Source organism: Kosakonia beeri, assembly GCF_054165705.1.
On sequence record NZ_CM135106.1, the window covers coordinates 4,254,708 to 4,310,679 of the forward strand.

Below are 55,972 nucleotides of genomic sequence, written 5' to 3' on the forward strand. Positions count from 1 at the left end.
GCTTGCCCGCCCGTGAAGCCACCATTAAATCGATGGGCGAAATCTCCGGAGCGCTGATCGCCATCGCGCTGGTGCTCTCGGCGGTGTTCCTGCCGATGGCATTCTTCGGAGGCTCGACCGGAGTAATTTATCGTCAGTTCTCGGTCACGATCATCTCCGCCATGGCGCTGTCGGTCGTGGTGGCCTTAACCCTGACCCCAGCGCTCTGCGGCGCGGTAATGCAGCACAGCGTGCCGCATAAAAAAGGCTTCTTCGGCGGCTTTAACCGCTTCTATAACAACACCGAGCATAAATACCAGCGCGGCGTGATGCATGTGCTGCGCCGTGCCGTGACGGTCATCGGCACCTACGCCGTGCTCTGCGCCGCCATGGCCTTTGTCATGTGGCGTTTGCCTGGCAGCTTCCTGCCAACGGAAGACCAGGGCGAAATTATGGTGCAGTTCACCTTGCCAGCCGGGGCAACAGCCAACCGTACCGAAGAAGTTGCCAACCAGGTCACCGACTGGTTCCTGAATAAAGAAAAAGCCAATACCGAGGCCATCTTTACCGTCACCGGCTTTAGCTTCAGCGGCAGTGGTCAAAACGCCGGTATGGCGTTCGTCTCGCTGAAAAACTGGTCGCAGCGTGCCGGGGAGGAGAATACCGCGCAGGCCATTGCCTTACGCGCCAGTCGCGAATTGAGCAGCGTTCGTGATGCCAGCATTTTCGCTATGACGCCGCCATCGGTGGACGGTCTGGGGCAAAGTAACGGCTTCACCTTCGAACTGCTGGCCAGCGGCGGCACCGATCGTGACCAGTTGCTGAAGTACCGTAATCAGTTGCTGGGCAGTGCCAACCAGAGCGCAGAACTGCACGCCGTGCGCGCTAATGACCTGCCGCAAATGCCGCAGTTGCAGGTAGATATCGACAACAATAAAGCCGTGGCGCTCGGCCTGTCGTTGAGCGACGTGACGTCGACGCTTTCCAGCGCCTGGGGCGGCACGTATGTGAACGACTTTACCGACCGTGGCCGTGTGAAAAAAGTATACATCCAGGGCGATAGCGACTCGCGCGCCGCGCCTGCCGATCTCAACAAATGGTTCGTCCGCGGCAGCAATGACGACATGACGCCCTTTTCGGCCTTCGCCACTACCCACTGGGAGTACGGCCCGGAACGTCTGGTGCGTTACAACGGTTCAGCGGCATATGAGATCCAGGGGGAAAACGCCACCGGCTTCAGCTCCGGCGTGGCGATGACCAAAATGGAAAACCTGGCCGACAATCTTCCCGCCGGAACAACCTGGGCGTGGAGCGGCCTGTCATTGCAGGAAAAACTCGCCAGTGGCCAGGCCATGAGTCTGTACGCCATCTCGATTATGGTGGTGTTCCTCTGTCTGGCGGCGCTGTATGAAAGCTGGTCGGTGCCGCTCTCGGTCATTCTGGTGATCCCACTTGGCGTACTGGGTGCCGCGCTGGCGGCGTGGATGCGCGGGCTGAGTAACGATGTTTACTTCCAGGTCGCGCTGCTGACCACCATTGGCCTGTCGTCGAAAAACGCCATCCTGATTGTGGAGTTCGCCGAAGCGGCGGTACAACAAGGTTCGTCGTTGTCCCGCGCGGCATTGCGTGCCGCACGGACTCGTCTGCGCCCCATTATGATGACCTCGCTGGCCTTTATCGCCGGGGTGATGCCGCTGGCGGTTGCCACGGGCGCCGGGGCAAACAGCCGCGTCGCCATCGGTACCGGGATTATCGGCGGGACGCTCACAGCAACACTGCTGGCGATCTTCTTTGTTCCCTTGTTCTTTGTGCTGGTGAAAAAACTCTTCGCCGGTAAACGCGCACGTCAGGAGTAATTATGTTGCGTATCAGTGTTCTTTTTCTGGCTCTGTTGAGCGCCGGTTGTGTCTCGTTAGACCCGACCTTTGAGCGCCCGCAAGCCCCTATCCCTGCAACACTTCCGGGGACCAGCGGCCAGGCGCAAGCTGTGGCCGCCGACTGGCAGGAGATCATTAACGATCAGCGCCTGAAACAGGTGGTCAGCAACTCGCTGACGAAAAACCGTGATGTGCAAAAAGCGATTGCGGATATTGACGCGGCGCGCGCATTGTATGCAGAAGACCGCTCCGCGTTATTTCCGACCGTTAACGCTGAACTGAGCAATACCCGCAGCCGCACCGTCTCCAGCGGTTTGACCAACAGCGCCGAAGCCAATGGCGCCGTCTCCAGCTTTGAACTGGATCTGTTTGGACGCAATCAAAGCCTGACACGTGCAGAGCGTGAAACCTGGCTTGCCAGTGAATATACCGCGCAAAATACCCGCCTGAGCCTGGTCGCGGAAATCACCACCGCCTGGGTCACACTGGCAGCGGATAACAGTAATCTGGCGTTAGCCAGACAGACAATGGAAAGCGCGCAAAACTCGCTGAATATCGCCAAACGCAAACAGCAGATTGGCGTAGCCGCCGCTGCAGATACCGCCGAAGCGATGGCCGTGTTCCAGCAGGCGCGCGCTAGCGTCGCCAGCTACCAGACACAAGTCGTGCAGGATAAAAACGCCCTCAACCTGCTGGCGGGCGATACCGTACCCGATTCATTGCTACCAGGCACGCTGGAAAGTCTTGCCGACAACAGCATCACGCTGACGCCGGCCGGGGTTTCCTCGTCTGTGCTGCTACGCCGCCCCGATATTCAGGAAGCGGAGCATAACCTGAAGAGCGCCAATGCCAATATTGGCGCTGCGCGGGCAAATTTCTTCCCGACCATTTCGCTGACTGCCAGCGCTGGCGTGGGCAGCGACTCGCTCTCTTCGCTGTTTAGCCATGGTATGAAGGTATGGTCATTCGCTCCCTCCATCTCTCTGCCGCTGTTTACCGGGGGCAAGAATATGGCGGAATTGCGCTACGCCGAAGCCGAGAAAAAGGGGCTGATTGCCACCTATGAGAAGACGATTCAGAGTGCGTTTAAAGATGTTGCCGACGCACTGGCTCGTCGCGAAACGCTGAATGAGCAACTGGATGCACAACGCCAGTACGTCGCGGCAGAGCAAAAAGCGCTGGATATTTCTCAACGTCAGTACCGCGCAGGGACGGGGGATTATCTCTCCGTGCTAACGGCGCAACGCACGCTGTGGTCAGCGCAAGAGTCGCTGATCTCCCTGCAACAGACGGACCTGGAAAACCGGGTCACGCTCTGGCAATCACTCGGCGGCGGTGTGCGTTAATTATTGGCGCCGGTTTTTCCGGCGCTCTCTTTTCGGAGTTTGTTATGTCACGGATTTCCCCTGCGTATGCCATCGTACTCGGCATGCTGACGGCCATCGGGCCCATTTGCACTGACCTCTACCTTCCCGCTTTGCCAGACATTACGCGGCAAATGGATACCACCAACACCTTAACCCAGCTCTCACTCACAGCGTCATTGATTGGCTTAGGCCTTGGGCAGCTCTTTTTTGGGCCGCTGAGTGACAGGATGGGGCGTAAACGTCCGCTGCTACTGTCGCTACTGTTGTTTATTGTGTCGTCGGTACTGTGCGCCAGTACGCACAATATCCACTGGCTGATCTTCTGGCGCTTTGTGCAGGGGATCGCGGGTGCCGGTGGGTCGGTACTGTCCCGCGCTATCGCCCGTGACAAATATCAGGGGACTCAGCTGACGCAATTTTTTGCTCTGTTGATGACGATTACCGGCATCGCGCCCATTGTGTCCCCTCTACTCGGCGGTTATATCACGGCATTGCTGCACTGGCGCGCGCTGTTCTGGACCATGGCTATTATCGGCGTGGTGCTGATGCTTTGCGCTGCGCTGTTGCTAAAAGAGACATTGCAGGTGAAAAGCAGCGGTGAAAGTTTGCTTAAAACATCGCTGATAGTGTTGAAAAACCGGCAATTTTCCACCTTCTGCTTTATTCAAGCGTTTATGCTAGCCGGACTGTTTTCGTATATCGGTTCTTCGTCGTTTGTTCTGCAAAACGAATACGGTCTGACGCCCATAAAGTTCAGCCTGGTGTTTGGTATTAACGGCGTGGGCATGATCATTTCCGCGTTGATTTTCGCTCGCCTGGCACGCCACATTCGCGGTGCTGCGCTGTTAAAAAATGGTCTGGCACTGGCGGTGCTGCTGGCGTTGATGACCGCCGTTTTTGCCTGGTTCAACATGTCCATACTGTCGCTGGTGGGGTTGTTTTTCACTATCGCTATCAACAGCGGTATTTCGACCATTGCCGGTTCGGCGGCGATGAACAGCGTCGACGCACACCATTCGGGTACTGCCTCGGCACTGCTGGGTATGCTGATGTTTGTTTTTGGCGGCATTGCTGCACCGCTGTCCGGGCTCGGTGGCGAAGCAATGTGGAAAATGAGCTTCGCCATAGTGCTGGCCTACAGCGCCGCCACGGTGATTCATTTTTGCGGGCGGCATTGTAGCCAGCAACGCGGTTAAGTTGACCAAATGGCAACAAACTAATAAAATTGACTGATTGGCAACGGACGCGAAGGGCAAGCAGGGATGCATTTGATATCAATGAAAGCAATTCAGGAAGCGATACAGCGTTTTCCTCAGTACAAAGTTGAACTCCTGACACTGGCAAAAACGGTCGAAAAAGCGAATTGCTCAACGCCAGATGACCTTAAAAAGTTATACCCAACACTGGATAATTTTAAATACCTTAGCAAATATTATGTCATTGATATTGCCAACAATAATCTCAGACTGATTGCCCTGATTTTCTTCGAAAGTCAAAAGTTTTATATACGCCATATATTCACACATAAAGAGTACGACCGCTTTACGGAACAGCATCGTACAAAGGGGAAGAAAATATGATTGTCGCAGACGCTCTGAAAGCAACCGATGCGCTGATTGCAGCTGTCCCCCTGCTGGGAGAACATCCTGGCGAGCAAGATTATCAGGACGCCCTTGAGCTTGTAGAACATCTTTTAATGAATAATCCACGCAGCCCTTTGCTGGATATTGTTTGTGCCAGGATCAGTACGTATGAGAATAACCAGCCGGAGATCATCGCATTACGTGAAGAGATGGCTTCTTTGCCTGGCGGGCTGGCAGTTTTAAGAACGTTAATGGATCAACACAAACTCACCCTCGGTGACTTCCAACATGAAATCGGCAGCAAATCGATGGTATCGCGTGTGCTAAGTGGTGAACGCCAGCTCAATATTAATCATATCAAAAAGCTAGCCGCGCGCTTTGGCCTTTCACCATTGATGTTTATCTCTTAATCCTAACCCTTTTTCCCGCCCGGTTTTAACCCACGGTGAAACTCATTAATGCGTTTCACCGTTTTTATTGCCCGCTGCGAAGTGGCGGAGGCAACGGACAAAACAATCATCTCAAGGCACAGTAATACCGTGCCATGCAGCGGAATTTTGCCTTTTTCGCCGCCGCGCGGCACATTGATCACCACATCCGCTTCCTGACTAAAACGCGACGCGACAGCATTGGTCAGCAAAATGACCGGAATACCCAACCGTCGCGCCTCTTTCAGGGTGGTCAGCCCTTCTCTGTGCGCCGATTTTTGCGCCATCATTATCAACACATCGCCACGCTGGAGCGCGATTAACTGCTCCGATAACGCAATCCCGGTACGGTTGAGCGGCGTGGCAGGCAGGCCAATACGGCTGAATAACCGCGCGGTGTATTCCGCCAGAATACCCGATGCACCAATGCCGAAAATGGCGACCTGACGGGCATCAACCAGTAAAGCGACAGCCTGCGCGATAGCATAGCGATTATCCGGTGCGGAGAGAACTTCACAGGTGTGCTGATGCCCTTCCAGCACAAAATCGATCCCCGAATTGACGTCACAAGAGAGCGCATTAACCGTCGTAGTCATCTTTTCTGCCGATGAAACTGCCGGGCCGAACCAGTGCTCCAGCGTTTGTTTCAGATCGCGCAGCCCGGCAAAACCCAGCGCCTGGATGGCTCGCACTACCGTGGCATCCGAGGTCTGCGTGGCATTGGCGATCTCAAGGGCCGTTTGCTCCAGCACCCCTTCACGGTTGTCATTGATATAGCGTGCAACGGACTGTAACCGCGGCGACAGGGCATGCCCCCGTGCACGAAAACGCTCGCCGTACACATCCACGCGGCTCTTCGCTTTTTTCATGTTCAACATAGCCGATCCTTACTTCGCCTGCGGCAGAGGCCGCCCGGCGATTTGCGACTGCACCTGCGCCACCATGAGGCCAAGAGAGGCAAAAGAGTTGGCGATAGCCTCTTCGCGTGAAATCAGCACATAGCGACCGTTGCGGCAGGCGGTCAGAAAATCGCACCAGCCTGGCATGACCGCATCCATTGCCGCCATCTCATCCTGTGGCTTCCCCCCGGTATCGCCGCGCCAGGTGGCAAAGACAAAATCCGCATCCAGCTCCGGCAACCGCTCAGCGCTGACATCGATTCGCCCGCCATCGGGAATGGAATCAATCAATTTGGGGAAACGGAAACCGGCGTCACGCAACACCCGTCCTAGCGAATGATAGCTGTGCATGGCATTGATTTTGCCGTTATTTGCCTGGATCACCGACACGGTAATATTGGGGGTATCAATGGTCTTTTTCAGTACCGCAATTTGCTCCTGATAGCGGCGCTCAAGGAGGGCCAGCCGCGGTTGTGTACCGGTGAGCTGCGCCAGCTTGCGGTAAATTTCCGGCGCGCCTCCCTGCAGATGATCGATGCTCACCGTCGGCGCGATCTTTGCCAGTTGCTCTACCGGCGTGTTGCGGCTGGGTTCCGTGATGATCAAATCCGGCTTCACCGCCGCAATCGCCTCAAGATCGATATCCGCAGAACCAATAAATTGGATATCCGCGTTGTCGAAATCGATCCCGGTGAGCAAGGCGCTGGAGCGCAACACGTGGCTGCCGTCCTGGCGCGTACGCCCGTGGCTGGCCACCGGCGGTACACCCAGTTCGATAAGCGGAATAGTGATATCGAGATCGTGCAACGAAACAATGCGTTTAGGGTGTAACGGCACCGTAACCACCCGCCCCAGATCGTCGGTAAAAGCCTGGGTTGGCTCAGCAGCGCTGACGCTCAGCCCCACCAGCACCAACAGTGAAAGAAAAAAGCGCATACGGCTCCTTAAACTTTATAAACGATCCCGCCGCTGCCACAGCAGCAACAGGAAAAATGGCCCGCCAATCAGCGAAATCACGATCCCTGCCGGGATCTGTAGCGGCGCAAAGGCCAGACGGCCCAGCGAGTCTGCCAGTAACACCAGTAAACTTCCCAGTATGGCGCTCCCCCACAGTAACGCGCTCTGGCCGCCACGCAGCAGAAAGCGCGCCATATGCGGTGCCATCAATCCAACAAAACCGATGCTGCCCACACAAGAGACGCTGGCGGCGGTCAGCAATACCGGCGCAATAAACCGCAACGGTTCCAGCCGCGCAAGGTTGACACCCAGCCCGGTTGCCACAGGCTTGCCCAACAACGCCAGCTCTGCGGCACGCCCCGTTATCAACAGCAGCGCCGTAGCCGGTAACGCCCAGCCCAGCGCCACCATCAGTAAAGGCCAGGTGGCGGCATGCAGGCTACCCGCCAGCCACATCATCGCCGTTTGTACATCCCGCACATCGGCGGTGGTCATAAAAACGCCGATCCCGGCGGCGAACGTCCAGGAAACGCCAATGCCCAACAGCACAAAACGCGGGCGTGAAACATCACGCGCCAGCCCCGTTACCAGCCCCGCAGCCAACAGGCCGCCCGCCATCCCTGCCAGCGGTCGCCACACCAGCCCAAGCGCAGGGAAATACAGCACCAGCGTTAACACCACCACGCTGGCCCCCTCTTTCACACCAATCAGGCCAGGGTCCGCCAGCCCATTGCGGGTGATCGACTGCATAGCGGCTCCGGCCAGGCCGAGCATCGCCCCGCATAACAGCGCCATTAGCACACGCGGCAGGCGAATATCCCACAGCACATACTGTTGCCCGGCGCTGAGTGCAGAAGGGTGCAGTAATGCGTGCCCCATCGCCGAAACCGGTATGGGCAATGAACCTTGTGTGACGCCGTAAAGCAGCAAAAGCAGCGCGAGCAACGCAAGGCCCGCAATCCTGCGAAGCGTTTGCGGGCGCAACAGCCGGGAAAAACGCCCCCAACGCAGTCCATGCAACCCGGCGCGATGCTGCGCATCGCTCATTTAAAGAACCTCGCCGCCAGCACAATAAATACCGGTGCGCCCACCAGCGCCGTCATCACCCCGGTTGCCAGCTCCTGGGGCGACAACAACGTGCGGGCGGCTATATCCGCCAGTAACAGTAGCAGCGCACCAGCCAGAGCGGATAACGGCACGACCACACGTAAGTCCTCACCCGCCAGGCGCCGTACCCCATGCGGTACCACCAGGCCGATAAACCCCATCGGCCCGGCAACCGCGACCGCCGCACCGCACAATAAGGCGATCGCCAGTAACGACAGCCCGCGGATGCGCCCCAGCGATACGCCAAGCCCGCGCGCCATGCTATCGCCCAGCGCCAGCATATTCAGCGAAGGTGACAGCCACACCGCCAGCGCAAATCCGGCCGCCGCCGCCAGTGCGGCATGCAGCAACAATGCCCAGCTCAGGCCCGCAAGATCGCCCGCCAGCCAGGTACGCATGCTCAGCAAGGTTTGTTCATCAAGGATCAGGATGGCGGCCGTAATGGCCGAGGCAAATGACGACAGCGCCACCCCGCAAAGTGTCACTTTCAGGGGTGTAAAACCGGCCCGCCCGGAGGAGGAGAGCGCCATCACCAGCGAAAAAAGCACAGCCGCGCCCCCGGCTGCAATCAACGGGCGGCTGAGCAAAGGATCGCCGAGGCCAACGCCCAGCGCCGTGGTCGCCACGACAGCCAGCGCGGCACCGGCATTCAGGCCCAGGATATGCGGCTCGCCGAGGGGGTTGCGGATCACCGACTGTAACAGCGCCCCGGCAACACCGAGCGCTGCGCCAGTGAACAAAGCCGTCGTCATGCGCAAGAGGCGCAAACTGACGATCACGCGATGTTCGAAGTTACGCGGGTCAAAATCAGTCAGCGCCTGAATGACTGTTGAGGGAGTAATGTACCGCGCGCCAATAGCAAGGTGCGCCACAGCCGCCATCAACAATGCAATCAGTAGCCCAAGCGTCGCCAGGCCTGCGCGCCCGTTACGGCGGCACGCCGCCAGCATAATGAGGCTCATTCACTGTGCCCATATGGCTTGCGAAAAGGCATAAAGAATGGTTTCCCTGTCAACGGGTTAACAGACATTTGCACATCCACATCAAACACGCGTTTTATCAGTTCCGGCGTACAGATTTCGCCTTCCTCAAGTACCGCCTGGAGATGCCCCTGTTTCAGGAAAACCAGCGTATCGCCGTAGTTGACCGCAAAATTCAGATCGTGCAACACCACCACCACCGTGCGCCCATGATGGCGCGTTAAACCGTGTAGCAGTTCAAGGATCTCTACCTGATAACGCAAATCAAGGAAGGTAGTAGGTTCATCCAGCAGGATCACCGGCGTTTGCTGAGCCAGCGCCATGGCGATCCAACAACGCTGGCGCTGACCGCCGGAGAGGCTGTCGACCGTCTGGTGAGCGAAGTCAGCCGTGCCCGTCAGATTGAGCGCTTCCAGCACCGCCAGTTCATCCTCTTCGGACCACTGGCGCATAAAGCTCTGCCATGGAAAACGCCCCCGAGAGACCAGTTCAAATACGGTCAGACCTTCCGGCACAATCGGCGACTGCGGCAAAATACCTAACTGCCGAGAAACCGCTTTGGTGGGCTGCTGATGAATCGCTTTACCGTCGAGCAGAACGCTGCCCCCCAGCGGTTTCAGCATGCGGGCGATGGTGCTAAGCAGCGTGGATTTGCCGGAACCATTGGCGCCAATCAGTACGGTCATTTTACCGTCAGGGATCGCCAGACTGATGTCATTAACGATGATCTTTTGCTGATAACCCGCAGAGAGGTTTTCCAGCACAACGCCCTCTCCTTTGGCCTGATGTTCCCCTTGCTGTGACATGGTGCGCGCTACCCTGACAAATAAAAATAAATATCATTCTCTTTTCGATATTGCCGTTTGCTAATGTAGTAGTCAAGCCTGGTGGCGAGATAAAGCCGCAGCACTTTTTAAGCTGTCACTACAACAGAAACCGCGTCTGTCATTTTTATATTTAAAGTTAAAATACAATAAGTTAATCATTTTCAGGACAGGGTATAACCGCCTTGTTTCGTCTTAAGTCGCACTGTAGCAAAATTCTTTCTTTTTCCATTTACTACTACAAAACGCCATGATTGAATGATTCTCAATTACATATCCGATGTGGAAATTACCGCTAACGGATAGCGCTGTGCAAAAGAGCAATTACTAAAAAAACGTTCACTCCTGCGTGGCTCGCAGGATCCTTTCGGGAAAAGAGATTACATGGCTGAGTTAACTCGTTGTATTACCGGGCGGAAAGGTCGCGCGCTGTTCTCCGCGATCGTTGTCGGATCGGTTTTCACCTCCTTCACGCACGCGGCAACCCCTTCAGAGAAGAAGCAAGACGGTGATACCTTAACCGTTCTCGCAGACGCCTCTTCTGCAGACAAACAAGCAACATCCGGCTACCAGCCACTGAATACGTCCGCTGCCACGCTGACCACCATGCCAATGCTGGATATTCCGCAGGTCGTTAACACGGTGAGCGATGAAGTGCTGGCAGATCAGCACGCCACCAGCCTTGACGAAGCGTTGTATAACGTCAGTAACGTGGTGCAAACCAACACACTGGGCGGCACGCAGGATGCGTTTGTGCGCCGTGGTTTTGGTGCTAACCGCGATGGTTCTATCATGACCAACGGCCTGCGCACCGTGGTGCCACGTAGCTTTAATGCGGCAACATCGCGGGTAGAAGTGCTGAAAGGCCCGGCCTCCACGCTGTACGGCATTCTTGATCCTGGCGGGCTTATCAATGTGGTCACGAAGCGCCCGGAAACCACCTTCGGTGGCTCCATTTCGGCAACCTCGTCCAGTTTTGGTGGCGGTACCGGGCAGTTTGATGTCACCGGCCCGATTGAAGGAACACGCCTGGCGTATCGTCTGATTGGCGAGTACCAGCATGAAGATTACTGGCGCAGTTTCGGTAAAGAAAAGAGCACATTTATCGCCCCATCGCTGACATGGTTTGGCGATAACGCCACCGTCAACGTGATGTATTCACACCGTGATTATCAGACCCCCTTCGATCGTGGCACTCTCTTCGATCTCACCACCAAACAGGCGGTAAATGTTGACCGTAAAACCCGTTTTGATGAGCCGTTTAACATTACCGATGGCGAATCTGACATCGCACAGCTGAATGCGGAGTACCGTTTTAACAGCGCCTGGACCGGGAAAATTGAATACGGCTACAGCCAGGATAAGTACAGTGATAATCAGTCGCGTGTGATGGCCTATGATGCGAAAACCGGCAACCTGACGCGCCGTGTCGACGCCACCCAGGGATCGACCCAACGCATGCACAGCACCCGCGCCGATCTGCAGGGTAATGTCGACATCGGCGGTTTCTACAACGAGATCCTGACCGGTGTATCGTATGAGTATTACGATCTGCTGCGCACCGACATGATCCGTTGTAAAAACGTGAAAGATTTCAATATCTATCACCCCACCTACGGCAACGCCAGCAAATGTACTTCAGTATCAGCGTCTGACAGCGATCAGACCATCCAGCAGGAAAGCTACTCCGCCTACGTGCAAGATGCGCTGTACCTGACAGACAAATGGATCGCCGTGGCCGGTATGCGATATCAGTACTACACGCAATATGCAGGCAAAGGCCGCCCGTTTAACGTGAATACCGACAGCAGCGACGAGAAATGGACGCCGAAATTTGGCCTGGTCTATAAGCTGACGCCTTCGGTTTCGCTGTTCGGCAACGTAGCAAAAGCGTTTATGCCGCAGTCGTCTATCGCCAGTTATATTGGCTCTCTGCCACCGGAAACCTCAACTTCATACGAAGTGGGCGCTAAGTTCGATCTGTTCAATGGTGTTACCGCCAATATCACCGCATTTGATATCCATAAACGCAACGTGTTATACAGCGAGATCGTCGGCAATGAAACGGTAGCTAAAACCGCCGGACGGGTACGTTCGCAGGGAATAGAAATGGATCTGGCCGGTTCGCTGACGCCGAATATGAACGTTATCGCCAGTTACAGCTATACCGCGGCAAAAGTGCTGGAAGACCCGGACTACGCGGGTAAACCACTACCGAATGTACCGCGCCACACCGGTTCGCTGTTCCTGACGTACGACATCAATAATGTGTTTGCCGGGAATACACTGACACTGGGTGGCGGCGGACATGGCGTAAGCCGCCGTTCAGCCACTAACGGTGCAGATTATTATCTGCCGGGCTACGTTGTCGCCGATGCGTTCGCGGCCTACAAAATGAAACTGCAATATCCGGTAACGTTACAGGTAAACCTGAAAAACCTCTTCGACAAGACTTATTACACCTCGTCCATTGCCACTAACAACCTGGGCAATCAGGTTGGCGATCCGCGCGAAGTGCAGTTTACCGTGAAGATGGATTTCTGAGGAAAGACAGGGCACCCAGCAGGTTCGGGTGCCACAGCCACAGCAAAATCACTTAGCCACTTTAATCACCAGCGGCTGATAAAACTGCGGATCAAACGTGGTTAACGGTAAGGCCATCGGCTGGCCGTTAACCTCTTCCGTTGCCTGGACAATCTCAATCTGGCTGGCGTCCTCCTGGCATTCGCTTTCCAGAAAGGCGTTTTGTGAGCGTGTTGCGTCGCTGTCGCCAAAAGGCTCAACCTGCATGACGCCTTCGCTCACCGTTTTACCGGTTTTATCTTTCAAGCGCAGCGTGATCGCCAGATGATTAAATGCCTCGCCGTTGCCGCCGTTATCCAGCCGGAACTGTAACGCACAAATATTTCCCGGCACCCAGACACTGTCCGTATTGCGAATGCTGATATAACGCTGGTTTTCCGCATGGCTTGCGGCAATCTGCCCCGCCAGCCCCAGCGTAAGCGTCATCACCACCGCGCGCTGTAGCGTCAACTTAGTCACCACATCCTCCCGGCTTACTCAGCATAGCCGTAGGTGCCATCATCACCGGTGTCGGCATCGTTCACCAGGTTCTCGCCCTGGTACGGATTCGACAGAAAACCACCTTGCTGGCAGGATTTCTTCATGATCAATTTTTGCCCCTGGTAGACTTTTAAACCTGTAAATTCCCAGCCTTTCCCGATACCGCTATACACCACATAGCTGTAGCGCCCATTAATAAAACGGTACCAGCTCGCACCGCCGCCGGAAAATGCCGTTTTACCTGCACGCACCTGCGTTTTATCGCCGGTGATTTTCGGCAAGGCCATTTCCAGCTTTTCAATGGAGCCATAAGAATAGGCAGGAACGCCATTGTCCACGCGAACCGTAACAGATTTGCCGTTCGTCAAATCGCAATTAAAAAGTAACTCGGGTTCCGGCGGCGCAGCATGCGCGCAACTCAGCCCGGCCATCAGTACCATCGCCCCGGCTGCAACAGGGAATCGTTTCATTGCAATCACTCCGATAAATCCCCCACCCGCCAGCGCGCGTGGGGGAAAAGATTATTGACTATCAAGCGTTTGCTGGAGCTGCGTGACCTGATCCTGCAATTTTTGCAGTTCCATCTGCTTTTGCATTACAGAGGTCGAAGGCTGGTTCTGCGCCTCTTTCATGCTTTTTTCCAGTTTCGCCAGCTCTGTCTGCGCGGCAGCTTTACCCTGCGTCTTTGACTTTAACTGCGCCACAAGGTTATTCAACGAACGCTCCAGCGCCTGCTGAGACTTACGCTTACTGGCGACGCTGGCGTTGCTTTGTGCTTTTTCCTGCTCAATGGCGTCATACACCGCCTTAAACTCTTTATTCAGCGCCTGCTCGTGCTGGAGCGTATTTTTCTTCTCCTCCACGCGCTTATCCCAGGTACCGGAATAGTTGCAGTTAAATTTGGTGACAATGCTGACATCGCCTGTCGTCGGATCGCAATCGCGCGCATTGGTCGCGCAACCCGCTAATAAGGCCGAAGCCACCACCAGCAATACATAACGCATTCTGTTCTCCTTAACTGACTTTCAGCGCAGTACGTTGAGTGTAAAGGCTGTCCAGATCCTGTTGCAGCGAGTTGATTTTGGCGTGCATTTCGGCAATTTCGCCGTCCAGTTTTTTCGTTTCGGCACCGCTTTTGCCAATCCCGCTGGACACGTCCTGCCACTGCTTCTCATGTTTTTTCATGTCGGCAATGGTGTTACGCAGGTAAGCAATGTTGGCATCCACGCTTTTAACCTGTTTTTGCACGTCTTCTTTTTTGGCGGTTTTGGCCGCGATGTCTTTATTCAGCTTATCCAGCGTCTGTTTGTCACTGGCGATCACGCTTTTCGCCACGTTGGTCGCATTCTGGATTTTCTGGTTCTCAGTCTGAATATCTTTAATGGCCGCATTCAGCTGCTGTTCCTGGGACGCATACTTTTTACGCTGATTATCCAGATAGGCGTTAGCGCCCACGCCCACACCGCAGCCAGCGATCGCCGCCGCTGCAATACAGAGTGCTTTATTACTGGAGTTGCTCACTGCACACGCCAGCGCGCCTAAAGCGGCACCGCCTGCGCAAGCCTGCCAGCCCGATTTATTAAAAAACTCAACGTCCTGGTTATTCGCCAGGCGGGGATCGACAGAACCATTGCTGCTGCCCGTACCACCGGTGCTCTGACAACCGGCCAGCGCCACAATTAAACCTGCCACCATCGCTGTACGTAATGCTTTTAACGTAATCATTCCAATGACTCCTGCTTGCTTTAGTTATTTTGCTTACATGCGGCAAGCCAGGCGTCACGCGTGACTTTGCCATTCTTCAAATACCCTTGAAGATTGTCCCACCAGGTATTCAGGTAGCCGTTCAGATTGGTTTTTCCACGCGCGGCCAGTTGCTGCTGCACGACCGTTATCTGCGGCGCAATGATCTCTTTACTGTACGTGGTGCCCATATCCACCACCGTATCGGCGTAGTAGCTGGTAATAAAATCGAGGGCTTTTTTATGCTGATCCAGTTGTTCCTGACGGCGAGAGCAGTTCGCATCGACCGCGCTCCCGGCAGCGCAGGTTTTTTCATATAACTGGGTCAGGCGATCATAAAACTCGCCATCATCTTTCATCTTGGTACACAGAAACGCCCCCAATTGCAGCGAGGTACGCACCGCCTGATCGCGCTGTTCATCACGCAGTTGGTTATTCGCCCGCAGTTCGCTGCGCAGTTGTTCGAGCTGCTTTTTCAGCCCGTCATCCTGCACTTTTTCAGAAATGGCATTCAGGTTTTGCAGCGAATCGGTCGGTGTTTTTTGCGCGGCGTTTTTTTTCTCACTGCCCAGCGACTGCCACTCTTTCTCGATTTCTTTAATGCGATCGCGGGATGTTAAAGTTGGCGAAACCAGAACGAAACGCATGCCAATGGTTTTATTGGCATTCTCGTCTTTGCCAGCGTAGTAAGGCTCCTCGCCACGCAACGAGGTGCGAATATCGCCCTGCGGCGTTAAGAAACTGCCGCCGCGCACCACATAGCCGCCCGCTTTACCGTGTTGACGGTCCAGCTTATTCAGGCGGAAGGGTTCAAACATCATTTCAGCGGCGTTGCCTAACATGTCGTACAGCCCAAGCGGGTTGGGTTTCAATAAGCCGCTAAGCTGCAATTTGCCGTTCGCGGACTGCGCACCAGCAAACCACACATAGCCATTTAGCCCTTCTGGCATGGGGAAGCGCTGATCGCGAAATTCCGACGGCGAGACAGCAAGCCCGCCACGGGCGGCAAATTCCCATTCGGTTTCCGTTGGCAGGCGCACAAACCCTGGTTGCCCGTCATCTTTTGGCAGCGCCTCTGGTTTCTCTTTACGTAACCAAAGGTTGTATTTGTTGGCCAGCTCCATTGCTCCCATCCAACCGACGCTGACTTTCGGCAGCCGACCTTTCATATCCGGCGCGGCACATTCGCCATTAATGGCATGTGCCTGTAAGTCGCTTAGCTCATATTTTGCGATCAGGTAGTAACGGCCTTTTTCTTTGCCCTCCGCCGCGAAACTCCCGGCGATATGTTCCTGGCGGGACTGCTCCAGATATCCCCATTCATCGCCCTCCTGGCCCAGCGTCACGTTGTAATCTTCCAGCGGTTTATTCAGCGGAATAGCCACCTTACGAAACGCCATTGCGCCTTCACACGGCAGGGGCAGGATCACATCGTCAGGCAACGGTTTGGGGTTCCAGTATTTTTCATCCCAGCTCGCCTGCGCCGTGCAGGCATACCCGAGCGTGGCCAGCACCAGGCCAGCAAGACAATTAGATTTCACGTAGACTCTCCGCAGGATCGATCTTTAATGCGCGCAACGCGCCAATGGCCGCCACACCCAGGGCAACCACCAGCACGCTCACTAAAGCGGTAATAAAATGCATCGGCGCCAGATGGCAGACAAAAGCCTGATCGGGTAATGACGCCCCCAAAAGGTGGTTAAAAACAGTGCTGCCGAGGAAATAGAGCACCAGCCCGGCGCAGAACGCGACCCCGGTCAGGCACAACGCCTGGATGACGATAAAGATCGTTACCGCATGCCGCCGGAACCCCAGCAGCCGTAGCACGGCCATATCTTTTCGTTTGCGATCGATATTGGCGATAAACGCCCCAACCAGCGAAGCAATACAGCCCGTTGCCGAGATCCACGCAATCACCGCGAAAATCACCCCCAGCACGCGATCAATCGCACGCACGGCTTCGATTTGCGCAGACTGCGTGACGGTCTCAATGTGCTGCTGCTCCAGCCAGTTCGCCAGCGGCGCAACATCATCAATGGTGCGGGCATAGACTCTGGCGCGAGAGAAACGACTGCGTTCACGCGGCAACTCGCCGTCATTCACACCCAGCGAAGCAACCTGAAAGCCATCGCGATAATCTTCCAGCGCAACCAGCAACGGTAATGAAATAAACGCCGCGGCCCGGCTGAACCTGGACTCTGCCAGCACGCTGGTGACCCGCACCACTTTATTCACCCGCTGGTTAACGCCCGCCAGTTTGCGCGACACCACCAGCCGTATTTCGTCCCCCGCCTGCACGTTGAGGCGGCTGGCTGCGCTGGCGCTCAGCACAATGTCATCCTCGTGGGTGGGCAGGATCGCGCCCGCCAGCAGCGGATCGCCGGCCGCGGTGGGGATCACTTCAGCACCCGCCGCAAAATGCTGGCTATCGCGAACCAGATCCGCCTGCGTATTGAGTGAACGGGTCAGAGGAATTGAGAAGCCCACTTCCGGGCGCTGCGCCAGTTGCGCGAGCCACGGCAGATCGTAACTGCCGTTTCCGGTCATACGCACTTCGCGGGTGCGGGGATCCTCCAGCAGATCGTGGCGCAACTGGCTGACAATGCCATTTTTCAGCCCAAACAGCAGCAGCAGCGGCGCGATCACCGCGATCAGCGAAAAAATAATACACAGGGCGACTTTGCGATCGTGGATCAGATCGCGCAGCGCCATCTGCAACAGTAACCCGCGCGAGGCGGTATCAGACGGGTGAGAAGACACTGTGCCCCTCCGTGGTCGTGGCGCGGTAACAGCGCAGCCCAAAATCCGCCACCCGCTGCCAGTCATGGCTGACAACAATGGCGGCCATATCCAGCGATCGCACCCTCTCTACCATCAATGAAAACAGGCGCGAAGCATTGTCCGGATCCAGCGCCGCGGTCGGCTCATCCGCCAGCAGCAAACGCGGCTGGTGCGCAATCGCCCGCACAAAGGCCACGCGCTGGCGTTCGCCAATAGAGAGCTGCGCAGGCATTTTGTTGAGCAGTGGCGTCACGCCAAGCTGGCTAATCGCTTTTTCAAGCCACGCCGAGTGCGCCGTCATGCCAACCAGACGACGCGCCAGCATGATATTGTGCGACACCGATAACCATGGCAATAAGCCGCCATTTTGCAGTACAAACCCCAGTTCGCGGGCGCGGATATCTGCCAGTAGCGCCTCATTATCGGCCAGTAATGGCCCGGCAATATCGCGCGGAGGGTTACCCAGCCGATATTCGCCCAGCCGATCAGGCCGCAAAATCGCGCCGATTACTTCAAGCAGCGTGCTTTTACCGCAGCCGCTGGGGCCGGTAAGCGCCACCATGTCGCCGTTCTCCAGCGTCATGTCCGGCAGCGTCACCTTATAGCCGCTCTCCCCGCCGCGCTGAATGGACAGATCCCGGATGACCAACATCAGGGGAGGTTTTCCAGCGGTACCGGGTAGACGTTGTCGCGCGGGTCGCTGTCCGGCGCGAGGGCAATCCAGCGATCCACATCCTGGTTATAGCGCTGGTAGTAATTAAGCTTGGTGTTCAGGCGGCGAATAAACCGTTCCTGCTCCAGGCCATCCCAGCTTTTCCATGTTTCTTCATCCAGACTCAGTACTTCACTGAGATAAGGCAGGCCGTCGATGTACTCGCCCAGCAATCCCATTTCGCCAAGGCGGGTGGCGCTTTTGCCTTTGGCCTGGGTCGGATCGTTGCCCATCGTGGCAGCCAGCGAGCGCAGGCTGGCAAACATATCATCCGGCGAGATCATCCCTTCATTAGCGGCATCGACGATTTTCTTCAGCACATCGCTCAAGTCGCTCAGTTCGCTTTTGGTCAGCAGAACGCGCACTTCCGTGGCGGGCACATTCTGATTAACCAGATCGCGATCGCTGATCCATGACTTGAATACCGGTGGCGCTTGCGTGCCTTGTTTCTCGCCAAGGTACGCCAGGCGCATTGCCTTGCTGAGTTTTTCCGCGTCACTTAACAATGGCGCGGCGTTACTCTTGCCGTAATCGGCGCTGGCGCCCAGCGCACTACCGGCCGTCTCTTCACCGCTCCAGGCCGTCTTGATCTGCCCGGTAATCGCATCCGCCAGGCTATCGACCATCTGGCCAAAGTTATTCACGTCACCGGAATCAATCGGGTAGTACAGCGGTTTATGCAGAAAGGGGTTCAGCGTTAAATCACGGTACTGGGCTTCCGCCGAGGCGTGATTCTTCGCACCGGACGGGGTTTTTAAATGCATGGCATACAGCGCCACGCCGCGATAAGCCGCTTCCTGGCGGATTTGTGCGGCATCAAGGTGGGTCGAGGAGAGTTTATCGGTGCCATCCAGTGCCCCCGCATCGGTGATTAACACCACATAGCGCGCGCCAAATTGCGTCCAGTCGACTTTATCCAGCGCCATCATGACGCCGCCGTAGGCGTCTTCATCGACTTTGCTGCTGGAAACAGTCGCCTGCTTCAAATCATGCACTTTCGCCAGAAAATCTTTGCCGTCTTTCACCTTGTTAGGATCGACAAACATTTTGCTCTCATATTCCAGCCCCGGCGCGGCCTTCACGTTGGAGCGGTAAGCCACAAGACCGAACTTCACCTTGTCCTGCAGATTTTCCTTTTCAATGCGCTGGTAAACCTTATCGATCGCCTCTTTGGTGCGGTCGATGTAAGGCCCCATCGAGATGGTGGAATCGATCACAAAGACGACAGAAGCGGTAAAGCCAGTCATCATGTTTTTCTCATCACTGGCGTTGGCTTTCGCCGCGCTACCCGCTTTCGCCTTTTCGCTGACCGAGGCTACGTTCAACAAACGCACCTGAAAACCGGTATCGGTAAAGACATCGTCAGAGCCCAGCACCGGCAGCAAATAAAAGTTCTTCTGCTGATCCACCATATATTCCGGCTCGCGTGCCAGTACCTGGGGCACCGGTTTTTGGCTCTTCAGGCTGCTAAGAATAGGATCGAGTACCGCTGCGGGCTTTTCATTATTGAGGATCTTTTCGATGTCGGTTTTATCACGGAAAAACAGCATCGGGTTGCGTCCCGCCGGGTTGGTAAAAGCCAGCGTCAGCTGCATTTTCCACTCAACCGTGCAGGCCGATTTCAGCCAGCCCGACACGTGGCCAAAGCTGTCCGGCCCGACTTCCAGCCACTCGTCATTGGCCTGCTGGCTTCGCTGGTAAACGTAAAAGCGGCTAAAAGCAGGCTGCTCTTTGCCTGCCTCACCCGGTTTACTTGCCAGCTCACAACCAGGATAAGTCAACACGCGCTGGTACAACGCGTGCTTTCCTTCTTGCAGGAGCGGTTTTTGATCGGCGGCAACGGCAGGCAAACTCAACGCTGCGGCACATAACGCCGCGCAGAACCCGTGCATGTTTTTCATTCTGAAATCCTATTTTTTCAGCTCGGCTAAACGCGCTTTGGCCTCATTATTTTGTGGATCCTGAGTCACCACACTCTCGTACCAGTAGATCGCGGTTTGCGGATCGGCACTAAAGCAACCGCCCTGTGTCACCGTTTTCGGGTCGTATTCCTGGGCATAACGCAGCGCGATCTGCGTATCGCCGGACTGCGCTTTATAGGCATATAAACGCTGCGCGATATCACAACGTTTTGCCGTCTTCGCTTTGTCAATAATGCTCAGCACTTGCGCGCCGCTTGGCTGGCTACGCAGGCACCCTTTCACAAAATCGAGATCGTTCTGGCTGCTCATTGTTCCATCGCTGCACGGGCCGCTGGCCTGCACGGCAGGTGCCGGTGTTGCCGCAGGTGCAGGCGTTGCCGCCGCAGGCGGCTCGGCTGGTGCCCGCAGGAACCACCACGCAGCTGCCCCGGCAATAATCAGCAGTAGCAGGGCAACAGCGATGATCAGCGGCAGCAGGTTTTTCTTCGGCGTAACAGAAGGTGGCGGTTCTGGCGTGTTCACCGGTTCCGGCGTCGGCGCAGGCGCTTCAACCACCTCGGCAACCACCGGCGCGGGTGCCGCCTCCGCCAGGGAGTGGACACTGACCGGCAACTGGTTTTCGCCCCCGGCCTGCGAGCTTAAAAGCCCGTCCGGGATCATTAACACGCCCATATCACGTGTGCTGTCGTCTTTGGCAATCAAGCGATAGGCCGCCTGACGGTTCGCCAGTAGCGAATCAATCAGCAGCGGGCCAATCTGCACTTCGGGGTTACCGTCGACCTGGCTTAAAGTCGGAAGAGCAAGGAATACCTCGCCACTGACCCACTGGCCGTTATTGTCGAGATACAACTGGTCCTGGTTACGCTGAACTGAAATCAGCACGCCGTTCAGCTCGCCCTGCCAGGCTTTTAACAGCAGACGGGCATGGCCCGGCAACACGGGCTGGAGTGGTTTTAATTCGGGTTTAATCACAACGGCTTACTCCTGCCCGGTCTTAATAAGGTGAATAATCGCGCCCAGTTGTTCGTTCTGCGCCACGCTAATTTCACGCCCGGCGGAATGCCCGGCGTTCTCTTTGATCAGCTCTTCCAGGCCCACCAGCCAGTCGACAATAAAAATGACGCTGTAGTTAAGCTGCTGCGGTGTGAGGCGGGCGAGGCGATCATTTTCTGCCCACGCGACCGTGCTGCACTGCGCCGGACGCGAGAAAATCGGCTGCTCCGGGGCATTGGGTCGTGCTGGCCGTTTGGCTTCCGGCACGGCCTGGTAACCCAGCCAGGTGATAAAATCCCCCATCACATGCAGCACGCGCGAAACCTGACGATCCACCATCCGTTCACGGCGCACACCCGCCTGTTCGGTATTGGCCAGCGTCGACTCAAGCACGGTTTCCACCCGCAAACGCAGGATGCCGCTGATCAGTTCATCCACCAGCGACTCGATCACCGGGCGCGGTAACTTGATGTAGTTGAGCAGGGTGGGATCTTCAGGCAGGCTGCGCAAATGGTTAACCCAGTGCTGCAACGCCTGTCGGGCAAATGCCCGTTCGTGGCTGTGAGTGGTGGCAGCAGGCGCATCGCTGATAAAGGCATCTTCAACGCCAATATCAAACGGCGAGGAAGCCTGTTCCTCCTCATGCGTGGTTTCGACTATCGTTTGCTGCATATAGAGTTCACGCAGCGCCTGACGTGAAGGCACCAGTTGCGCCAGCAGCTCGCCATGCATACCGCTGCGTTTTTTCAGCGTGCTGAGGATCTCATCTGCAATGCGCGCTTTTTTGGCGACTTCTTCTTCGCCATCCGGCTGATACCACTTACCCAGACCGCCGCCAGCCAGCTCGTCACGTATCTCTTCTAGCTGTTCGCCAATACGTTCCAGCTTCACTTCAGGGCGGGCAGCACGTCCAAGATAGTCGGCCATCCGACGCATACCGCCATCATTGAGGCTCATCATGGCGCGCCAGGCCTCTTCCGGCTGTGCGATATAACGGGCTATCGCCTCATCTTCCAGGAAGGTTTTGCGCATCAGTTCAAGTTGCGGCGTGCACTCTTCATCAAACGCGGCTTCATCCCCACCGCTTATACGAATAAACGGCGTTGGCTGGCGGGGTTTACGCACCAGGAAGGTGTTATTAAACGCCTGCCCAGGCTGCCACTCTTGCAGCCACTCGCAATGGCCGAAACGTTCGGTAATTGCCATTTTGATCATGCCGCCCAGCCCCCATGACTGACGGAGCAGGGCTTCATCGAGGTTTAAATTCTGCGTGATACGAATATCAAACATGGTTAAGGCCCATACCAGGCCCGGCAAACGGCGGCTGCGCGCTGCTGCATCGTTCCCCTGAGTGTGTTTGATCCATTCACTCAGGACGCCGCTCACCTCTTTCACGTCGGACTGCTTATTCGACGCGGTACACACCACCAGCACGTTCATCTCCTGGTTATCGGTGTAGCGTTCGAACAGATAGGCCACTTTGCCGCGCAGGATCAGTTGCGCCAGCGGGTTATCACTGTCGCCAGGATCGGCCCGGCGGCTGTCGGCCATGGATTGAATGCTCATACGCCCGCGATAACCCGGAAAATCGAGTAAGTCGACCTCTTCAAACAGTTGCTCACGCGTGGCGGCCAGCAGCGGAATATTCAACTCAACGGTGAGCGCCGTCAGCTCGGCCAGCGAAATGCTCACCGCCGCGCCAGCCACCCCAGCCTGCACCGGACGCACGTCGACACGCTTATCCGTATCGCGGTTGAGACGCCCCAGCATGTCAACGTTCATGATGCTGTCTTTCTGCACCAGCACGCCGTTTTCTTCATGCACCAGCGTGCTGAGTGGCGCCCAGACCTCGCGTGCCCCGCCGAGGCTTTGCAATGTGCGCGCAAAGCGGATATAGGCTTCGGTCAGCTCACTGATTTGCCCCCACAATACTGAGAACAGCAGACCACGATCGTCCAGCGACAACCACGGTGCCAGCAAAACAGCCTGCGGCCAGTAGCGCAGGGCCAGATGCCCCTGGCTGCGCGCGGCATGGCGAGTGGTGTAATCCCACAGCGAAACCACATCATCTTCGCTAATGCCGGAAACGCGTTGTGGCAAACGGCGCTTGTTGAGCGTGCTGAGCAATTCGGCGATCTGCCCTTCGCTGAATTGCCAGTTCAGTTTTTCCTGGTCGAAATCGTGAATAAACGCATTGGCGAGGATTTTCCCCATTTCGCATTCACTGAACAGTTGCAAGGTGACCGGCGACTGCGCATCACCGCCGCAAGGCTGGCGGCTAAAGCGCGTGACCAGCCCGGTGGCTTCTTTTCCGCCGCCGGGTGGGTTGATATGGCTGATAAAATCCAGTTGCTGCCCGCCAAGCTGCGTCTCCAGCTTGCCGTTTTCGCCCGCTGCAAGCGCAGATATCAGGTAGGATTTTCCGGCCTGCGACAACCCAAAGAAACCAATGGTCATTGGCCGGGCAGCGGCGTGTGCCAGACGACGCGCTTTGTTGCGGCTGCGGCGTAAGTTAAGGGTCAGATTGTCCGCTTCGGTGTTCAGGCGCGGCGCATCCTGGCGTACTGCAGCAATCCAGTCGATAGCCTGAGTGGCACCGGCTTCAACGCCCTGCCACCCTTGAATAATCTGTTCGGTTTTATTGGTGCTCATCAGCTTTTAATACTCCCGCTGTCCAGCCAGTAATGCGTTTCACCCAACCCATTGCCGACCAGCGTATTCAATTGGAATGTCACATCGCCGCGCCCGTAATTGCGCTGGGCATTCACCATTTCCAGCGATTCAAGTTTGAATTTTTCCGGGCTGACAGCAGGCTCGCCGCTACGCGCACGACCAGACTCCGCCATCAGGCGGATATGCATCACCGCATCGCCAGCCAGTTCGCTGGCCAGCGCGGGCTTAGTGATTTTCAGGGTATACAGTGCCGAGGCAGGCCAGCGTTCGTTGTCCAGTTGACGGAAGCCAATACGCAACTCGCCGCGCGCCTCCAGCACCTGCTCCTGGCTGAGCTGGAAACCGTCTTCATCCAGGTTGATATCGCGCCAGACCACGTTGCTGTCCTTGATGACGTTGTTACTGTCAAGAATGCCCATGTAGCGGATGGTCGAGTACGGTTTGAAATTCGCCGTGCGGAAATAGAAGTTATTAAGACGCGAATTTTCCGCCAGCAGGCACAGCATCGCGCCAACCACCGCCGTCGATTTCGGATCGTCAATGCGCCCTTTCTTATTGAACGGGTACCAGCCGCCGGTTTCATAACCGTGTAAAGGCAATACGCGTGAAGGGGGAACGGGCTGAAGCTGGCGGATCAGCGCCTGGATACCCGGCAGGCGTGACGGGCGGCCAGTCAGCAGCAGGACGTCGCAGTTGTAGTGCCACAGCACTTCGCACAGCGCGCGCAGGCTATGGCAAATGTTCATGCGTCCACTGCGCGGATCAATAAATTCGTTGTGTAAACGGGAAAGATCCACTTCCAGCGGCACATCCAGGATCGAGAACGGGACATCGCCAGCGGATTGCCCGGCGCGCACGACATCATTGATATAGTCCTGCACTTTTTGCGTCGGCACATTGTCGGCCAGCAAGGCGCGGAAGCTGTCGTTGAGCAGCTGACGCCCGGTATGCGGTTCATACTCTTCATAGCGATGCAGGATCGCCAGGGCCAGCGGCGCGAAGACTTGCAGTGTCAGTTGCTGGCGCAAGACCTGTTTACCGGCGTCGATCGCTTCACTGCCGAAAAGCTGCGACATCATCGATTCTGCCGACCCTTCACTGTGCCCGGCATTGATCATCGCGGCTTTCACCGCCGGTTGCAGGTAAAGCTGAATCACATCCAGCAGGATGTCGTCCCCCGCCACTTTAAAGCCTTCACGGAACAGCTGTTGCGGCTCAATACGCACGTTAACGCCTTTACCGTCGTCGAGCGTATAACGCGAAATAACCAGATCGGTGGTGCCGCCGCCAATATCAATAGAGGCCACTTTCAGGCTGCGTTTGTCGCCTTCGGACGGCTGGTTGTCCGGGCGTCGGGTTGCGGCGAAAAACTCGTCGGTACGGCCACCAAAACAGGTTTGCGTTTCGTTGTACAAATAGACCAGTTGCCCACAGGTGGCTTCATCCCATTTGACGTGGACGCCAGGGTGCGGATACTTCAGGGCGCTGTCGTCATCGCCGCTGTAGTCAATGTCTTCCCAACCCAGTGATTTCCACACCAGACGAATGGCGTCGCGCATGCTCTCTTCAAAGATTGAGCGCTCGGGTTTGGGCATGGCGGGCGGTACCGTCATGATGATGTTGCGAAGCCGCCGCGGCGTGCTGGCGTGGTTCATTTTCAAACGCTGTGCCGGGCTGTTGATCTGCATCAGCGCCTGGCTAAGCACCTCGGCCAGCATCATCGTCATCAGTGAGCTGCGGCTGTAAATCGGCGAGAACACGGGCATCCGCTCATCTTCAGACAGGCGGATCAACAACTTACCCTGATCGTTGAGCATGTAAAGCAGCGGCGCGGCGGTCGCCAACGGTTCACGTTCTGATTTGACAAATGCCTGGCTGAAACGCCAACCCGGCGAATAAGGTTGATCATCCCACAAGTAGCGTTTGGGGCTGGAGATCCCGGTGGATCCTTCCGTTCCCAGGCGGCGGGCCGCCATGCGAAACGCCTCTTCCCCCACGCGACCAATGGTTGGCCAGGTAAACGCATCGCTACGCCCGCTTTTCAGCGAGAAATCCTGTTTGCCAAATTCCGCCTGCGCGAACTCAAGTCGGCTATCAAAAGGCTCGTTATAAACATTCTGCGGATGGCTGAGATCGCGTAACTGCAACTGATAAAGCTGCGATAACCCTTTGTTATCATCGCGATGTTCTTCAATCAGGATGCCGCAGCTGCGCGAGTTACCAATATCCAGCACCAGATCGACCGGAATGGCGGTATCGCGAATTTTGACATCGTTGACCTGCACTTCCGGCATCGTCATATAGTCGCTTAACGCACTCAGCAGGTTCAGGTAGTGCGCCTGGTGCTCTTTCAGCGCCAGTTTCTCTTCGTTATCTTCGTAATGCTGGCGCAGGCGCGACGTCGCCTGGGTGGTGTAAACATCGCGTAGCCACTCTTCAACCCACGGCAATTCAAGGAAGGTTCCCATTTCATGATTGTGCCTCGCCAGCGCAAAGCCAGACCCGGCCCGGACGTCATCCTCGCCTGGCGCAAGGTATTGCGTGTGTTCACGATCGGGGAAGATTTTGGTATCAAAAATCAGGATTGCACGCCAGGTGTTCCCTTTCTCGTCTGGTTCGTCCAGCGCATGAAACTGCACGCGCGACCAGTTGGTCGGCCCCTGCGCAAAGGCGCGCGGTGGATTAAAACGGAAAAAGGGCAGCGGCAACCAGACGCCTTCGTACAGGCGCAGCGACTCTTCGATCGCCAGAGAATACTCCGCCTCGGCGTAGCGCGCGGCTTCATTATCGGGCGCGGGAATGCGGAACTTGTCTTCCCGTTCGTTATAAATTAAGCGCAATACTGCCGCATCACCGGGCTGACGGAGAAACTCGCCATACGCTTTGCGTGCGGGTAAAGAGAAGGCGAAATCAAGAAACTGGATCCCGCTGTCGCGAATGAGCTTTACTTGTTTTTTAAAATCAGTGGGTTCGGCCAGCATTAGTTACCTGCCTCCTGCTTCATCGAAATGGGGAAAAGGGTACTGGCGTCATAACGCCCTTTGCAGTCTGCAATGCTCTTCGCGCCTGGCGCGCACAGCACTTCCGGCATACGGTAGGCAGAACCGTCTGAGCACTGCGCCTCACCTGCGTTGTTCAGCACCAGTTGCCCGGCCTGAATGGCGGCATTCACCTCACCGCGACAGGAGACGCCGTCGCCGCGCGTCATCTGCACTTCGCCTTTGCCATCTTTAATCTGGTAGTTGAGACTCAGCGGCTTGCCGGTGCGCTGATCCTGGATGCCGGCGCCGGCATGCCAGCGCCCGTTGAGAAACGTCGTATTGCCTTGCGCAAGCGCTTCAGGAGGGAGCATGAGTGGCGTTTTTCCGCTGGCAGAGGGCGCATCGCCGGGCGTTGCAGGATCAACGGCGGGTGCCATTGCGGGATCAACGGGAGCGGCCTCTGGCGCAGTAGCGGGTTCGGTGGCGGCATCATCCGTTGTTGCCGGAAATGTCCCCTCTCCCTGGCCCCCCGTGCTGTCGTCAACAGTGGGCAGCGCGGCACCGGCATCGGCATCAGCAGGTGCCCCATCAACAGCGGCCACGGGTGCATGAGCAACAGGCTCACCAGAAAGAGCAACACCGTTCTCCCCCGCCGGGTGCAGCGTGACGTTGTCTGTCTGATGTGCCGGGTCAGGTGTGATGTGTGCATCCGGCAGTGTCGGCAGCGACGGGCTGATACCGGGAATATGTACACCTGGCACACAGCTGCGTAAAAAGAACAACACCAGTAATAACAGCAGAAGTAACGGCAGCAGCCAGCGCAGCCAGCCAGGAATACGCCACCACCAGCCGCGCCGGATCGGTTGCGGAGCGACAGGCGTTGTCACGGGTTCAACAGCGGGTTGCGCGACGGCTGACGGGGCAGCAGAGACGGCCGGACGCAGGCAATCCAGTGGATCGAGACGGGCCTGGTGACGGGCATTGACGAATCCCCAGAAACTGATCACCGGCTTGCCGCCAACGAGCCAGACATGCTGGTTATCCGGAAACTGCAACGCTTTTTCGAGGAGTTGCCCGAACAGGCGCTGTTCTGGTTTATCGTGCTGACGTAATTCGTCACTGAATTTGCGCAGGGCGTGCTGGTTCATTTCCAGCTGGCTGAGCGCCGCCTGGCGCTCGCTCTCTGTCGCTGCTGACCACGGTACAACATCGCCCGCGAAGGGGGCATACCAGTCAATGCGATCGCCATGTTCGTTGATTTGGGGAATGGCAAGGGTATCGGCCACATCGGCATAACGGCGCAGGCGCAATGTTTCGCGCAGCTGCAGGGCAGACAAATGAACAGCCTGGCCGTTTTCACCCATCGACTGGTATTTGTCCAGCCTGTCACTACACAAAAACATTTCTTTCACGTTTGCATGCCCTTGCTAATTAATAACGAGTAAAGAGGTGCTTTATTTTTATCAAGAGCTGGTAGCTGCACGACCTGTGCGGCTATTTTCAGGGGATGTTTTTTTGCCAGACTCTCTCTCACTTCTTATCGGCACGCTGATATGAAGGTTTAGCCATAAATTAAATTTTTTACGACTCTGTCTTTCATAAAAAAAATCACCTAAGAAAGAGACTATCTCACCCTGAAACTATTTACAGGTTAACGAAAAAGCACCTCTGCAATTATTCGCAATGCTCCGGGATATACTCCTGCATTGCTTTATTCACCACTGCGCTAAAATCTTTGGCTGTATTGGCCGCATAAACCTTGCCGCCGGTGGCACTGGCGATACAATTTCCGGCTCCGGTGTTCATAATATCCACCACATTAATTTGCAGACGGGGTTTGCTGCGTTTTAGCTGCTGCGCGACGGCGCAAGGATCACCGCCGCAGGTTTCGTCCCCGTCGGTGATCAATAAAATTATCGCGTCGCGATTCACCCCATCCACGCGTTTGCCCGCCAGTTGCAGCGCCTTCGCCAGCGCGGTTTTGCCATCAGGCTGGATGCTGCTGATCTGCTTTTTCAGCGCCTCGCGCTGAGAAAATGAAAACGGGCTGGAGGATGTCACTCGCTGGCAGTCCGAGGCAACCACCAGACTGATACCCATATCTTTCGGCAATCTGTCGATGATTTGCCGGGCGGATGTGCGGGCCAGCGTGATACGTTGCGGCTCGCGGAAAATATCCCTGCTGCTGCGATCCTGCGCCCAGCGTTCAATCTCTTGCGGGGTCGCTTCCATGCTCACTTCCATGGAGCCAGTCGCATCAAGAACTATTACGACTTCAGGCGCTTGCGATTGCTTGCGCTGCGCCGGGCAGAGCGCTTTCACCGGCGCTGGCGGTGTCTCGGGTTTGGCTGGCGTCACCGGTGTGTCAGGTTTGACGGGCGCAACCGGCGTGACGGCGTCGGCAGGCGGTTTAACCGCCACGGCGCTTTCGACCGGGGGTTTGACCGGTTCAGCAACGTCACGGCAGCCGCGTAACAGCAACAACGCCAGCAAAAGCAGAAGCGCCAGCACCAGCAATAACCACGGCCACAGCAGACGTTTTGGCGGTACCACGGGCGCAGCAACCGGTGTCTGCGTTGCGGGCCACCAGGTGATCACCGGTTGACCGTCGATGACCCACACGGCTGAGGGATCTGGCTGCCTGGCGGCTATCGCCACAATGCCAAGGCTGTTCTCGTCGAGGGTGCCGGTCTGTAATAATTGCTGATGCAGCTGTGTAATGGCGGCCAGCTTCTGGCTTAAAAGCGTATGAACCCGCGCCTGTTCATTATCAGATAACGCCTGAAAGGGCGTCGGCTTTCCATTAATTTCGCTGTACCATTCGACAGCGCCATCGCTGGCAATAACAGGCTGGGCAAAAAGGGGCGGTGCGCCGGAAGGCAAATATTGCCGGAGTAAATCAGCCAGAAGGGGGTAATTATTTAATGTCTGCTGGATCTGTAAAGTTTGCTCAGTTGTTCGTGTAATTCTTATCATTCGAATAAACCGCAATCCGTGCAAAATCTTCACAGAAAAAGTGAAAACAAATAATCGAGCCTACGACATTATCGTCGCGAAAGATAAAATCAATACAGCCAGGCGAAAACTACTAAATATGGCGGGAATAAAATTGCCTGCGCGAAATAATCTGTAGAATATATCCTCATTTTTCTGTAATGCGATTTACCTTAAAGTCAGCGCCCGAAAAAAAATAACCCTTCATGCTGAGAGCGACGGTTTTAACCTGTTTGCTTTCCGGTTTGCGGTAGCCAGACGGGCACGCGCCCAGCCCTACCACGATGAACACCTGTTCATTAAAAAGTCACCTTTACGCCATGCTTTTGCAGCATAACTTTCACAGACTCTCTGGCTTTCCAACCCCGTAAATTCGCGTTGCAAGGCTTATGAGAAAATACTGGCTTCCGTGGCTGATCCTGTCGCCGTCGCTGTTGTTCCTGGGGCTGTTCACCTGGTTTCCGCTGTTGCGCTCGGTGTACGACAGCCTGTTCGATACCCGCATGGCCAGCAACAATGCCCCCTATGTTGGGTTGGGTAATTTCGCCCGCCTGCTGGACGATGCCGTATTCTGGCAATCGTTAGGCAATAACTTTCTCTACATTCTGCTGACGGTGATCCCTGGCGTTACGCTGGCGCTACTGCTGGCCGTCGCGTTATGGGAAAACCACCGCATTAACCGCTGGCTGCGTACCGCCTTTTTCTTCCCGATGATCATCCCAATGGTCAGCGCCGCCGCACTGTGGCTGTTTATCTTTATGCCTGGCCTTGGCATGCTCGATCACTACCTGGCACAACTTTTCGGCCCGATGAATAACAACTGGCTCGGGCGCAGCAACAGCGCCCTGTTTGCGCTGGCGCTGATTGGCGTCTGGAAGTTTGCCGGTTACTACATGTTGTTCTTCCTGGCCGGGTTACAGAGTATTCCGGCGTCCACCCGCGAAGCGGCGGTGATGGAAGGAGCCACCGCCACCCAAGTGTTCTTCACTGTTACTTTGCCACTGCTGCGCCCGACCCTCAGCTTTGTAGTGACGACCGCGCTTATTTACTCCATTACCCAGATTGACCACGTCGCAGTGATGACACGCGGCGGGCCGGATAACGCCACCACCGTGTTGCTTTACTACATCCAGAATCTGGCGTGGGACACCCACGATCTGGGCAAAGCCTCGGCGGCCACCTTCCTGACGCTGGTAGGGTTGTTTGTCTTTTCGCTGGTGAACCTGAAACTGCTTGAAAGAGGAGCGCATTATGAGCGTTGAGATCACGCCTGCCATCAACCGTGCCTCCGCCGTGCCGCGCCCGTTGTGGCTGCGCCTGCGTCACGCGCGCCCCGTGACACTGGCCGTACTGATGGCATGCCTGGCCCTGCTGTGGGTCAGCCCGTTTATCTGGATGCTTTCGTCTGCTTTCAGCGCCACGACCTTTGGCGAAGGGATGGCGTCAATCCTGCCGCGCTTCCCGTTAACGCTGGATAACTTCCGCGATGCCTGGCAGAGCGCAAACTGGCTCAGCCTGTATGCCAATACGCTCATTTTCGCCTTCGGCACCTTCTTTGTGCAGTTGTTCACTATCACAACTGCAGGCTATGTCTTCGCCTGCCATGAATTTCGCGGCAAGCAAACGTTGTTCGTCCTGTTTCTGGTGCAACTGATGATCATGCCGGTAGTGATGATGATCCCTAACATGCTGACGCTGAAAACCTTCGGCCTGCTCAATACCCTGACGGGCGTGATGATGCCCTATTTCACCTCGGCATTTGGTGTGTTTCTGATGCGCCAGGCGTTTCTCGCCATCCCGAAAGAGATCGAAGAAGCCGCGCTTATGGAGGGTTGCCGCTGGTGGCAGGTGCTGTTCCGCGTGATGTTGCCCATGTCATGGCCGTCGGTGCTGGCTTTTGCCACCGTCAGCATTACCTACCACTGGAACGAATATTTATGGCCGCTAATGATGCTCAACGATCCGGACAAACAAGTACTGACGGTTGGGCTGGTCTCTTTTGCGATGGGTGCCGAATCCGGCGGTCAGTGGGGGATGATCAGCGCCGGGACGCTGATGGTCTGCCTGCCGTTGATGGTCGCGTTTATCGCTTTCCAGAAGCAATTTCTCCGAAGCTTTGGCTTCTCCGGCATTAAATAAGGAGTTGAGTGATGTTTTTAGCGCAGATTTCCGATACCCATTTTCGCAGCCAGAATGAGAAGTTGTATGGCTTTATTGACGTCAACGCCGGGAATGCCGACGTGGTGTGCCAGCTTAACGCTCTGCGTGAGCGCCCGGATGCCGTGGTCGTCAGCGGCGATATTGTTAACTGCGGCCGTCCGGAGGAGTACCGCGTGGCGCGCCAGGTCCTGGGCAGTCTGGATTACCCACTGTTTGTGATACCGGGCAACCACGATGACAAAGCGCACTTTCTTGAATATCTGCACCCGCTCTGCCCGCAACTGGGCAACGATCCCCACAACATGCGTTATGCGATTGACGATTTTGCCACGCGCCTGCTGTTTATCGACTCCAGCCTGGCCGGTGAGTCTAAGGGCTGGCTGACCAGCGAGACGCTGAACTGGCTGGAGGCGCAGTTAATCGCGGGCGGCGACCAGCCCACCGCCGTGTTTATGCACCACCCGCCCCTGCCGCTGGGTAACGCGCAAATGGATCGTATCGCCTGCGAAAACGGCCATCAGTTGCTGGCGCTGATCGACCGCTTCCCGGCGCTGACGCGTATTTTCTGCGGACATAACCATAGCCTGACCATGACACAGTATCGCCAGGCCACTATCGCCACTATCCCGGCAACGGTGCACCAGGTGCCGTACTGCCATGAAGATACGCGCCCGTACTACGACATGTCGCCGCCGTCATGCCTGATGCACCGCCAGGTGGGAGAACAGTGGGTCAGCTACCTGCATCCATTGTCGCACTATGCCGGGCCGTGGCTGTATAACGAGCGCGTCAGTTGCCCGGTAGAGCGCTAATCCCATGTTAAGACTGCAAAACATCAGTAAACAGTTTGACGGAAAAGCTGCGCTCAGTGCCCTGTCGCTGGATATTCACGACGGGGAGTTCGTGGTGCTGGTTGGCCCCTCCGGCTGCGGTAAAAGTACTCTGCTGCGTCTGATTGCCGGGCTGGAGAACGTCAGCGAGGGCGCAATCTGGCTGGGCGAAGAAGAGATAACCTTCCGTTCCCCGCGCGATCGCAACTTTGCGATGATCTTCCAGAATTATGCCCTATTTCCGCACCTGTCCGTGCGCGACAACATCACGTTCGGCATGAAGATCCGCAACGAGGAGAAAGCCAGCTGGCAGCCCCGGATGGCACGGGTTGCGCAGATGCTCCAGCTCGACACATTGCTGGATCGCAAACCGGCGAAACTGTCCGGCGGCCAGCGTCAGCGCGTGGCCATGGCGCGCGCCATTGTGCGAAATCCGTCGCTGTTTTTGATGGATGAGCCACTCTCCAATCTGGATGCCCGCCTGCGCACCGAAGTGCGTGACAGCATTATGGCGATGCACCAGCAGCTCAAGACCAGCACCATTTACGTAACGCACGATCAGACCGAAGCAATGTCGATGGCTGACCGCATCGTAGTGATGAATGGCGGCCATGTGCAGCAGGTTGGCCGCCCGGAGTACCTGTATGCCCACCCGGCGAACCTCTTTGTTGCCGGGTTTATTGGATCCCCGGCTATGAACCTGCTTTCGCTGCCATGTGATGAGGGCAACGTGCTGTTGGGCGAAAATCGCCTGCCGCTGCCTGCGCATGCACGCCACGAAAACACCGTCTGGCTGGGTATCCGTCCGGAACACATTACCGACTCGCCACACGCTGACCAGTTGGTGCTGCCCGCGACCGTCACCCAGCGCGAATTGATGGGGGCCGACTACCAGCTTCACCTCAGCACGCCCGTCGGCCCCCTGCGTTATATCCGCCGCCACCGGGGCGATGTTCCCAACAAAGGGGACACTCTCAGTGTCGGTTTTTCACCCCTTGATTGTCACCTTTTTAGCGTGCAAACGCGCCTTAACTTACTCCAGGAGAAAGACCATGCCTAAGCCTCTGACAAAGACGTTGCGAGTGCTTACTTACAGCATCACCCTTGCGATAAGCGGTACAGCGCTGGCGCAGGAGAAAATCGATTTTATGTTTCCCGCGCCGGTGGACGGCAAACTGACCATGGAGATGACGCGCGTTATTAAGGCGTTTAACGACTCGCAAAAAGAGGTGGAGGTGCGCGGGATTTTTACCGGCAATTACGATACCACCAAGATGAAAGCGGAGTCCGCACAGAAAGCAGGCCAGCCGCCTGCACTGGTGATCATGTCGGCCAACTTCACCACCGATCTGGCGTTAAAAGATGAAATCCTGCCGATGGATGAGCTGTTTAAATATGGCGACAAAAAAGCGGGAGATTTCCTGCAAAACGATTTCTGGCCAGCAATGCACAAAAATGCGCAGGTGATGGGCGTGACCTACGCCATTCCATTCCATAACTCCACGCCTATTCTGTACTACAACAAAACCCTGTTCGATCAGGCGGGCATTAAACAGCCACCGCAGAACTGGAAAGAACTGCTTGAGGACGCAAAAAAACTGACCGACCAGAGCAAAGGACAGTGGGGTATTATGCTGCCTTCCACTAACGACGATTACGGCGGCTGGATCTTCTCTTCACTGGTGCGCGCCAACGGTGGCAACTACTTCAACGAGAACTACCCTGGCGAAGTCTATTACAACGCGCCCACTACCATCGGCGCACTGCGTTTCTGGCAGGACATGATCTACAAAGATAAAGTGATGCCCTCCGGCGTACTGAACTCCAAACAGATCAGCGCCGCGTTCTTCTCCGGCAAGTTGGGGATGGCAATGCTGAGTACGGGCGCGCTCGGGTTTATGCGTGAAAACACCAAAGATTTTGAGCTGGGCGTGGCGATGATGCCCGCCCAGGCGCAGCGCGCCGTGCCGATTGGCGGAGCCAGTCTGGTGAGCTTTAAGGGCATTTCCGATGCGCAGAAAAAAGCAGCGTATCAGTTTCTGACCTACCTCGTCAGCCCGGACGTCAACGGATCGTGGAGCCGCTTTACCGGTTACTTCTCGCCACGCAAAGCCGCCTACGATACGCCGGAGATGAAGGCCTATCTGCAGCAGGATCCACGCGCTGCCATCGCAATGGAGCAATTGCAATATGCGCACCCGTGGTATTCGACCTGGGAAACGGTAGCGGTACGTAAAGCGATGGAAAACCAGTTAGCCGCAGTGGTGAATGACGAGAAAGTCAGCCCGCAAGCCGCCGCCGAAGCCGCGCAGAAAGAAGCCGATACGCTGATGAAGCCGTACGTCGAAAAAACGGCGCTGCAGTCCGTGAAATAACCCCTTCTGCCCCGCAGGGATGCGGGGTGAGTTGCGTTAAGTCAGAATATAAGCTGTCTCATTTTCGGACTCATCCGAACACAGCTATGGGGGCCTTACTTTTAATGCGGGTATAAAATCGCTGCAAACCTCTCACGGAGTAAACTAATGGATGTTACTCACCTGGACTTACAGGCAAAACTTCGGCTCGTTCTCATTAAAGCTGCAACGTTAGTACCAGCAGATGTGGGGCAACAATTATTAGCATTAATCACTCCTCAATCACTGGCAACCATGGCAGGGATTGTCGTGTTATGGGCCGGCGCGCATTTCTTAGGCGTAGGGGAAATAGCAGATATCATTTTACTCATTGTCGGCTGGGCAGCCATTGGTGGCGTGGCCGTTGAGGCCGGTAAAAAACTCTATGATTTTGCAATCAAAACCCATGCGGCCAGGTCAGAAATGGAGATTGATGACGCGGCAAAGGACCTGGCAGAAGCGATTACGCTTATTGGTATAAATACGGTTTTTGCCCTTCTTTTGCGTAAGAAACCTGATGATGTTTTTAATACCCACCTCAATGGCGCAAGGCTGCCGAAATATACGCAAAAAGTGGCGGCACGTTTAAATATGCCAAAAAATAGCCACCCCGGGTGGCGTTACCGACCTAAGATCAGATTTACCAAGAACCAGACAGCAGGAAATGGAGAAACATCCATTTCGGGTGATATTACTATCGGGCGCAATTTTGACAGAACAAAAACAACAGCAGAAGAGGCAGCACATGCTGTATTAGAAGCGATTTACCATGAAAGGGTACATCAATTTATTGCCGCAAAATTCTATTTATTCAGAGAATCCCGAGCCTATCTTCATCATTGTGGCTACTACAAATCCTATATTCTTCGCTACTTAGAAGAAACACTCGCCGAAACAATTGCTCTTTTAAGGGCAAATGGGGTTTCATCACGTTATATCCTGGAAGGTTTCCGATTCCCTCTCGGTGATAATTATCAAATAACCTACACTGCATTGCGGCACGAAGCTGCCGGTATTTTGCTTGGTCCAGTCACAGTCGGGGGAGCGATGTATAACGTCTATTATGGTGTTCAGCAATGATTGATGAGAAACAAGCAATTGAATCTGCCAAAACCTATGCACTTAAAAAGTTCAAAAATAACTGGGACTATAATTTTCATACAGCAACGCTGGTTGAAATTGAAGGTGCGCAGTTTTGGCAAATCAGCACCAATATTGCGCCGCCCCCTGACGCACCGTTCAATGAGCTATTTCTACCGTCGCCGATTAAGTACTATGTCAATCCTGAAACAGGAGAGTGTGTTGGTTATAAAAACCATCGCGACAAATATATCCAGAATCCTCGAGGCTAGCGTTTCAGTAAGCGCTTACCAACTCAGCGTTTGTGTGAGGGTGATCTGCTTGTTTTGCACATCCTCGGAAATCGCAAACATATCAGATTGCGGCTCGTCAGGTTTGCTCCATCTTTCCCCGTCCCACGCCGGGCGCGTGTCCTGCTGGTAGCCCATGCTGCGCAAATAGTCGCGTAGCGCCCCGGCATTGCTGGCATGCTCAAAGATGATGCTATTAGAGGACGGGTAGCCATCGCCATTGTGGAATTCGAAGTGATACGTCGGACTGATGCGCGGAGCCTGTGCAATGGCGTCCTGGGTTAAGGTGTGGTAATCCCAGAGATTGCGCTCGCTGTACACGGTCGTTTCGCCCACGCCCGACAGCATCAACCAGAGGAAAAAGAACAGCACTAACCCCAGCGCAACAATAAACAGCGCCACCCACTTCAGGCTACGCAACACAACGCAGAAAACCGGATTGCCCGTCATGGTTACTCCTCCCATCCGTTGGCGATGTGCAACACGCCTTTGTCGTCATACGAAGTGGTAAAGACCGCGCTGACAAACCGGTAAGGCACTTGCGGGTTACTCACACCGTAGTGCAGCGCATACGCCTGGGCGGGGCGCAGATCCTGGCCGTAGGTTCGCAGGCAATGCCCGGCAGCCGGATGAAAATCCCCATCGCCAGGTTCCGCATAAAACGCCTTACCTGACTGGTCATGAAACTCAAGGTGATCAATAAGATCGCCGGGCTGCACCGGATAGACAATGCATACGGCGTTCTCTTTCACTCCTACCTGTGCCGACTCGCGGTCAGGCAACCGATCGCCCGGGCCAGGGCACCCCGTCAACATCAGCACCGCCAGCAGCAGCATGCTTTTCTCTTTAACGACGCTTTTCATGGCAGCCCCCGGCATGCTCATGCCTCCCGCGCCAGAATGTTTGCTAAATACGACACCAGCTGATGGCGTTGCAAATAGGCGGTTACCTCGTGTTCCCACGCCCTGCCATCACCCAGCACGGCACGACTGTGGGTGCGCGCATAGAGATAACGGGTATCGTACAGGTTCAGCAGTGACTGGTTCATCGCATCAATGTTGGCGCCGGTTTTTTTACACTTTTCCTGCTGAATGGCCAGCGAGTGCAAAACACGTTGTCGCGTCTCTTCCGTGGGAGTGTAGTTCTGCTCGCTTAACTCGCTGAGCACCAAAAACTGCGGCTGGATGCCTTCCGCCAGCGCTGCCTGTAAACGGTCATGCCCGTCGAGGATAACAAACGAGGCCAGCCCGGCAATAAACCACACCAGAACCGGCGGCAACGCGCCTTCACGACACTTTTTGCGCCACCATTTTACGCGCCCACTGCTGGCCTCAACCGGATAACGGGCAAGCAGCAAATGGCCGCCCCACCACCAGTCGACAAAAGTGACTTTTTCCGGGTTTTGCAGGTCGGGAAAGTCCTCGCTGTACAGCGCCCAGTTAACGCCAATCTGCGCGCTACTGGCCGGGCTGTGAAAACGCCACTGCGTAAACGGCAAGGGTTGGTTCATGACATAGGGCGCGGTCGGTTTGACCTGCTCCATCGGGCGCAGTAGCCAGCGTCCCGGCGGTAACAGCGGGGTCGGAGCCTCCATTAATGCGCGGGCAAAATAGCGGCACCAGTGGCGTGGCCTGTCGGCCTGGCTATTTTGCAGGGCATTTTCGACATCCGCAGAGGTAATGGCCGGTATCAACAGCTGTTGGGCGGGATGCTCTGCGTTGAAAATGAGCCAGACACCCGAGTGGTCCTGCAGCATGGTGGCCCAGAATAACGTCTCGCCGTTCACCTGCAATGCCATCCGCCCGTTGTGCCCACTTTGCATCTCCATCGCCTGACCATCGCCGCTGCGTACCTTCAGCTCCAGCCCCTGCCAGCTCTCATTACGATCGAGAAGATCCTTCCACCAGTACTCTGTCATAGCGTTCTCCTTGCGATGCCCCGGAAAGTGTACGGCAACCTGCCTCACCAGATAACCATGATTAAAAAGTGGTTATTTGACCAGGCAGACACTTCATGGCGCGCGACGGCGGTATATTTATTAACCAACTCACTAACAAGGAACATCCCATGTCTCATTCTGAACAATTCTGCCACTCCTGTGGCATGCCGCTATCCGCACCGGATGCCCGTGGCCCGAGCGATCATTATTGCGCCTACTGCACAGACAGCGAAGGGAACCTGAAGTCCTGGGAAGAGGCGGTAGCAGGTCTCGCACAGTATCTCGATTCCTGGCAAAACGTGGGAATCGAAGAAGCACGGAAACGCGCTATTCGTTACCTGACCGCGATGCCCGCCTGGGCCGATCGGGCTTAACTACCGTGCCGTTTCGGAACCCACGTTACTCCGCGGGTTCCTTTATTTTCGGCGCATTGGCCTCGTCATACGCCGCCTGCGCAGCCAGTACGGCATCCATATTGTTTTCTACCCAGTGCGCCAGCACTGAGACGGTTTCCGTTAGCGTGCGTCCGAGCGGTGTAAGACTGTACTCGACCGAGACCGGCACGGTGTAAAACACTTCACGAGCGATAATGCCGTCGCGCTCAAGCTTACGCAGCGTCTGGGTCAGCACCTTCTGGGTGATAAGCCGGATGTCCCGTTTCAGGCCATTAAAACGCATTGGCCCGTTTTCCAGCCGCGCCAGCACCAGCAGCGCCCATTTGTCTGCAAGACGTGCCAGCATGTCGCGCGTGGGGCAACGGTTATCGTAAATATCGTAAGGAATGGACGGCTTAATCATAACGACAACATCTCGTAGTAGGTTTCCTCAAGGAAACGTAGTGCCCTTCGGGTGCCTTCTTCCGCAACCGCAGCGCGGTGTGTATAACTCAGACCTAAGTTTCTATTTGATACTAAGGTGCCAAAAATGGCAAAAATTCTGCTACGGACCAGAAAGGAATAAGGATGATTAGCCGGTTAAATACTGCATTTATTCGCTTCGCCTCACACCCGGACTTCGGCAAGCTGCTGTTACGCCTGACATTTGGCGTGTTGATGCTGTTTCACGGTGTGGCCAAAGTGCAGCATGGTGTGGGCTGGATTGCCGACATGCTGGTTGCCCAGGGGTTACCCGGTTTTATTGCTTACGGCGTGTTTGTGGGGGAAATCATTACGCCGGTACTGATAATTATCGGGCTGTTTACCCGCCAGGCCGCGTTGATTTATGCCTTCAATATTCTGGTGGCGACCTTGCTGGTGGGTACCGATAAATTTTTTACCCTGACCAACGTTGGCGCGTGGGGACTGGAGAGCGAAGCTCTCTATTTTCTGGGCGGTCTGTGCATTATGTTTTTGGGCGCGGGGAAATATGCCCTGTCCGCCGATAAAGAAAAAGAATGGCGTTAGTTATCTCTCATTAACAGGAGAAAAATATGTCAATTGTTGTGATTTATTATTCAGGTTATGGACACACCAAAGCAGTAGCCGAGAAAGTGGCCGAAGGCGCAAATGCACAGCTTATCGCCGTGGACAATAATGGCGAGATTCAGGAGAGCGACTGGCAGGCACTGAATGAGGCAAAGGCGATCATTTTTGGCGCACCGACTTACATGGGCGGCGTGCCGTGGCAGTTTAAAAAATTCGCTGATGCCAGCTCCAAAGCCTGGTTCACCCGCGCCTGGCAGGACAAAGTCTTTGCCGGTTTCAGCAACAGCGCCAGCCTGAACGGTGATAAACAGGTTTCGCTGCAGTACCTGCAAACTCTGGCATCACAGCATGGCGGCATTTGGGTCAGCCTCGGCCTGCTGCCGGCGAACACGCTGGCCGCAACCCGCCAGGATATCAACAACCTTGGCGGCTCCGTTGGCCTGCTGGTACAGTCTCCGTCCGACGCCGGCGCCGACCAGATCGCCTCCGGCGACCTGGATACCGCAGTGAAATTCGGTCAACGCGTGGCGGATATCACCCACCGCTTTCACTGAGTTCAACTGGTATGAATAAGATAAGGCCGGGGCAACCTGGCTTTTTTATCTCTCTGCTGACTTCACGACCTTTTCAAACCGCTCTGCGCTCATTACCTTGTTTCCGTCGCGGCGTTCAAGGGTGAGTGTATTGCCTTTGATCACCAGCACCGGGTTTTGCGTGGGGTGCATCACATCCACCCATTCGCCGCTGCGGTTTTTTTGCAATACCTCATAGACGGAAGGATTACCGTCCTCCATGACAAACCAGTAGCGCAGCCGGTTTTTGAACGTATCCGGCCCGGTCATCAGCGTGCGCGGTTTGTTCGGGGAATCGACTTGCTGCCATGTAGCGGCATGGGCTGCGCCGCAGGCGAACAGGGCCAGCAGAAGTAATGTTTTATTCATTCTCATCCTTCGCTCTTTTCAACATTCCGCGTGGCGAACTCGCCCTGCAGCCACTGTTTAATTTGCTGCACGTCTTGCCGCTGCGCTTTTTCATGGCTGGTGACAAAGTAGTAATTCCCGCCGGGCAGCTTGCCAGGTGCGGCGATGCGCAACAGCTTTTGTGCCAGCGCATTCTGGATCAGCAACTCGCTGGCAAGCAGCACGCCCTGCCCGGCAATCGCCGCCTGAATCGCATGCGTTTCATCATCAAAACGGATGCCGGATTGCACCGACAAATTCACGGGGCCAAAGGCGGCTTTCCAGTGCGCCCAGTCCGGCTCTGGCGTGGGCACATGGCGGTTTTCAATATGGAATAACGTTAAGCCCGCTAAATCCTCCAGGCTTTGTAACGCCAGTTGTGGACTGGCCACCAGCACAAAGTGATCGCGGTACAGCAGTGTGTTATCCAGTGACTCATCGGCCTGCATGCTATAGCGGATCGCGCAGTCCGCCATACCGCTGCGCACATCCACCAGCCCGGTGCTGCTGTGCAAGCGCAGCTCCAGCGCAGGATGCTGACGCTGTAAAGACGGCAAACGCGGCACCAGCCAGTTGGTCAGAAAGTTGGACGTGGTACTGAGCGTCAGTGCCGCTGTTTGCCCAACGCTAGCGATGGTATCCACGGCCTCGCGCAGCGTGGCGAAGATATTACCGGACGCACGAAACAGGATCTCACCCGCCGCCGTCAGCGTGACGGCACGAGCCGAACGCGTGAATAAGCGTTGATCCAGTGACGCTTCCAGGATGCGGATTTGGTGGCTGATAGCCGTCGGCGTGACGCCGATTTCATCCGCTGCACGTTTAAAACTGGCATGGCGGGCAACCGCGTCAAACGCGCGGATAGCGGTAAGCGGAGGTAAGCGGCGCGGACGCATAGCTGAATTTAACTCATCTCTGGCTGAAAAAAATGACTTTGATTACACCTGCTACCAGGGCTTAGCCTGTTAAGCATCGCGAATAATCCGTGAGGATTATTCATCCATTGCAGATTAACAGGAATTCCCTATGACGCAACTTAACGCGCTCGCGTCCTCCTCTTTTGCCCGATACCGCCCTTTGCTGGCACCCGGCATTGCTCAGGCGCTCATTGCGCTGGATTACGCCATTGTTTATGTTGCGCTGCCCACACTGGCCCGGCAGTTACATCTTTCACTCAGCGAGATGCAGTGGGTCGTGTCCCTTTATGGGCTGACCTTCGCCGCGCTGCTGTTACCCGGTGGTAGCTTGTGCGACCGCTTTGGCGCGCGGCGGATCTTCAGCATCGGTATGGCGCTGTTTTTGTTCTCTTCACTGCTCGGTGGACTGGCGCTGAACGGAACATTGCTGCTGGTTGCCCGCGGTGGGCAAGGCATTGCGGCAGCGCTGCTACAACCGGCAATCCTGGCGCTAATGGGGCAACGCTTTCAGGGGGAGTCGCACCGACGGGCGCTGGCTATCTGGAGTGCGCTCGGCGCGCTGGGCCTGGTGGCCGGGGTGGTGCTGGGCGGTGTGCTCACCGCATTGAGCTGGCGGGCGATATTCCTGATTAATCTGCTCCCCGGCCTGCTGGCTCTGTGGTGGGTAAAGCATGATGACCCGATAGTGCCCGTGCAACACCCGGCAGAACGCACCGGCTTCGGTGCGCTGGTGGGCTGCGCGGCGGCCGGGGCGCTGGTGTGGGCAATGATGTGCTACGCCGGGAATGGCGCTGCGGATTATGTCGCAAACCGGCTGGCGGCAGCCATGCTGTTGGTGTTTATTCTGCATGAGCGCTTTGCGCCGCAGCCGTTATTGTCCCGCAGGTTGCGCAGCCTGCCGGGCCTGCAAAGCGGCTGGCTGAGTAGCGCCTTTTATATGGCCAGCGTCGGCAGCCAGTTTTACGCGATGACGCTGTTCTGGCAACAAACCCTACAGCGGGATGCCGTCACTACCGGGTTGTTGTTCATCCCGCTCGCAGTACTGATTGTGACAGGGAATGCACTGTACACCCGGCTCATAGCGCGTTACACCAGCGCCAGCGTATTAGTGATCGGCTTTGCCTGCGCGGCGCTGGGGTTATGGCTGCTGGCCAGCGCGCTGCCCACGGCTCATGCGCCGATCTTTATGCTTGGGATAGTGCTGAGCGGCCTTGGTCACGGGTTGATTTATCCGGCGATGTTCGCCGTCGGCCTGGCCGCTGTGCCCGCATCACTGCAAGGACGCGCCAGTGCGCTGATGGTCACCAGCCAGTACACCGCCGGGGCAATAACGCTCGCTGCCCTCTCGCTGCTGATCGGTTCGCAACCGGATATAACGCACTGGTCAGCCGCCTTCCAGCTGTTATCTGGCGCTGCAGCGGTGGGGGCGCTGGTCGCGCTTTGCGCACCCCGACGTTAGCTACTGGCCTCCCCACTTTTCACAAAATGCCTCGATATGCAGCTCCTGAAAATCGGCCATCCGCTCGATAATCGTTTCCAGCGGCCAGTCCCACCAGGCAATCTGCTGCAACTGGCGGCCAATGTGCGGTGAAAAACGCAGCCGGATGGTTCTGGCGGGAACACCGCCGACAATGGTGTACGGCGCGACGTCTTTGCTTACCACCGCGCCAGCAGCAATCACCGCGCCGTCTCCCACGGTGACACCGGGCAGGATTATTGCCGCATGGCCAATCCACACATCGTTGCCGATGGTGACGCTGTCGCCGCGGCGACGGGCAAAAAAGTCATGATCGCGCGTGGCACTGGCAGAGTAGTACTCCGGGCAATAAGTAATACGATGCTGTGACGGGCGCTCCATGGGATGATTAGGTGCGCCAATGCGCACATTATTGGCAATCGCCGTGAACTTGCCGATCTCCGCATCGGCAACGGTGCAGTATTCCCCCAGATAGGAGAAATCCCCCAACGTGCTGTACTCCATCAGGCTATTGGCGAGCACTTCGCACTGCTGACCAACCCGGCATTCGCGCATACGCACGCCGGGATCGATCCAGGTTTCAGCTAATTTTACGAGCTTCATTGTTTTTCCCCTCATCACAGGTAGCGCCACTGTATGAAAGATCTGTGTAGGGAAAATGACGGGAAATGGCGGGGAAAATAAAGCCGCCTCAAAGCGGCTTAATGTCATTGAGCGGTACGTGTTACTTCGGGTTGTCCTGCATCCAGCTTCGTTTCGGATGTGGAACATAATCGCGCACCTGCTGCTCAAGCGCGTTGCTGTGATACATGTCGATGCATTTCATCAGATTGAGTTTGATGTTATTCCCCTCGTGAGAGGCATACTGACGCGACAGGAACTGATCCGCCAGTTCCCCCATCTTGCCCGCGCCGTTTTCCGCATCGTACTCGCTCCAGTTACTCAGGCCGCTGGCGCTGGCAGAGGCATCTTTACTGGCCCCTGGTTCACTGGCATACGCTTTTGCGACACAAAGCGCCAACGCGGCATCCTTGTAATTTTGTGCATAAGTACGGCTGGCCGCAGCAGGACGTTCAGCAGCAGCGCTAAACGATATTGTCATCAGCAAAACAAACACTTTTTTCATGATAAAGCCCGGAAGTTGCCATGCCCGGTTTATTATTAACGCCGGGTCGTTGAAATAATAGTGATCATCGCAATAAGCACTATTCCACTGTGTAGCGTAGCCAGTATCGTTGCTTCACCCCGAGATTTTAAAGAGTATTGAGCATTTAATCGGCCGATCACCGAGCGCATAACTTCAAAGGGTAACAAGGTCAGGCGCCACCAACGCGACTGAAAAAAATCAGCAGTAACAGCCATATAACGCCATCCCCTTCACCCTCCCCCCTACTATTTATAGTGGCCGGTGCAGAAACACTGAGACGTTATGCCTGGCAGTGCCTATATTACCCGCGATAAATCGTGTGAACGCCGCACTATTTACAAGCCTGTGAGATTTTACTCAATGGCAAGATATTATGAATACAGGGAAAGATGATGATTAAAATAAAATGGCTGTTACTCGTGGTAGCGTTATTTATTGTTGTGAAGGTTATTTTCTTCATTGCGACTGATGACAATAAAACAAAAGACGTTACAGCTGTGACAGCAACGGCTATTGAAACGCCTCATGAAGGCTACAAACGCTACGAGGCAGGTTATGGACTGAGCCTTGAACTGCCTGAAGCATGGGTGCTGATGTCGGCAGAACAAGCCAAAGAAGTTGATAAAGCGAGCGCGTCTGCAACCGGCATGCTCCAGAGTGAAAAAATCCTTTCACTCACTGCGAATGCAAACCGGGAAGGCAAGCTAAATACCGCGACAGTCAAAGTGACGTTTACCGATAACATGATCGAACGTGATGACTTGCGGCACTTCAGCCGGGGTGACGTCGACGACGTGTGTGAGGTGATCACCACGTCAATAACGCCAGCATTGAAAAAGATCAACAGCGAGCTTACCAGCGCTGTTAACTGTTCCCTGTCCAGTGTGAATGGCACTCCCGCTTTTCTTGCTGAGTTTCATCGCAAAGGTATCCTCGACAATGACGACTGGGAGATGAAGAACTACCAGATCCCGCTTGAAGAGAAAACAGCAGTCCTGACCGTCTCCTATAACACCACGAGCCAGGCCAGCAAAGATGAGATTGAAAAGGTATTGCGCAGTGTGCAGTTTCACTGACAGAGACTGAGCCTCTTCAGGCTCTTGTGATAGCGGCCAGCGTTGCGCACGGTTGGCCGCTTTCAGCGCGTTACGCTTCTTGCTCGCCCCATTCTTTCAACGCAGCGATATCTTTTGGCGTGGTGCGACAGCAACCGCCGATCAGCTTCGCCCCGGCCGACAGCCAGTCCGGCAAATAGCCCGCCAGAGTTTCGCTCGCGTTACCGTGGCTGCACCAGGTTTTGGTCACTGCATCGTAGTGCTCGCCGGAGTTCGGGTAGACCACCAACGGCAGGGACGTCAGGCTTTGCAGGTGTTTCAGCGCCGGGGTCGTCTCTTTTAGCGCAATACAGTTGATGCCCAGCGCCACAATCTGCGGATACGCCGCCAGTGCGCTCACCACCTCGCGCAGTGGCGTCCCGTCGCTTAAATGCTCGCTGTCGCGCAGGGTAAACGAGAACCAGGCGCGGGCACGCGGGTATTCGCTCAGTAAATCCGCCAGCGCTTTGCTTTCGGCAAAGGACGGGAACGTTTCACATGCCAGCAGATCGGCTCCTGCATCCAGCAGCGCCTGCACACGCGGGCGATGAAAGGCAGTAAACTCCTCGTGGCTGCGCACGTAGTCACCCCGGTATTCCGAACCGTCCGCCAGCCAGGCCCCATACGGCCCGACAGAGCCAGCCACCAGCAACGTGCCGGCGTTGGTGGTTTCGGCAAGAAACGCTTCACGCGCCTTACGCGCCAGTTCCACACTCTTACCAATCAGCGCCAGCGATTGCGCCTCGTCCAGACCACGGGCCGCAAACCCGGCGGGTGTGGCCTGGTAGCTGGCGGTGATCGCTACCTGCGCCCCGGCACGAAAATAGTCGAGATGCACTTCGCGGATGAGCGCCGGGTTTTCCATCAGGACTTTGGCGGACCACAGGCTATCGGCGAGGTTGCATCCGCGCGCTTCCAGCTCCGTTGCCATGGCACCATCCAGCACGATAAACGGCTGTGTTTCGAGCAACGGGCTCAGCGGATTATTCTGCGACATGTTCAGGCTCCTGTGTTTTCAGGCTTTTGGTAAGGAAATACGCACCATAACACAGGGCGACAAACGGTATCCCGCAATAGAGGGCAATTCTCTGGCTGGGATCAAACGCCAGCCCGATGCAGGCCACCAGGCACAGCACAAAACCGAGCACCGGCACCAGCGGATACCAGGGCGCGCGGTAGTGTAAATCACTCAGCGGCTTGCCGGCCTGAAGATGGCGACGGCGGAACACAAAATGCGCAGCACAGATGCTGATCCACACCGCCACCACGGCAAAACCGGAAATTGCCGACAGCGCCACGAACACCGTGTCGGGCGCGATAACGCTGGAAAAGAGCGCCAGCACACCGCCAAGCATCGACACTGAGAGCGCCGTCAGCGGTACGCCGTTTTTGGTCACGCGGGCGAAGCAGCGCGGCAGGGTGTTTTCATTTGACAGCGACCACAGCATACGGCCAGAGGCATACAACCCGGAGTTCGCCGCCGAGAGGATCGCCGTCAAAATGACAAAGTTAAAGATATCTGCCGCATACGGGATGCCCACTTTTTCGAACACCAGCACGAACGGGCTTTTCTCCACCCCGGCCTGCTGCATCGGGATCAGCGCTGCCAGCACGCACACGGTACCAATAAAGAAAATCACCAGCCGCGCAATGGTGCTGCGGATGGCAATCGGGATCGCTTTGTGCGGGTTTTCTGTTTCGCCAGCGGCAATGCCAATCAGTTCTGTGCCAGAGAACGCAAAGTTAACGGCGACCATCGTCATCAGGATCGGCAGTGCGCCATGCGGCAGCCAGCCTTCTGCCGTCATGTTCGACAGCCCCGGCGCGGGCGAGCCATCCTGCATGGGGATAAGGCCAAAGACCGCTGCGCCGCCCAGCACAATAAAGACCACAATGGTGACCACTTTTACCAGCGAGAACCAGAACTCACCTTCGGCAAAAAAGCGGGTAGAGATAACATTCAGACCAAAGATGACCACGCAGAACACCACGCACCATATCCATACCGGCACCTGTGGGAACCAGTACTGCATGCAGAACCCGGCGGCGGTAAAACTGGAACCGAGCGCTACTGTCCAGGTCAGCCAGTACAGCCACGCCACGGTATAGCCGGTCGCCGGGCCAAGATAACGGCTGGCGTAAACGTGAAACGCGCCGGTTTCTGGCATGGCGACAGACAATTCGCCCAGGCACTGCATCACCAGCCAGACCACCAGCGCCCCAATCAGGTACGCCAGCAGCGTGCCAGCCGCCCCGGTGGTTGAAATGATATAACCGGTGTTGAAAAACAGCCCTGTACCGATCACCCCGCCAAGCGACAGCATGATCAGGTGGCGGGTTTTCATGGTTCGCTTAAGCTGTAATTTTTCTGGTTCCTGTTGTGGCTGCATATCACCCTTCTAAACGTGTAGACATCTAAACATCCATAGATATTTGTTATATCGTGATTGTTAGCAAAAAGCCAGATGAATGGTGTTGACGGTGAGGGGTGTGGGCAAAAGGGGATAAAAAGTGCCGGTCTTTAGAAGGTAGAGGTGTATTGCAGGAAGACCGGTTTTTGATTTTTAGACGTTATTCACTTCCAGAGGAAGTGGGAGCAATCAAAGCAATTATTGCCTTGCGTCTTTCGGCATCAACCCTGGCCCAGTGGCTGATTAGTGAGGCCAGGTCATCATCTTCGGCATAAAAATAGGCTAAAGGCACTTCCAACACGCGGGCGAGTTGCTGGACTATTTCAGTGTTTGCCTGATGAATCCCCTTTTCATATCGGTTGATCCGCGGACTGGCAACAAACTCATCAATCCCCGCCAGAATGCCGAGCTGCTTTTGCGACAACCCTTTAGCAAGGCGCGCTGCCTTTAGCCGCCTGCTGAACACTTCGTTATAAGCACTGGAATTTTTCATGGCTACGATAATCGTAGTTATCCAGCGTCATCGATACTACGAAATACGTAGATCAGTAAGCGATCCCCTTATTTGCATTGCGATTACATCAAATTGAGATCTTCTTTCAAAACTACGTAAAACGTAGTTTTTCCACTACTTAATCAAGCTACGAATAACGTAGTATTAACTGTAAGTGATTAACCTAAACAGAAGGCCGAACAAAATGGATACGAACTGGCATAAAGCAGACGTCGTCGCGGCGCTGCATAAGAAAGGAACATCTTTAGCCGCACTTTCACGCGCGATGGGTTTAAGCTCTTCAACATTGGCTAATGCATTGGAAAGACCGTGGCCAAAAGGAGAGGCCATAATCGCAGAAGCTATCGGGGTTACACCGGAAGTGATCTGGCCGGAAAGATATTATAAAGACGGGGTACTGGTAGATAGAAGCCTGCTAATGCGGAAGCGAACCGGAAGAAGACAATCCTGAACTTTTTGATGCAGAAAATACAGATCACCATCAATCATCGCCATCCGTGCCTGCTGAAAACGGGCTTTACGCATGGCGATCTCCTTCGTTGGCAGATTGAGTATGCCGGAATATCTCTAAATATGAATGGCACGATTATGCGGGATACTTACACCATGACGCCGGAGCTCAAAGCCGGACACAGCAGACACATTGCCGGTCGAGAGCTGGCGGAGGAGTTCACCGGCCTGATTGCTGAACTGGAAACGGACAAATCCCGCGCCATGCTGGAAGCGTGCACGACGGGTGAAACGTATGTCACTGAACATGCACGGGCGTTTGGCGTCTGCGCACAGGCAGAGTGGGCAGACGCCATGCGGGACATCAGCCCGGCCCTGGTGCGGGCGTTCTGTCTGCGCCTGCGTGCGCTGGAGCTGAACGGTGCGACGCGCCCGGCGGATATTCTGGCTGAGGAGCTGCATATGCATGTTGCGGTGCAGGCACAATTTTATAACTTTGATATGGACAATGAGCCGGTCTTCTCACAGCTCGGTATGCACCGCCCGCCGCTGACCGGCGTGGATATGGCGCTGTATAAAAGTCCGCTGAAGCGTACGCAGCTTGCAACGCAACTGGCCGAAAAGAGAAAGCAGGCGGAGGGCTGAGCCATGTTTCACTGCCCGTTCTGCAAACAGCCTGCGCATGCTCGAACCAGCCGCTATCTGACGGAAAATCTCAAGCAGCGCTATCACCAGTGCACCAGTATTGAATGCTCGGCCACGTTCCGTACCACGGAGACACTCGACGGTGTGATACGCAAACCGGCCATGCCGGAAAATCAGGTCTTGCAGGCAGGTATTCAGCCACAATAATTCCCCGAAAATATCCTGATTTATGTGCGCCGGTACTGGCTACCGGCTGCGCCCTCAGTCCCCCAAAAAAAGCAAAAAATCCCGTTATTTTTTCCGAAAAATACCCTGCATGCATCAGGTGCATTTAACTGCATTTATTTCTCTGCCAGCCGGAACCCTGCCCGCGCCAGTCCCGGCGCGGTCTGAGCCCGGTCATGCATCTGCATTTAAACCGCCCCGCAAAGCGGGCAGGCGTGGCGGGGAGAGCATTGCGCGCCAAGTGCCAAACATTGTTTTTTTCTGACAAATTTTACTGGCATGTATCAACCCTCATATTTAATATGGCTACATAATGCACACTTTGTACTTAGCAGGTGCAACTGAGGCCAAGGACATGCTACAGCGAAAAGAAAACATTGAGAAAATAAGCACTAAATTAGCAATTTTGGCGTATAAAATTGAGTTAAATACCTCCCTAAATCTAACAGACTTAAATATACATGCTGAGTATTTTTTTTGTGAACTTCTAAATATCATATATGATGTATCACTTATAAATTTAAATACTATTGATGCCAATGCTAAATCGATAGACCTTATCGATGTAAAAAATAGACTTGCCATCCAAGTCACATCCACTTCTGATTTTTCTAAAATCAAAAAAACAGTGGATGGATTTATAGAGACAGACAATATAAAAAACATCGACAGATTAATGGTTTTAATCTTAACTAAAAAGAAAAGATATCAAACCCAAACTTACGGAGATAAATTTGTAATATCCATTTCAAAAGATGTTTTAGATTATACTGACTTGATTAAAGTCATAATGAGTTTGTCTCCTTCTAAAATACAACAGATTTGTGACTACTTATCATCTCAAATTTTTGACACACCCTCACAAAAAGCGCCAAAAGAAGTCACAACAATTCTGGAAATGATTAAAATTCTGAGTGCTGACGACCATCCTCTAAACGGAAATGGTTTTGTAGAAGAACCAGATCCTCATGGTAAAATAAATAAAAGATTTTCAGAGTATGCGGAATACCTCATGGATATTTATATGTCTTTGATTAGCACATATGCAGGTATTTTAAACGAAATCAGTAATTCAAATGACTCTGGAACAATAAACACCAACAAGCTTTCGGCATATCTAAAGCGCGCTAGCAACTCGGCATTAGATGAATGTAATGGTGATCCTGTAAGAGCTTTAGACAAAATGATAGAGTATTACGCCTCTCGCCTAAGTTCTAATGGGATTGACTATGACGACGCTGCAATACAATATTATTTAATAGACAATATGATTAGGTGTAATGTTTTCCCAAATAAGGTTAAAACTCCATGCTAAAACTTTTCTCAAAAGACGAGCGCATAGAGAAATCAGCCCCGATAGTAGGCTCATACATATTAAAGTTGCTTGAAGGTAAAGATTGCATAAGCATCTTTGAGCTAGCAAGAAACTTAAGGAAAAATAGATTAATCGGAGTGCGTTCTATATACTACGGAATGATTTTTTTATACGCGCTAGATTTCATTGATTTTAACGAACCTTATGTGGTTTTAAAAAATGATAAGAATAAATAAACTTTACAGTGAACCTTCTTCTTTTGAGCCCATCGTGTTCAAGAAAGGTATCAATCTAATATTAGGTGAAAAGGACGACTCATCAAATAAAACCAATGGCGTCGGAAAATCCCTTCTTATAGAGTTTATTAACTTTGGTCTAATGAAGGATTATAAACGTAGTCGTCTGTCAAAAATCCCAAGCAAGGATTTCCCAACAGAAATACGCGTATGTTTAGATTTTTTTATTAATGAAAACCATATTATAACAAAAAGAAGTATTGCAGCAGAAAACACTCCTACATTATTTATTAATGGGGTTAGGAAGGATTTTACATCTACTGAAGATGTAAATCACTTTCTAACCATATTAATGTTTGAAGATATGAATTCAAAATCCCATCCGACCTTTCGAAATATTCTTGGTCCATTAATTCGAGATGAACGCTCGGAGTTCAAATCTATCATTGACTGTTATGATACTAAAGAACGCATTCCTCCAGATTACACCCCACATCTTTTCCTTTTTGGGATAAATATTGAGCTTTATAAAAAAATCAAAGAAATAAACAAATCAATTTCAGAACTGAACATTGCCAAAAGAAAACTCAAGGCTGATATAGAAACTATATCCGGCAAGAAAATATCAAACGCAAGATCAGAGGTTAATGATCTAGATTATCAAGTTAAAATTATCAAGCAAGAGATGGATTTGCTAGAGGGGGATAAAACTTTTGATTTCATTCGCGATGAAATCGCTAGCTATGAAGATAGTCTGGATAGTTTGAGAAATAAAAAAGCCATATTAAAATCAGAGTTAAATAAAATACAGGCTCTGATTGGTGATAATTACATAGATGAAAATGAAGTCATTGAATTATATAACAAACTTAAAGCCGGATTGGGCGATAACATAGGTAAAGAGCTTAGCGATGTTTTAGGATTCAAAAAGAAAATTGACAATTTCCAAAGGGTACTCATTGACTCACGAAAAGATTCGATTCTATTCGATATAGAAAAAATAGAAACATCCATAAATGATATATCTTTAAAGCTAAACTCAAAAACAGCCATCATAAAACAAAATGGCCATTTGCGAAATATTAAGTCGCTATTCCTAGCTTATGAGAAAAAACTTGAAGAACTCTCGCAATTATCTTCATTCATAAAAAAATTCGATGACTACGAGTTTAAAACGAAAGCTAAAAAGGCTGAAAAAGCAGCCAAGATAGTTGACTTAGAAATAGACATAACAAACCAAAGCGCGACTATTTCAGAATTCAAAGACACGCTATTCTCTATACATGATTATGTTATGGAAAATAGGAAGTGCTCATTTAGTATATCTGCAAATGATAAAAACAACGTCGTTGATTTTGACTTAAGAATCTTTGATGATGGCAGTCACAGCAATGAAAGAGAGAAAGTATTCATATACGACATGTCATTATTACTCACACATGACACATTTATTAAACATCCGAAACTGCTTATTCATGATAACATTTTTGATGTCGACACAGATACATTAATAAAGAGCTTGAACTATATATCATCCAAATCAAGCTGTTTAGAAGATACTCAGTACATTTTGACATTAAATATAGACAAGCTAAAAGAAATTGAAAACGATGAACTAAAATTAGATATTGAAGAATATAGGCGCGTGACCCTTACGAAATCGCATAGATTTTTAGGTCGACAGTATCAAGAAAAGTAGTCGTATAGATTTGGAAGGGGGGACTCCCCCCCTAAATTAATATAAATATTATCACTCTTTATTTTTCGCAAAATCATAAGGAGTAACATACTCTCTTTTATTTATATCAAGATAATTAGCCCACCATTGAACCATTAGTCTTCGCTCATCTAAATGTTCGGAAGTATGGATATATGCAGCCCTAACATTATTACGTTCTGAATGGCTCAATTGGCGCTCTATCGCATCATCACTCCATAACCCTGACTCGCCCATAGCACCACGCGCCATCGTTCTAAACCCGTGCCCGCAAACCTCGGTTTTCGTGTCATAGCCCATAGCACGCAATGCGCTATTGACCGTGTTTTCACTCATAACTTTGGCTGCGTCGTGATCCCCAGGGAACAGCAGCTCTTTATCGCCACTAATTTGCTTGAGCTGCTGTAACAAAGCCATCGCCTGCCGGCTGAGAGGAACAATATGTTCCTCTTTCATTTTCATGCCACGATACGAGTAACGCACACCTTTAATTTCTTCTCGTTTTGCTGGTATACGCCAAAGAGATTTATCGAAGTCGAATTCATCCCAACGCGCGAAACGTAACTCACTGGAGCGCACAAAAGTCAGTAAGGAAAGCTCAACCGCGATACGTGTCATTACCCGGCCACGATATGCAGCAAGACGAGTAAGAAACTCAGGAAACTGGCTGGAGGGTAAAGCGGGGTAATGTCGCGCTTTGGTTGTCGATAAAGCTCCTGCCATATCACTGGCCGGGTTTGAGTCGATGTAATCATTCTGTACGGCATAACGCATAATGGCCGTGACACGTTGTTGTAGGCGCTGGGCGACATCATGCTTACCACTGGCATCAACTTTCTTGATCGGAGCCAAGAGATGACTGGTTTTGAGCTGACGAATGTCAGACGAGCCAATATAAGGGAAGATATACAACTCAAGGTAACGAAGAACGCGTAATCGATGATCTTCACTCCAGCGCTTATTGCTGGCATGCCACTCGAGGGCAATAGTTTCAAAAGTATATGCTCCTGAGTTTTCGGCCTGAGCTTCCTTCTGTTCAGCTTTTGGGTCGATGCCCTGCACTAACAACTTTTTAGCTTCGTCGCGCTTTGCTCTAGCCTGAGCAAGCGTAACAGTAGGCCAAACACCAAAAGCAAGACGATCCTCTTTTTTGTCAGTGGGGCGTCTATATTTCATGCGCCAGTATTTAGAACCCTTGGCCGAAACTTCAAGATACAAACCGCCGCCATCGGCCATTTTATAGGTTTTGTCTTTTGGCTTTGCGGTCTCGACCTGCCTTGCATTGAGCTTCATTTGGGGGCACATTTTTAATCGAAGTAAAGATGCCCCCAATTATGCCCCCAATGATATCCGGATTTCAACGGACAACCTCGGACGGCTCAGGACGTAAAAAAACGCTATGCTCATTGATTTTTAAGGGAAAATTGGAATTTCTCGGATGGTCTTGGAAGTACTAATGGTGCCGAAGGCCGGACTCGAACCGGCACGTATTTCTACGGTTGATTTTGAATCAACTGCGTCTACCGATTTCGCCACTTCGGCACTGAAGGGGATGCGGAAACGTGTTGGATTATACCTGCCGTGGGCCGCTATGCAAGTCACGATCATGGTATCCGCTGCTAAGTGCTGAAAAAATCAGCGCCTGGTCAAACTGTAACTCCCTGCCCTCGCTGCTTGCGGGGTAACCTTCAATTATATTTTACGGGTAAAATAACGCTTCACATTGGCACGGGATTATTTTATAAAAGCCAGCCTGCTAATAATCTTGCAAAATAGCGCAGTCGTCTTTTTTAATATATGATATTTTATTAAAAACATAATCCACTTTCAATTTCACTAAACTGGCATATCGGTTAAAAGACCTATGCCAATTAGCCTGTTTCTTTTTTTACTTTTCATTGTTTACTCTGATGATTAATAGACTCAATGAAGAACGCTATTACGTGGAGACGACGCATGCATGTACTCATGATTGACAAGCAGTCGATATTTATTGAAGGAATGGCATCAGTACTGTCGCAATATATTCCGGAGGTGAAAGTTCGTGGATTGAATAATCAAAATGAAATTGACGATACCCTTAACGAATTTCCGGCGTCGTTAATTCTTTTGGACGGAGATGGAAATAAAACTGCGAGTCTCGAATTGCTTGATGCGCTGGCATTGCACCACCCGGCAATCCCGGTGGTGATGCTAATGAATAAATGCCAGCCCACATTACTGCGCCTGTTTCTTAACCATCATGCGATTGCTTTTGTTCGCCGCGACTCGCCGCCAGAAACCATTGCCCAGACGCTGCGCACAGCGTCGCTGGGGATGTTTTGCCTGCCGCAGGAGAGCATTACCCTGCTGGATAATGGCCAGAGCGCGCTGGCCCGGCTGAGCGAGCGCCAGCGCGAGATCCTCAAGCTGCTGGCGGCGGGTGAGTCGAATAAACAAATTAGTCGTCGTTTAAATATCAGCGCCGGAACGGTAAAAGCGCACCTGGAATCCATATTTCGCCGTTTGAATGTGAATAATCGCACTCAGGCGGCAATGATGTACTCAGACGATTAATACTGACCTGTTTTATTTTCTGCTGATGCCTTTTTTCTGAGCAAAAAGGAGCATTATGCGTGGGCATAATGCTCCTGTTGTTTATCTTATTGTTGGGGGTAACTGGTTTGTACGTGCCACAATTGATTCTTTTTAACCAGCTTGATATAAGCTTTCCCGTTATTCTTTATTACAAAGGCACCGCCTGCATCATAGCCTCTGCCTACTTCTACAGGTGTAGGTGTAGCTTTATCATCGAGAGGTAATGATTGATATTCAATAGAACTTTTACTTTCTTCTTGGGCAGCGCAAAAAGTACGGATAGTTTGGCCAATATACTTCCACATAACG

At 53.9% G+C, this 55,972-nt stretch carries 56 protein-coding genes and 1 tRNA gene (2 of these 57 only partly in view); 25 read left to right on the forward strand and 32 right to left on the reverse strand.

Annotation, left to right across the window (positions count from 1 at the left end):
• The 5 genes from ACUY4S_RS20125 to ACUY4S_RS20145 all read left to right on the forward strand — a co-directional run.
• Positions 1-1,835 carry the 3' portion of an efflux RND transporter permease subunit gene (locus ACUY4S_RS20125; RefSeq protein WP_312686978.1) on the forward strand. 1,273 nt of this gene lie to the left of the window's left edge, so 1,835 of the gene's 3,108 nt are visible here — the last part of the coding sequence; its start codon lies beyond the left edge, outside the window; its stop codon occupies positions 1,833-1,835.
• Positions 1,836-1,837: 2 nt separating this feature from the next.
• A complete protein-coding gene (locus tag ACUY4S_RS20130) occupies positions 1,838-3,202 on the forward strand; it encodes an efflux transporter outer membrane subunit (protein WP_312686976.1) in 1,365 nt (454 codons plus the stop codon).
• A 44-nt stretch (positions 3,203-3,246) separates the two neighbouring features.
• Positions 3,247-4,419, forward strand: a complete 1,173-nt coding sequence (locus ACUY4S_RS20135) for a multidrug effflux MFS transporter (RefSeq protein ID WP_458021697.1) — start codon at positions 3,247-3,249, stop codon at positions 4,417-4,419.
• A gap of 66 nt (positions 4,420-4,485) precedes the next feature.
• Positions 4,486-4,803 carry a type II toxin-antitoxin system HigB family toxin gene (locus ACUY4S_RS20140; protein WP_458021698.1) on the forward strand — a complete coding sequence of 106 codons (318 nt, stop codon included), beginning with the start codon at positions 4,486-4,488 and terminating at the stop codon, positions 4,801-4,803.
• Positions 4,800-5,216, forward strand: a complete 417-nt coding sequence (locus ACUY4S_RS20145) for a helix-turn-helix domain-containing protein (RefSeq protein ID WP_458021699.1) — start codon at positions 4,800-4,802, stop codon at positions 5,214-5,216. The genes ACUY4S_RS20140 and ACUY4S_RS20145 overlap by 4 nt, the downstream gene beginning before the upstream one ends.
• 2 nt (positions 5,217-5,218) lie before the next feature.
• Here the strand turns inward: ACUY4S_RS20145 and ACUY4S_RS20150 are convergent, their stop codons facing one another.
• From ACUY4S_RS20150 to ACUY4S_RS20170, 5 genes are read right to left on the reverse strand one after another with little or no spacing between them, the layout of a single operon-like run.
• On the reverse strand, positions 5,219-6,112 hold the full coding sequence (locus ACUY4S_RS20150) for a MurR/RpiR family transcriptional regulator (protein WP_312686970.1): 894 nt from the start codon (positions 6,110-6,112) through the stop codon (positions 5,219-5,221).
• A 9-nt stretch (positions 6,113-6,121) separates the two neighbouring features.
• Complete coding sequence (locus ACUY4S_RS20155; RefSeq protein ID WP_458021700.1) at positions 6,122-7,069, reverse strand: iron-siderophore ABC transporter substrate-binding protein; 948 nt, start codon at positions 7,067-7,069, stop codon at positions 6,122-6,124.
• 15 nt (positions 7,070-7,084) lie between these two features.
• Positions 7,085-8,137: a FecCD family ABC transporter permease gene (locus tag ACUY4S_RS20160; RefSeq protein ID WP_312686968.1), complete on the reverse strand. Its 1,053-nt coding sequence runs from the start codon at positions 8,135-8,137 to the stop codon at positions 7,085-7,087.
• Entirely contained in the window at positions 8,134-9,159 is a 1,026-nt protein-coding gene (locus ACUY4S_RS20165) for a FecCD family ABC transporter permease (RefSeq protein ID WP_312686967.1), read from the reverse strand. Before ACUY4S_RS20165 ends, ACUY4S_RS20160 begins: the two co-directional genes overlap by 4 nt.
• On the reverse strand, positions 9,156-9,983 hold the full coding sequence (locus ACUY4S_RS20170) for an ABC transporter ATP-binding protein (RefSeq protein WP_312686966.1): 828 nt from the start codon (positions 9,981-9,983) through the stop codon (positions 9,156-9,158). The genes ACUY4S_RS20165 and ACUY4S_RS20170 overlap by 4 nt, the downstream gene beginning before the upstream one ends.
• Before the next feature lie 402 nt (positions 9,984-10,385).
• Here ACUY4S_RS20170 and ACUY4S_RS20175 point away from each other — a divergent pair, with 402 nt between their 5' ends.
• Entirely contained in the window at positions 10,386-12,545 is a 2,160-nt protein-coding gene (locus ACUY4S_RS20175; protein WP_312686964.1) for a TonB-dependent siderophore receptor, read from the forward strand.
• A gap of 48 nt (positions 12,546-12,593) precedes the next feature.
• Here ACUY4S_RS20175 and ACUY4S_RS20180 read toward each other — a convergent pair whose 3' ends face one another.
• The 13 genes from ACUY4S_RS20180 to ACUY4S_RS20240 all read right to left on the reverse strand — a co-directional run bounded on the left by ACUY4S_RS20180 (position 12,594) and on the right by ACUY4S_RS20240 (position 29,845).
• Entirely contained in the window at positions 12,594-13,010 is a 417-nt protein-coding gene (locus ACUY4S_RS20180) for an IrmA family protein (protein ID WP_458021776.1), read from the reverse strand.
• Between the two features lie 47 nt (positions 13,011-13,057).
• The gene (locus ACUY4S_RS20185) at positions 13,058-13,534 is read right to left on the reverse strand and encodes a hypothetical protein (RefSeq protein WP_458021701.1); all 477 of its coding nucleotides are present in this window, start codon (positions 13,532-13,534) and stop codon (positions 13,058-13,060) included.
• 51 nt (positions 13,535-13,585) lie between these two features.
• A complete protein-coding gene (locus ACUY4S_RS20190) occupies positions 13,586-14,068 on the reverse strand; it encodes a hypothetical protein (RefSeq protein WP_312686962.1) in 483 nt (160 codons plus the stop codon).
• A gap of 10 nt (positions 14,069-14,078) precedes the next feature.
• A complete protein-coding gene (locus ACUY4S_RS20195; RefSeq protein WP_458021702.1) occupies positions 14,079-14,789 on the reverse strand; it encodes a hypothetical protein in 711 nt (236 codons plus the stop codon).
• Positions 14,790-14,809: 20 nt separating this feature from the next.
• Entirely contained in the window at positions 14,810-16,348 is a 1,539-nt protein-coding gene (locus ACUY4S_RS20200) for an SUMF1/EgtB/PvdO family nonheme iron enzyme (RefSeq protein WP_458021703.1), read from the reverse strand.
• The gene (locus tag ACUY4S_RS20205; RefSeq protein ID WP_458021704.1) at positions 16,338-17,567 is read right to left on the reverse strand and encodes an ABC transporter permease; all 1,230 of its coding nucleotides are present in this window, start codon (positions 17,565-17,567) and stop codon (positions 16,338-16,340) included. Before ACUY4S_RS20205 ends, ACUY4S_RS20200 begins: the two co-directional genes overlap by 11 nt.
• The gene (locus ACUY4S_RS20210; RefSeq protein ID WP_312686954.1) at positions 17,548-18,240 is read right to left on the reverse strand and encodes an ABC transporter ATP-binding protein; all 693 of its coding nucleotides are present in this window, start codon (positions 18,238-18,240) and stop codon (positions 17,548-17,550) included. Before ACUY4S_RS20210 ends, ACUY4S_RS20205 begins: the two co-directional genes overlap by 20 nt.
• Positions 18,240-20,201: a vWA domain-containing protein gene (locus ACUY4S_RS20215; RefSeq protein ID WP_458021705.1), complete on the reverse strand. Its 1,962-nt coding sequence runs from the start codon at positions 20,199-20,201 to the stop codon at positions 18,240-18,242. Before ACUY4S_RS20215 ends, ACUY4S_RS20210 begins: the two co-directional genes overlap by 1 nt.
• Before the next feature lie 9 nt (positions 20,202-20,210).
• Positions 20,211-21,194 carry a hypothetical protein gene (locus ACUY4S_RS20220; protein WP_458021706.1) on the reverse strand — a complete coding sequence of 328 codons (984 nt, stop codon included), beginning with the start codon at positions 21,192-21,194 and terminating at the stop codon, positions 20,211-20,213.
• A 6-nt stretch (positions 21,195-21,200) separates the two neighbouring features.
• Positions 21,201-23,867 (reverse strand): putative virulence factor, encoded by a 2,667-nt coding sequence (locus tag ACUY4S_RS20225; protein ID WP_458021707.1) that lies wholly within the window; start codon positions 23,865-23,867, stop codon positions 21,201-21,203.
• Positions 23,867-26,869 carry a virulence factor SrfB gene (locus tag ACUY4S_RS20230; RefSeq protein WP_312686946.1) on the reverse strand — a complete coding sequence of 1,001 codons (3,003 nt, stop codon included), beginning with the start codon at positions 26,867-26,869 and terminating at the stop codon, positions 23,867-23,869. Before ACUY4S_RS20230 ends, ACUY4S_RS20225 begins: the two co-directional genes overlap by 1 nt.
• Entirely contained in the window at positions 26,869-28,281 is a 1,413-nt protein-coding gene (locus ACUY4S_RS20235) for an SrfA family protein (RefSeq protein ID WP_458024233.1), read from the reverse strand. The genes ACUY4S_RS20230 and ACUY4S_RS20235 overlap by 1 nt, the downstream gene beginning before the upstream one ends.
• A gap of 262 nt (positions 28,282-28,543) precedes the next feature.
• The gene (locus ACUY4S_RS20240; protein ID WP_458021708.1) at positions 28,544-29,845 is read right to left on the reverse strand and encodes a VWA domain-containing protein; all 1,302 of its coding nucleotides are present in this window, start codon (positions 29,843-29,845) and stop codon (positions 28,544-28,546) included.
• A gap of 407 nt (positions 29,846-30,252) precedes the next feature.
• Between ACUY4S_RS20240 and ACUY4S_RS20245 the strand changes: the two genes are divergently transcribed.
• The 7 genes from ACUY4S_RS20245 to ACUY4S_RS20275 all read left to right on the forward strand — a co-directional run bounded on the left by ACUY4S_RS20245 (position 30,253) and on the right by ACUY4S_RS20275 (position 36,598).
• Positions 30,253-31,125, forward strand: coding sequence for a carbohydrate ABC transporter permease (locus ACUY4S_RS20245; protein WP_458021709.1), 873 nt, complete (start codon positions 30,253-30,255; stop codon positions 31,123-31,125).
• Positions 31,115-32,002: a carbohydrate ABC transporter permease gene (locus ACUY4S_RS20250; protein WP_312686944.1), complete on the forward strand. Its 888-nt coding sequence runs from the start codon at positions 31,115-31,117 to the stop codon at positions 32,000-32,002. Before ACUY4S_RS20245 ends, ACUY4S_RS20250 begins: the two co-directional genes overlap by 11 nt.
• An 11-nt stretch (positions 32,003-32,013) precedes the next feature.
• The gene (gene gpdQ, locus ACUY4S_RS20255; protein WP_458021710.1) at positions 32,014-32,835 is read left to right on the forward strand and encodes a glycerophosphodiester phosphodiesterase GpdQ; all 822 of its coding nucleotides are present in this window, start codon (positions 32,014-32,016) and stop codon (positions 32,833-32,835) included.
• A gap of 4 nt (positions 32,836-32,839) precedes the next feature.
• Positions 32,840-33,913 carry an ABC transporter ATP-binding protein gene (locus ACUY4S_RS20260; protein WP_312686942.1) on the forward strand — a complete coding sequence of 358 codons (1,074 nt, stop codon included), beginning with the start codon at positions 32,840-32,842 and terminating at the stop codon, positions 33,911-33,913.
• Positions 33,906-35,228 (forward strand): ABC transporter substrate-binding protein, encoded by a 1,323-nt coding sequence (locus tag ACUY4S_RS20265; RefSeq protein WP_458021711.1) that lies wholly within the window; start codon positions 33,906-33,908, stop codon positions 35,226-35,228. The genes ACUY4S_RS20260 and ACUY4S_RS20265 overlap by 8 nt, the downstream gene beginning before the upstream one ends.
• A 147-nt stretch (positions 35,229-35,375) precedes the next feature.
• The gene (locus ACUY4S_RS20270; RefSeq protein ID WP_458021712.1) at positions 35,376-36,326 is read left to right on the forward strand and encodes a hypothetical protein; all 951 of its coding nucleotides are present in this window, start codon (positions 35,376-35,378) and stop codon (positions 36,324-36,326) included.
• Positions 36,323-36,598: a hypothetical protein gene (locus tag ACUY4S_RS20275; RefSeq protein WP_458021713.1), complete on the forward strand. Its 276-nt coding sequence runs from the start codon at positions 36,323-36,325 to the stop codon at positions 36,596-36,598. The genes ACUY4S_RS20270 and ACUY4S_RS20275 overlap by 4 nt, the downstream gene beginning before the upstream one ends.
• A gap of 15 nt (positions 36,599-36,613) precedes the next feature.
• Here the strand turns inward: ACUY4S_RS20275 and ACUY4S_RS20280 are convergent, their stop codons facing one another.
• Genes ACUY4S_RS20280 through ACUY4S_RS20290 form a run of 3 tightly spaced genes read right to left on the reverse strand, consistent with a single transcriptional unit; the run spans position 36,614 to position 38,534 of the window.
• A complete protein-coding gene (locus tag ACUY4S_RS20280; RefSeq protein WP_458021714.1) occupies positions 36,614-37,066 on the reverse strand; it encodes a hypothetical protein in 453 nt (150 codons plus the stop codon).
• 2 nt (positions 37,067-37,068) lie between these two features.
• Complete coding sequence (locus ACUY4S_RS20285) at positions 37,069-37,479, reverse strand: putative T6SS immunity periplasmic lipoprotein (RefSeq protein ID WP_458021715.1); 411 nt, start codon at positions 37,477-37,479, stop codon at positions 37,069-37,071.
• A 17-nt stretch (positions 37,480-37,496) separates the two neighbouring features.
• Positions 37,497-38,534: a hypothetical protein gene (locus tag ACUY4S_RS20290; RefSeq protein WP_312686936.1), complete on the reverse strand. Its 1,038-nt coding sequence runs from the start codon at positions 38,532-38,534 to the stop codon at positions 37,497-37,499.
• Positions 38,535-38,683: 149 nt separating this feature from the next.
• Between ACUY4S_RS20290 and ACUY4S_RS20295 the strand changes: the two genes are divergently transcribed.
• Positions 38,684-38,929: a zinc ribbon domain-containing protein gene (locus tag ACUY4S_RS20295; RefSeq protein ID WP_312686935.1), complete on the forward strand. Its 246-nt coding sequence runs from the start codon at positions 38,684-38,686 to the stop codon at positions 38,927-38,929.
• A gap of 25 nt (positions 38,930-38,954) precedes the next feature.
• On the opposite strand, the gene ACUY4S_RS20300 is transcribed toward ACUY4S_RS20295, so the two are convergent.
• The gene (locus ACUY4S_RS20300; protein ID WP_312686934.1) at positions 38,955-39,353 is read right to left on the reverse strand and encodes a winged helix-turn-helix transcriptional regulator; all 399 of its coding nucleotides are present in this window, start codon (positions 39,351-39,353) and stop codon (positions 38,955-38,957) included.
• A gap of 164 nt (positions 39,354-39,517) precedes the next feature.
• On the opposite strand from ACUY4S_RS20300, the gene ACUY4S_RS20305 reads away from it, so the two are divergent.
• The gene (locus tag ACUY4S_RS20305) at positions 39,518-39,958 is read left to right on the forward strand and encodes a DoxX family protein (RefSeq protein ID WP_312686933.1); all 441 of its coding nucleotides are present in this window, start codon (positions 39,518-39,520) and stop codon (positions 39,956-39,958) included.
• Between the two features lie 26 nt (positions 39,959-39,984).
• On the forward strand, positions 39,985-40,533 hold the full coding sequence (locus tag ACUY4S_RS20310) for a flavodoxin family protein (RefSeq protein ID WP_312686932.1): 549 nt from the start codon (positions 39,985-39,987) through the stop codon (positions 40,531-40,533).
• A 45-nt stretch (positions 40,534-40,578) separates the two neighbouring features.
• Here ACUY4S_RS20310 and ACUY4S_RS20315 read toward each other — a convergent pair whose 3' ends face one another.
• Both ACUY4S_RS20315 and ACUY4S_RS20320 read right to left on the reverse strand, forming a co-directional pair.
• The gene (locus tag ACUY4S_RS20315) at positions 40,579-40,920 is read right to left on the reverse strand and encodes a hypothetical protein (protein WP_458021716.1); all 342 of its coding nucleotides are present in this window, start codon (positions 40,918-40,920) and stop codon (positions 40,579-40,581) included.
• Positions 40,921-40,922: 2 nt separating this feature from the next.
• Complete coding sequence (locus tag ACUY4S_RS20320; protein ID WP_312686928.1) at positions 40,923-41,834, reverse strand: LysR substrate-binding domain-containing protein; 912 nt, start codon at positions 41,832-41,834, stop codon at positions 40,923-40,925.
• A 130-nt stretch (positions 41,835-41,964) separates the two neighbouring features.
• Between ACUY4S_RS20320 and ACUY4S_RS20325 the strand changes: the two genes are divergently transcribed.
• Positions 41,965-43,314 (forward strand): MFS transporter, encoded by a 1,350-nt coding sequence (locus ACUY4S_RS20325; protein ID WP_458021717.1) that lies wholly within the window; start codon positions 41,965-41,967, stop codon positions 43,312-43,314.
• Here the strand turns inward: ACUY4S_RS20325 and ACUY4S_RS20330 are convergent, their stop codons facing one another.
• Positions 43,315-43,935, reverse strand: a complete 621-nt coding sequence (locus ACUY4S_RS20330) for a DapH/DapD/GlmU-related protein (RefSeq protein ID WP_458021718.1) — start codon at positions 43,933-43,935, stop codon at positions 43,315-43,317.
• A gap of 121 nt (positions 43,936-44,056) precedes the next feature.
• Complete coding sequence (locus ACUY4S_RS20335; RefSeq protein ID WP_458021719.1) at positions 44,057-44,458, reverse strand: T6SS amidase immunity protein Tai4 family protein; 402 nt, start codon at positions 44,456-44,458, stop codon at positions 44,057-44,059.
• 410 nt (positions 44,459-44,868) lie between these two features.
• On the opposite strand from ACUY4S_RS20335, the gene ACUY4S_RS20340 reads away from it, so the two are divergent.
• Positions 44,869-45,555: a hypothetical protein gene (locus ACUY4S_RS20340; protein WP_458021720.1), complete on the forward strand. Its 687-nt coding sequence runs from the start codon at positions 44,869-44,871 to the stop codon at positions 45,553-45,555.
• A gap of 70 nt (positions 45,556-45,625) precedes the next feature.
• Here the strand turns inward: ACUY4S_RS20340 and mmuM are convergent, their stop codons facing one another.
• From mmuM to ACUY4S_RS20355, 3 genes are all read right to left on the reverse strand, one after another.
• On the reverse strand, positions 45,626-46,570 hold the full coding sequence (mmuM, locus tag ACUY4S_RS20345; protein ID WP_458021721.1) for a homocysteine S-methyltransferase: 945 nt from the start codon (positions 46,568-46,570) through the stop codon (positions 45,626-45,628).
• Positions 46,557-47,963, reverse strand: a complete 1,407-nt coding sequence (gene mmuP / locus ACUY4S_RS20350) for an S-methylmethionine permease (protein ID WP_312686917.1) — start codon at positions 47,961-47,963, stop codon at positions 46,557-46,559. The genes mmuM and mmuP overlap by 14 nt, the downstream gene beginning before the upstream one ends.
• A 181-nt stretch (positions 47,964-48,144) precedes the next feature.
• On the reverse strand, positions 48,145-48,477 hold the full coding sequence (locus tag ACUY4S_RS20355) for a helix-turn-helix domain-containing protein (protein WP_458021722.1): 333 nt from the start codon (positions 48,475-48,477) through the stop codon (positions 48,145-48,147).
• 205 nt (positions 48,478-48,682) lie between these two features.
• Here ACUY4S_RS20355 and ACUY4S_RS20360 point away from each other — a divergent pair, with 205 nt between their 5' ends.
• The 6 genes from ACUY4S_RS20360 to ACUY4S_RS20385 all read left to right on the forward strand — a co-directional run bounded on the left by ACUY4S_RS20360 (position 48,683) and on the right by ACUY4S_RS20385 (position 53,068).
• A complete protein-coding gene (locus ACUY4S_RS20360; protein WP_458021723.1) occupies positions 48,683-48,949 on the forward strand; it encodes a helix-turn-helix domain-containing protein in 267 nt (88 codons plus the stop codon).
• 8 nt (positions 48,950-48,957) lie between these two features.
• Positions 48,958-49,593 (forward strand): capsid size-determining scaffold Sid, encoded by a 636-nt coding sequence (sid, locus tag ACUY4S_RS20365; protein ID WP_458021724.1) that lies wholly within the window; start codon positions 48,958-48,960, stop codon positions 49,591-49,593.
• Positions 49,594-49,596: 3 nt separating this feature from the next.
• Positions 49,597-49,800, forward strand: coding sequence for an ogr/Delta-like zinc finger family protein (locus tag ACUY4S_RS20370; RefSeq protein WP_458021725.1), 204 nt, complete (start codon positions 49,597-49,599; stop codon positions 49,798-49,800).
• Positions 49,801-50,131: 331 nt separating this feature from the next.
• Positions 50,132-51,133, forward strand: coding sequence for an SMEK domain-containing protein (locus ACUY4S_RS20375; RefSeq protein WP_458021726.1), 1,002 nt, complete (start codon positions 50,132-50,134; stop codon positions 51,131-51,133).
• The gene (locus tag ACUY4S_RS20380; protein WP_331275956.1) at positions 51,127-51,369 is read left to right on the forward strand and encodes an ABC-three component system middle component 6; all 243 of its coding nucleotides are present in this window, start codon (positions 51,127-51,129) and stop codon (positions 51,367-51,369) included. The genes ACUY4S_RS20375 and ACUY4S_RS20380 overlap by 7 nt, the downstream gene beginning before the upstream one ends.
• Entirely contained in the window at positions 51,353-53,068 is a 1,716-nt protein-coding gene (locus tag ACUY4S_RS20385) for a DUF2326 domain-containing protein (RefSeq protein ID WP_458021727.1), read from the forward strand. The genes ACUY4S_RS20380 and ACUY4S_RS20385 overlap by 17 nt, the downstream gene beginning before the upstream one ends.
• 51 nt (positions 53,069-53,119) lie before the next feature.
• Here the strand turns inward: ACUY4S_RS20385 and ACUY4S_RS20390 are convergent, their stop codons facing one another.
• Both ACUY4S_RS20390 and ACUY4S_RS20395 read right to left on the reverse strand, forming a co-directional pair.
• A complete protein-coding gene (locus ACUY4S_RS20390) occupies positions 53,120-54,379 on the reverse strand; it encodes a tyrosine-type recombinase/integrase (protein ID WP_458021728.1) in 1,260 nt (419 codons plus the stop codon).
• A 164-nt stretch (positions 54,380-54,543) separates the two neighbouring features.
• Positions 54,544-54,628 (reverse strand) — tRNA-Leu (locus ACUY4S_RS20395).
• A 414-nt stretch (positions 54,629-55,042) separates the two neighbouring features.
• On the opposite strand from ACUY4S_RS20395, the gene ACUY4S_RS20400 reads away from it, so the two are divergent.
• Positions 55,043-55,642 carry a response regulator transcription factor gene (locus tag ACUY4S_RS20400; protein ID WP_312691159.1) on the forward strand — a complete coding sequence of 200 codons (600 nt, stop codon included), beginning with the start codon at positions 55,043-55,045 and terminating at the stop codon, positions 55,640-55,642.
• Between the two features lie 86 nt (positions 55,643-55,728).
• Here the strand turns inward: ACUY4S_RS20400 and ACUY4S_RS20405 are convergent, their stop codons facing one another.
• Positions 55,729-55,972 carry the 3' end of an RNase A-like domain-containing protein gene (locus tag ACUY4S_RS20405; RefSeq protein WP_458021729.1) on the reverse strand. Its footprint extends 296 nt past the window's final position, so only the last 244 of its 540 coding nucleotides appear in the window; the start codon falls outside the window, past its right edge; the stop codon is at positions 55,729-55,731.

What these genes read in the sequence shown, in the direction of transcription:
- ACUY4S_RS20320 (WP_312686928.1), bottom strand. Translation starts at nt 41,834, where the DNA reads ATGCGTCCGCGCCGCTTACCTCCGCTTACCGCTATCCGCGCGTTTGAC.
- ACUY4S_RS20210 (WP_312686954.1), bottom strand. Translation starts at nt 18,240, where the DNA reads ATGTTGGTCATCCGGGATCTGTCCATTCAGCGCGGCGGGGAGAGCGGC.
- ACUY4S_RS20275 (WP_458021713.1), top strand. Translation starts at nt 36,323, where the DNA reads ATGATTGATGAGAAACAAGCAATTGAATCTGCCAAAACCTATGCACTT.
- ACUY4S_RS20240 (WP_458021708.1), bottom strand. Translation starts at nt 29,845, where the DNA reads ATGATAAGAATTACACGAACAACTGAGCAAACTTTACAGATCCAGCAG.
- ACUY4S_RS20245 (WP_458021709.1), top strand. Translation starts at nt 30,253, where the DNA reads ATGAGAAAATACTGGCTTCCGTGGCTGATCCTGTCGCCGTCGCTGTTG.
- ACUY4S_RS20165 (WP_312686967.1), bottom strand. Translation starts at nt 9,159, where the DNA reads ATGAGCCTCATTATGCTGGCGGCGTGCCGCCGTAACGGGCGCGCAGGC.
- ACUY4S_RS20215 (WP_458021705.1), bottom strand. Translation starts at nt 20,201, where the DNA reads ATGAAAAACATGCACGGGTTCTGCGCGGCGTTATGTGCCGCAGCGTTG.
- ACUY4S_RS20295 (WP_312686935.1), top strand. Translation starts at nt 38,684, where the DNA reads ATGTCTCATTCTGAACAATTCTGCCACTCCTGTGGCATGCCGCTATCC.
- ACUY4S_RS20175 (WP_312686964.1), top strand. Translation starts at nt 10,386, where the DNA reads ATGGCTGAGTTAACTCGTTGTATTACCGGGCGGAAAGGTCGCGCGCTG.
- ACUY4S_RS20355 (WP_458021722.1), bottom strand. Translation starts at nt 48,477, where the DNA reads ATGAAAAATTCCAGTGCTTATAACGAAGTGTTCAGCAGGCGGCTAAAG.
- mmuP (WP_312686917.1), bottom strand. Translation starts at nt 47,963, where the DNA reads ATGCAGCCACAACAGGAACCAGAAAAATTACAGCTTAAGCGAACCATG.
- ACUY4S_RS20230 (WP_312686946.1), bottom strand. Translation starts at nt 26,869, where the DNA reads ATGCTGGCCGAACCCACTGATTTTAAAAAACAAGTAAAGCTCATTCGC.
- sid (WP_458021724.1), top strand. Translation starts at nt 48,958, where the DNA reads ATGCAGAAAATACAGATCACCATCAATCATCGCCATCCGTGCCTGCTG.
- ACUY4S_RS20290 (WP_312686936.1), bottom strand. Translation starts at nt 38,534, where the DNA reads ATGACAGAGTACTGGTGGAAGGATCTTCTCGATCGTAATGAGAGCTGG.
- ACUY4S_RS20305 (WP_312686933.1), top strand. Translation starts at nt 39,518, where the DNA reads ATGATTAGCCGGTTAAATACTGCATTTATTCGCTTCGCCTCACACCCG.
- ACUY4S_RS20155 (WP_458021700.1), bottom strand. Translation starts at nt 7,069, where the DNA reads ATGCGCTTTTTTCTTTCACTGTTGGTGCTGGTGGGGCTGAGCGTCAGC.
- ACUY4S_RS20185 (WP_458021701.1), bottom strand. Translation starts at nt 13,534, where the DNA reads ATGAAACGATTCCCTGTTGCAGCCGGGGCGATGGTACTGATGGCCGGG.
- ACUY4S_RS20400 (WP_312691159.1), top strand. Translation starts at nt 55,043, where the DNA reads ATGCATGTACTCATGATTGACAAGCAGTCGATATTTATTGAAGGAATG.
- ACUY4S_RS20135 (WP_458021697.1), top strand. Translation starts at nt 3,247, where the DNA reads ATGTCACGGATTTCCCCTGCGTATGCCATCGTACTCGGCATGCTGACG.
- ACUY4S_RS20130 (WP_312686976.1), top strand. Translation starts at nt 1,838, where the DNA reads ATGTTGCGTATCAGTGTTCTTTTTCTGGCTCTGTTGAGCGCCGGTTGT.
- ACUY4S_RS20375 (WP_458021726.1), top strand. Translation starts at nt 50,132, where the DNA reads ATGCACACTTTGTACTTAGCAGGTGCAACTGAGGCCAAGGACATGCTA.
- ACUY4S_RS20300 (WP_312686934.1), bottom strand. Translation starts at nt 39,353, where the DNA reads ATGATTAAGCCGTCCATTCCTTACGATATTTACGATAACCGTTGCCCC.
- ACUY4S_RS20170 (WP_312686966.1), bottom strand. Translation starts at nt 9,983, where the DNA reads ATGTCACAGCAAGGGGAACATCAGGCCAAAGGAGAGGGCGTTGTGCTG.
- ACUY4S_RS20190 (WP_312686962.1), bottom strand. Translation starts at nt 14,068, where the DNA reads ATGCGTTATGTATTGCTGGTGGTGGCTTCGGCCTTATTAGCGGGTTGC.
- ACUY4S_RS20150 (WP_312686970.1), bottom strand. Translation starts at nt 6,112, where the DNA reads ATGTTGAACATGAAAAAAGCGAAGAGCCGCGTGGATGTGTACGGCGAG.
- ACUY4S_RS20180 (WP_458021776.1), bottom strand. Translation starts at nt 13,010, where the DNA reads ATGACGCTTACGCTGGGGCTGGCGGGGCAGATTGCCGCAAGCCATGCG.
- ACUY4S_RS20325 (WP_458021717.1), top strand. Translation starts at nt 41,965, where the DNA reads ATGACGCAACTTAACGCGCTCGCGTCCTCCTCTTTTGCCCGATACCGC.
- ACUY4S_RS20380 (WP_331275956.1), top strand. Translation starts at nt 51,127, where the DNA reads ATGCTAAAACTTTTCTCAAAAGACGAGCGCATAGAGAAATCAGCCCCG.
- ACUY4S_RS20195 (WP_458021702.1), bottom strand. Translation starts at nt 14,789, where the DNA reads ATGATTACGTTAAAAGCATTACGTACAGCGATGGTGGCAGGTTTAATT.
- ACUY4S_RS20310 (WP_312686932.1), top strand. Translation starts at nt 39,985, where the DNA reads ATGTCAATTGTTGTGATTTATTATTCAGGTTATGGACACACCAAAGCA.
- ACUY4S_RS20225 (WP_458021707.1), bottom strand. Translation starts at nt 23,867, where the DNA reads ATGAGCACCAATAAAACCGAACAGATTATTCAAGGGTGGCAGGGCGTT.
- ACUY4S_RS20280 (WP_458021714.1), bottom strand. Translation starts at nt 37,066, where the DNA reads ATGACGGGCAATCCGGTTTTCTGCGTTGTGTTGCGTAGCCTGAAGTGG.
- ACUY4S_RS20160 (WP_312686968.1), bottom strand. Translation starts at nt 8,137, where the DNA reads ATGAGCGATGCGCAGCATCGCGCCGGGTTGCATGGACTGCGTTGGGGG.
- ACUY4S_RS20360 (WP_458021723.1), top strand. Translation starts at nt 48,683, where the DNA reads ATGGATACGAACTGGCATAAAGCAGACGTCGTCGCGGCGCTGCATAAG.
- ACUY4S_RS20285 (WP_458021715.1), bottom strand. Translation starts at nt 37,479, where the DNA reads ATGAAAAGCGTCGTTAAAGAGAAAAGCATGCTGCTGCTGGCGGTGCTG.
- ACUY4S_RS20330 (WP_458021718.1), bottom strand. Translation starts at nt 43,935, where the DNA reads ATGAAGCTCGTAAAATTAGCTGAAACCTGGATCGATCCCGGCGTGCGT.
- ACUY4S_RS20390 (WP_458021728.1), bottom strand. Translation starts at nt 54,379, where the DNA reads ATGAAGCTCAATGCAAGGCAGGTCGAGACCGCAAAGCCAAAAGACAAA.
- ACUY4S_RS20250 (WP_312686944.1), top strand. Translation starts at nt 31,115, where the DNA reads ATGAGCGTTGAGATCACGCCTGCCATCAACCGTGCCTCCGCCGTGCCG.
- ACUY4S_RS20145 (WP_458021699.1), top strand. Translation starts at nt 4,800, where the DNA reads ATGATTGTCGCAGACGCTCTGAAAGCAACCGATGCGCTGATTGCAGCT.
- ACUY4S_RS20370 (WP_458021725.1), top strand. Translation starts at nt 49,597, where the DNA reads ATGTTTCACTGCCCGTTCTGCAAACAGCCTGCGCATGCTCGAACCAGC.
- ACUY4S_RS20260 (WP_312686942.1), top strand. Translation starts at nt 32,840, where the DNA reads ATGTTAAGACTGCAAAACATCAGTAAACAGTTTGACGGAAAAGCTGCG.
- ACUY4S_RS20265 (WP_458021711.1), top strand. Translation starts at nt 33,906, where the DNA reads ATGCCTAAGCCTCTGACAAAGACGTTGCGAGTGCTTACTTACAGCATC.
- gpdQ (WP_458021710.1), top strand. Translation starts at nt 32,014, where the DNA reads ATGTTTTTAGCGCAGATTTCCGATACCCATTTTCGCAGCCAGAATGAG.
- ACUY4S_RS20385 (WP_458021727.1), top strand. Translation starts at nt 51,353, where the DNA reads ATGATAAGAATAAATAAACTTTACAGTGAACCTTCTTCTTTTGAGCCC.
- ACUY4S_RS20335 (WP_458021719.1), bottom strand. Translation starts at nt 44,458, where the DNA reads ATGAAAAAAGTGTTTGTTTTGCTGATGACAATATCGTTTAGCGCTGCT.
- mmuM (WP_458021721.1), bottom strand. Translation starts at nt 46,570, where the DNA reads ATGTCGCAGAATAATCCGCTGAGCCCGTTGCTCGAAACACAGCCGTTT.
- ACUY4S_RS20140 (WP_458021698.1), top strand. Translation starts at nt 4,486, where the DNA reads ATGCATTTGATATCAATGAAAGCAATTCAGGAAGCGATACAGCGTTTT.
- ACUY4S_RS20340 (WP_458021720.1), top strand. Translation starts at nt 44,869, where the DNA reads ATGATGATTAAAATAAAATGGCTGTTACTCGTGGTAGCGTTATTTATT.
- ACUY4S_RS20270 (WP_458021712.1), top strand. Translation starts at nt 35,376, where the DNA reads ATGGATGTTACTCACCTGGACTTACAGGCAAAACTTCGGCTCGTTCTC.
- ACUY4S_RS20315 (WP_458021716.1), bottom strand. Translation starts at nt 40,920, where the DNA reads ATGAATAAAACATTACTTCTGCTGGCCCTGTTCGCCTGCGGCGCAGCC.